Below are 56302 nucleotides of genomic sequence, written 5' to 3' on the forward strand. Positions count from 1 at the left end.
CAGGACACCGTCCGCGTGACGCATGCGCAATCGCCCGAGGACTACGTCTCGCTGGGCCGCGACGTCGAAGCGCAGGTCCTGGCCCGTGCCATCCACGCGCATATCCACCGGCGGGTGTTCCTCAACGGGAACAAAACGGTGGTCTTCCCGGCATCGCCCGGCAGCTATGCGAGCGAGCGGATGGGGTGAGGGACGTCCCCTCTGGAATTGCTCCGGCATGGCCGTCAGCCCTGAAGGCGCCACAAGGAGCAGCGCCCCGTATAAGGCAAGCGGCATGCGCCACTTGCTCGACAAATGAGTCGCCGGCACAAACTCAGTCCTGGCGATCCAACTCCGCTGCGCGCTCTTTGGCAGTCCGGAGAAGACGGCCAACCAGTTGGTCATCCGGCGAGACATGCAATCTCCGGTGACAGTTGGGACAGACACCCACGACGTTTTCACGGGTGTCCGGCCCGCTGTCGCGCAGGAATATGATGTGGTGGCAATCGAGAAACTGCATGGGGTCCAGATCCTGCGGCACCGGCTCGTCACAGACCACGCATTTGCCTTCTGCCGCGGCTTTCGCGTAAGACGCAACCTCTTCGCTTCTCTGATATGTGCGCCTGCGTTCCTCGATCACATCGGGGCACTCGCGACCAGCTATCTTGGCTTTCATTGATAGATCAAAAAGCAAAGATCTGGGTCTTGGGCCAGTGACTTCAGCCAAGACCGCTGAATCAAGGAACATCATCGGATCAAAGAATCGCTTGCAGCAGTTCCGTTGCACAGGTTCGTCATTGAAGCCATGCGCCCTCGCGAAGTCCAGCAAGTCGCCAATTTCCTCCGAACATATCTTGATGAACCCTTCTGCGGTGAAGGGAGAAGGTTTGTTTGATCTCGTCGGCGGACGAATGCTTTTGCATCGCGCCGAGTGGAAGATCATGTAACCGGGATCGGGCTTCTTCCTTGTCTGCAACACGAAGCCCTCGGGATGCTCTGCCATCCAAGCGAGGTAAGGCGCGTCTCCTTCACCGTTCTCGTTCCTGAATTCGCGGTAAATGTTGTCTCGTCCCGTCAAGTCAAACGCTCCCAGCAACACCCCTTCCGGGACAAGCTTCTATCAGGTCGGCTTTCCGTTCAAGCTTGCGCAAGGGACGCGCGCTCCTCAGCGAGGCGAGACCACACACTCACCCCTCGCCGAACAACCGCTCCGCCTCCTCCGCCGTGTAGCGGCCGAGCCGAACGTCCTCGGCCACCAGCGCCGGGTCGCGGTTTGCCGGGTTGCCGTAGCCGCCGCCGCCGGGTGTGCGGACGCGCACGCGATCTCCGGCGGTAAGGCTGATGTCCTGAGCCTTGGAGAGGTGCTCGGGGACGAAGGTCTCGCCGTTCCGCTTGACCTCGACCCGGTTCACGCCGCCGTCGCCGCCTCCGAGCGCGCCCTGCGGGCCGAAGCGGCCGTGATCCATGACGAAGCTCGCGCGCGCCGTGCCCTTGCGGATCTCGACCTCGTAGTCGAGCCCGAAGCCGCCGCGGTGTTCGCCCGCCCCACCCGAGCCCTCGTGCAGGGCGTAGCGGTGGTAGAGCACCGGGAACTGCTGCTCCATGATCTCGACCGGCGGCGCCTTGGAGATTCCGATGGTCGAGCAGCCGTTGGAGATGCCGTCGCCCCCCGCGTAGCCGCCGTAGCCGCCGCCCGAGATCTGGTACATGACGTAGGAGCGCCCCTCGTCCGGCACCTCGCCGCCCAAAGCAAAGTTGCCCGACGATCCGGCGGGCGCGGCGGTGACGCGGTCGGGCAGAGCCTCGACCAGCGCGGCAAAGACCGCCTCCGCGATGCGCTGGGAGACCTCGGCCGCGCAGCCCGACACCGGGCGCGGGTACTGCGCATCGAGGAAGGTCCCGGTCGGGCGCAGGATGGTCAGCGGCTCGAAGGCGCCGGCGCTGATCGGCACGTCGGGAAAGATGTGCCGCATGGCGAGGTAGACCGAGCTGTGCGTCGTCGCGAGGACCGAGTTCATCGGCCCGGCGCAGGGCGCCGAGGAGCCGGAGAAGTCGAAGGTCAGACCCGCGCCGTCGGCGGTGATCTTCAGCGCGATCTCGAGCGGTTCGTTCACCACCCCGTCGCTGTCGATGAAGGCCGAGGCGCGGTATTCCCCCGGCGGGATCAGCGCGACGTTGGCGCGCATCTGGGTGGCGGCGCGGTGACGCAGTTCGGCGATGGCCGCCTGCACGACGTCGTCTCCGTAGCGGTCCAGCAGGCGGAACAGGCGGCTCTGCCCGACATAGAGCGCGGCGGCCTGGGCCTTGACGTCGCCGATGCGCTGGTCGGCGACGCGGATGTTGGAGCAGATGATGGCGTAGATCTCGGGGTCCATCGCGCCCTTCTTGAAGAGCTTGACGGGCGGCAGGCGCAGCCCCTCCTGTTCGACCGCCGTGGCCGAGGCCGAGAAGCCGCCGGGCACCGCGCCCCCGGTATCGGGCCAATGGCCGGTGTTGCTGAGCCAGCAGAAGATTTCGCCATTGCGATACACCGGCATGGCAAAGCGCACGTCCATCAGGTGCGTGCCGCCGAGGTAGGGATCGTTGACGATGTAGATGTCGCCCTCTTCCGGGGGCAGGATGCGGCCCTGCCCGATCATCTCGATGATCTTGGCGGTGGAATACTGCATCACGCCGACGAAGACCGGCAGCCCCTGCGAGCCCTGCGCGATCAGCGCGCCGTCGGTGGCCGAATAGATGCCGTCGGAGCGGTCGTTGGCCTCGGCAATCACCGGGGAAAAGGCGGCGCGGGAAAAGGAGAGGTCCATCTCGTCGCAGACCTGCTGCAGGCCGGACTGGATGACGGTGAGGGTGATCGGGTCTATGGTCATCGCGATGCTCCGGCGGTGACGCGGGACGGCAGGCGGCGGGACCGCCTCCGGCGGGCGTATTTGCAACAAGAAGAAGGCGGGAGGGTCATGCCGGCCCCCCCACGGTCACGATGATGTTGCCGTCGGCGTCCTGGGTGGCGGTGTCGCCGGGGTCCAGCACCAGCGTGCAGTCCATCTGTTCGACGATGGCGGGACCGGAAATGGCGGCCGGGAGCGGCAGGTGATCGCGCCAGTAGACCGGCACGTCGGACCAGCCGTCGAACCAGACGCGGCGGGTGCCGGTCTGCGCCTCGGCCAGGGTGGCCTTGCGCCCGGCGGCGTCGATCAGGGCCGAGAGGTCGACCTCCGGGCGGCGGCCGATCACCGAGGTGTTGACGTTGACGAGGGCGGGCCGGATTTCGGGCAGGCTGACCTGGAAGCGGCGGAAATAGGCCTCTTCGAAGCGCTGGCGCAGGTCGTCGCGGGTGGGCGCCGGCCCCGGCAGCGGCACGCGCAGCAGGTGGGTCTGGCCGATGAACTGCATGTCCACCGAATGCAGCACCCGGGTCTCGGCGATGTCGACGCGCTCGCGGCCGATGGCGGCCTTGCCGTCGGCGATCTGGGTGGCGAAGGCGGCGTGCACCTCGTCCATGTCGCAGGCGTCGAGCGGGCGGTTCACCGTCTGCACGTAGTCGTGGCGCAGATCCGCGACGATGCAGCCGAGCGCGTTGGTGATGCCGGGGCGCGCGGGCACCAGCACGCGGGGCACGCCGAGTTCGCGGGCGATGGCGCAGGCGTGCAGCGGCCCGGCCCCGCCGAAGGCGAAGAGCGCGAAATCGCGCGGGTCCTCGCCCAGCGAGATCGACACCATGCGCACCGCGTCGGCCATCCTGGCATTGGCGATGCGCAGCACGGCCGAGGCCGCCTCTTCGGCGGAAAGGCCGAGCCGGTCCCCGAGCGTGTCGCGGAACGCGGCCTCGATCGTGGCGAGCGAGACGCCCCCCGCCCCGGTGTTGAGCCGATCGGGGTTCATCCGCCCCAACAGCATGTTGGCATCCGAGATCGTCGGCCGGGTGCCGCCCTTGCCGTAGCAGATCGGCCCCGGCGTGGCGCCCGCGCTGTCCGGTCCGACCTGGAGCAGCCCGGCCACGTCGACCCGCGCGATGGAGCCGCCGCCCGCCCCCACGGTGCGCACGTCGACCATGGGGACGTGGATCGGCATGGCATATTCGATCTCGATCTCGTGGGAGACGGCCGGATCGGCGCCGCGGATCATCGCCACGTCGGTCGAGGTGCCGCCCATGTCGTAGGTCAGCAGGTCCGGGATGCCCGCGCGCCGCCCCGTGTAGGCGGCGGCCATGACCCCGGAGGCCGGGCCGGACATCACGGTCTTGGCGGCCTCCTCGGCGACGATGCGGGCCGAGACCATGCCGCCGTTGCCGTTCATCACCAGCAGGTCGCGGGTGTAGCCGCGTTCGGCAAGCTTGTCGGCAAGCCGCTCGACGTAGCGGCGCAGAAGCGGCTGCACGCTGGCATTGACCGCCGCCGTCACGCCGCGTTCGAATTCGCGGCTTTCGGAGAGCAGCGCGTGGCCGAGGGTGATGTTGCCGTTGGGCCAGACCTCGCGCGCGATCTCTCCGGCGCGCAGTTCGTGGGCGGGGTTGGCATAGGCGTGCAGGAAATGGATCACCAGCGCCTCGCAACCCGCCTCGGCAAGCTGCGCCAGCGCCGCGCGCAGGGCGTCTTCGTCGAGCGGCAGGTGCTCGGACCCGTCGGCCAGCATCCGCTCGGGCACTTCGAGCCGCAGGTCGCGGGGGATCAGCGGGCGGAACTGCCCCTTCATGCCGTAGGCGCGGGGTCGGGTGCGGCGGCCGAGCTCGAGCACGTCGCGGAAGCCCGAGGTGGTGACGAGGCCGGTCTTGCAGAGCCTGCGTTCCAGCACCGCGTTGGTGGTGGTCGTGGTGCCGTGCACGATGAGGTCGAGCGCGGCGGCATCCACCCCGGCCGCGTCCAGCGCCGCCAGCACCCCGTGCGCCTGGTTGTCGAGCGTCGTCGGCACCTTGGCGAGTTTCACCGCGCCGGCGCGGCTGTCGTAGAAGACGAGGTCGGTAAAGGTGCCGCCCACGTCGATGCCGGCGAAACGGCCGGTGAGCTCCTGGGTCATTCGGTCCTCGACAGGATCGCGGCCCGCACCCGGTCGGGGGTGGCGGGCAGATGGTGGATGCGCACGCCCGAGGCATGGGCGATGGCGTTCAGGATCGCGGGCGCGGTGGGGATCAGGCAGTGTTCCCCCAGCCCCTTGGCGCCGTAGGGCCCGTGGGGATCGCCGCTTTCGATGATGAGGCTTTCGATCGGGGGCACGTCGCCGATGGTGGGGATCAGGTAGTCGTGCAGGTTCTCGGTGCGGCCGGGAAGGAATTCCTCCATCAGCGCCAGGCCGATGCCCTGCGCGATGCCGCCTTCGATCTGGCCTTCGACCAGCAGCGGGTTGATCGCCTTGCCGACGTCGTGGGCGGCGACGAAGCGCAGCAGCTTCACGGTGCCGAGATCCATGTCCACCTCGACCTCGCACATCTGCGCGGCGGTGCCGAAGATGGCATAGGGGCTGCCCTGCCCGTTCTCGTCGAGCGGCTTCGTCGGCGGGTCGTAGCTTTCGACGGCCTCGATGGCATAGCCTTCGCCGGACAGCGGGATGCGCCGTTCGATGCCCTTGTCGGTCAGAACGATCTCGCCCGCGCCGAGGGTGAGGGTCGCGCCGTCGCCGACATTGGCAAGGCGCAGGATCTTCGCGCGCAGCGCCTGGCCGCAGAGCCGCGCGGCATTGCCGGAGATGAAGGTCTGGCGGCTGGCCGAGGTCTTGCCCGCGTCGGGGGTCACGTCGGTGTCCGCGCCGACCAGCTCCACGGCGGAAACCGGCACCCCGAGGGCCTGCGCGAAGATCTGTGCGATCACGGTGTTGGACCCCTGCCCGATGTCCACCGCGCCCTGGTGCAGCTTCAGCACGCCGCCGGGCGTGATCCCGGCGCGGATGGTCGAGGGATTGGCCATGGCGGTGTTGCCGCAGCCGTACCAGCCCCCGGCCACGCCGACCCCGCGCTTGCGGGTGGTGGAGCGGGCGTTGAACGCGGCAGCCCCGGCCAGCGCCGCATCCCAATGCGGCGTCAGCGCGTCGAAACAGGCGTCGATGCCCATGCCGCTGTCGAACACCTGCCCGCAGACCGTGGCATCGCCGTTCCTCAGCACGTTGCGCCGGCGGAAGTCCAGCCGGTCCATCCCCAGCTTTTCGGCCAGCATGTCGAAGAGCTGCTCCTGCGCCACGGCGGATTGCGGCACGCCGAAGCCCCGGAAGGCCCCGGAGGGAGCGGTGTTGGTGTGGATGCCGGCGCTCTTCGCCTCGTAATCGGGCACCACGTAGGGGCCGGAGGCGTGGATCGGCACGCGCGTCGCCACGGTCGGGCCCCAGCTCGCATAGGCGCCGGTGTTGAACACGCCGTCAAAACGCATCGCGGTCAGCTTGCCGTCCGCATCCGCGCCGATCTCCATGCGGATCTGCGAGGGGTGGCGCTTGGTCGACGAGGCGATGCTCTCGGTGCGGCTGTAGGCGATGCGCACCGGCTGCCCCAGCAGCCAGGCCGCCAGCGCCACGTGCGGCTGGGCGTTGAGGTCGAGCTTGGAGCCGAAGCCCCCGCCCGTGGCCGTCGGCAGGATGCGCACCCGGTCGGGCGCGAGGCCGAGCAGCCCGGCAAGGCCGTCGCGGTTCATGTAGGGTGCCTGCGTGCAGCACTGCACCTCGATCCGGTCGCCGACGCGGCGGGCGCTGGCGGCTTCGGGCTCGATATAGGCGTGTTCGATGAACCCGGTGGAAAACGCGCCAGACACCACATGCGCCGCGCGGGCCAGTCCCGCCCCGGCATCGCCGCGCGCCACGCGGCCGCGGCTCATGACATTCCCGGCGCGGGTGTCGTGCAGCAGCGCGGCGCTGTCCGCCCCTTCGGGGGTGAGGACCGAGGGCATCTCGACCCAGTCGACCGGGAAGGCCGGCATGGCGTCCAACGCCTCGGCCGTGCCGATCACCGCCGCGACGGGTTCGCCGCGAAAGCGGGTTTCGGCCTCGGCATAGAGCGGCTGATCCTCGAACCCCGGAATGACGCCGTAACAGTTGCGGCCGGGCACGTCCGCCGCCGTGAGGATCAACGCAAGCCCGTTATCCGCGCGGAAGGCTTCGAGATCCCCGAACAGGAAGGTGGCGCGGTGATGCGGCGAGCGGATCACCCGGCACAGAAGCGCCTCGGACGGCGCGACATCATCGCCGAACCGCTCGGTGCCGCTGACCTTGGCCCAGCCGTCGAGGCGCGGGATCGGCGCCCCGACTCCGTCGCCCGTCCCCGCATCTTCGCCCGCCGCATCTTTGCCCGCCACGTCGAGCACGGCGGCGATGATCTTGCGATAGCCGGTGCAGCGGCAGAGCACGCCGCCCAGCGCGTCCGCGACCGAATCCTCGGTCAGCGCCGCGCCCGAGCGCAGCAGCGCCACGGCCGAGACCATCATCCCCGGCGTGCAGATCCCGCATTGCGCGGCCTGGTGGCGCTGAAAGGCATGCGCCAGCCTCTCCGCCGTGGCGTCGCGCGCCACCAGCCCGGCCTGGGTTTCCACCTCGCGGCCCTGCGCCTGTCCCGCCGCCGTCAGGCAGGCGCAGACCGGCGCGCCGTCGATCAGCACGGTGCAGGCGCCGCAATCTCCGGCGTTGCAGCCGACCTTCACGTCGCGCGCCCCCGCCGCCTCGCGCAGCACGTCGGAAAGGCGCGCGGTCGGAGAGGCAGGCACGGTCAGCGCGTCTCCGTTCAGGACAAAGCCGATGTCGCCGGCGGGCGCATCAAGCGACATGGGGCACCTCCATCGCGGTGAGAATGGCGCGGCTCAGCAGCGTCCGCGCGGCGTCGAGCCGGTAGCCGGCCGAGGCGCGCACGTCGTCGATCGGCGCAAGCTCGGGCAGGTCGGTCGCGGCGACGATGGCAGCCACCTCGGCGGCCGCGGCGCCCGTCAGCGCGGCTTCGAGGCCGGGCAGACGGCGCGCGACCGCAGAGCAGGCCCCGACCGCCAGCGCCGCGCGGCGGATGCGGCCCGCCTCGGCCTCGACCACCACGGCGACCATGGCGATGGAAATGACGAGGTAGCGCCGCGCCCCGAGCTTCAGGAACACGCCGCGCCCCGGCCCGTCCGGCACATGCAGCGCGACCACGATTTCGGCCGGTTCCAGCGCGGTACGCCGCACGCCGGTGACGAACTCGGCCAGCGGCAGCACCCGCCGCCCCACCGGCCCGTGGAGCACCACCTCGGCACCCAGCGCCAGGAGAGGCGGCAGCCCGTCCGCCGCCGGAGAGGCGTTGCAGAGGTTCCCCGCCACGGTCCCGGCATTCTGGATCTGCACCGATCCGACCTCGCGCGCGGCGGCCTTGAGACCGTCGAACAACGGCGGCAGTTCCGCCCGCACGATGTCGGTCCAGGTCGTCGCCGCGCCGATCTGCCAGCCGTCGCCGATCCGGGCGATGCCGCGCAGGCCGGGAATGGCGGTCACATCCACCATGTCGCCCCGCGCCGGTGCGTCGCGCAGGGCCGGAAACACGTCCGTCCCCCCTGCGAGCACCGTCGCACCTCGTTCCAGAAGCGCCAGGGCGTCTTCCAGCGATTCGGGGCGATGCAGCGACATGGCGATCTCCGGCTTGTGTCTTTTCATTCGTATGCAAACGAAGTTGCGTCAAGCCTAGGAGCGGGAAAAGACCTCTGTCAATGCGCTTGATAGCACGGTTCGGGCGGAATCGCGGAAATGATGAAAAACGCGGCCCCCGACGGCCCCCGACCGCTCCGACACACGTGAATCCTTGACAGGAACGCGACTCACATGCGTTCGTATACAAACGAATTGTCCCAACAAGCGGGAGCCAGCGGCGTGACGGCGAGCGAAACCACCACGAGGCGAGATCCGGCAGAGCGGCCGGAAAAGATCCGCTGCGATGCCTGCCCCGTGATGTGCTACATCGCCGAGGGCCGTGCCGGGGCCTGCGACCGCTACGCCAACGAGGGCGGAGAGCTGGTCCGCCTCGATCCGCTCACCATTCTGGAAAACCGCGAGGATGTGCCGGTCGTGCCCTTCCTCGACCGCGAATGGGACGGCGACCTGGTTTCGGGGGAAGAGACCTTCATCACCGCGGTCGGATCGGGCACCACCTATCCCGATTACAAGCCCGCCCCCTTCATCGTCGCCAGCAAGGCGCGCGATGCCGACATGATCACCGTGGTGACCGAGGGGATCTTTTCCTACTGCGGCGCCAAGGTGAAGATCGACACCGACCGCCATCTCGGCACCGAACGCGCCGAAATCCGCGCCGAGGGCGAAGTGGTCGGCCATGTCACCACATCGGAATACGGCTCGCAGATGCTGTCGCTGGGCGGGGTCCACCACCTCACCGGCGGCTCCAAGAAGGAGGGCCGCGTCACCTGCGCCACCCTGCTGGCGCTCTGCAACGGCGAACGGGTCGCGCTGACCATCGACGGCGGCGCGGACCTCGAGATCGCCGCCGGTCAGGCGCCCGTGGTGAACGGGCAGCGCGAGGAGCGGATGCGCGTCGGCTGCGGATCGGCCACCGTGGGCATGTTCGCGGCCCAGTGGCAGGGGCTGGTCGACGAGGTGGTGGTGGTCGACGACCACATCACCGGCGTCATGTCAGAACACCAGGCGGGCAAGGTCATCGGCTGGCCGCAGACCGGCATCCGCATCAAGGGCCGCCGCTCGACCCCCGGGCGCTACTTCCAGGTCGCCGAGCCGGGCACCGGCTGGGGCGGCACGAACCTGTCGGACCCGCTGACGATCCTCGACACGTGGAAGCCCGGCCAGGCCCGCCCCGGCCTGTCGCTGCTGATGGTGTCGACCACCGGCGAACACGCCGCCTACTACGAGCTGTCCGAGGATCTGGTCCCCGTGCGGCAGGAGATGCCCGAGCGTCTTCTTCCCTCCGTCCGCCGCATCGAAGAGAACTGCGAACCCTCCCTCGCATCGGTCCTCTTCATGGCGGGTGCGGGGGGCTCCCTGCGCTCGGGCGTCACCGAAAACCCGGTGTCGCTGACCCGCTCGGTGCAATCCCGCCTGACCCGCGTCACCTGCGGCGGCGCGCCGGTGATGATGTGGCCCGGCGGCGGTATCACCTTCATGGCGGACGTGACGCAGATGCCCCGGAACGCCTTCGGCTACGTGCCCACCCCCGCCCTCGTCGCGCCGATCGAATTCACCATGGCGGCGGCGGATTACGCGGCGCTCGGCGGTCACATGGACTATGTCATGCCTCTCGAGGACGCGCTGAAGGGCCTCACCGGGCGGCAGAGCGATCACCGCCTGTCCGGCCGCCGCTCCGAGAACCGCAAGAAGGGTGCGCCCTGGCCGGTGAACCGGGAGCGCCCGGAATGAGCTTTCGCGAAGGCCCCGTCGTACAGGAAGACCGCGACGGCCGGTTGCGGATGCTGCACGGCCCCATCGACCTGATCGTGACCGCCGAGGGCGAGGCGCAGGCGGTCCGCCGCGCCCTGCGCCGCGCGCACGAGGCCTTCGAGCCGGTCCTGCACGATCTCTGCGCCGAGCTTGCCCGCCTGCGCCGCGCCACCGGCCCTGCGCCGGACGGGGCTGTGGCCCGGCGGATGCACGGCGCCACCGCCCCCTTTGCCCCGCTCTTCGTGACGCCGATGGCCTCCGTCGCGGGCTCCGTCGCCGATCACGTTCTGGCGGCAATGCTGACGCCGGGCCACGATCTTGCGCGGGCCCATGTCAACAACGGCGGGGATATCGCGCTCTGGACCCGCGGCACGCCGCTGAAACTGGCGATCTGCGAAGACCCGGTGACCCGCGCGCCCGGCGCCCGCGTGGCCATCGGGCCCGACGACGGCATCGGCGGGGTCGCGACCTCGGGCTGGCGCGGGCGCTCGCACTCGCTGGGCATCGCGGATGCGGTCACGGTCCTGGCCGGGAACGCGGCGCAGGCGGATGCGGCGGCGACGCTCATCGCCAATGCGGTCGACCTGCCCGGTCATCCGGCGATCCGGCGCGCCCCCGCCCGCGACCTGGCCCCCGACAGCGACCTCGGCGACCGGCCGGTGACCACCGGCGTCGGACCGCTTTCCGCGGCAGAGGTTGCCGAGGCGCTCGACCGCGGCCTGACGGCAGCGCGGGAGTTCGCGGACCGCGGGCTGATCCGCGCCGCCTGCCTTGCACTTGCGGGCCAGCGGCGCATGATCGGAGAGACCGTCACGAGGGAGGAGTTGACCCATGCCTGAGATCAGGATCCGCAAGACCGCCGTTCTGGTGGAAACCATCTACCACGAGGGCGGCCCCGTCCCGGACGAGCCGCAACGCCGCGCGGCGGCGATGGTGGTGATCGAGAATCCCTTTGCCGGCCGCTATGTCGAGGACATCCAGGGCTTCATGAAGGATCTCGAACCGCTCGGCATCGAGATGGCCCAGCAGGCGATCGACGCGCTCGGCGGCGATCCCGCCATCGTCCAGGGCTACGGCAAGGGCGCCATCGTCGGCGTCAACGGAGAGCTGGAGCACGGCGCGCTCTGGCATGTGCCCGGCGGCTACGCCATGCGCAACAAGATCGCCGAAAGCATGGCCATCGTGCCCTCGACCAAGAAGGTCGGCGCGGTCGGCGCGCGGCTCGACGTGCCCGTGACCCACACCAACGCCTGCTACGTGCGGTCGCATTTCGACGCGATGGAGGTGGGGATTTCCGACGCGCCGAAGCCGGACGAACTGCTTCTGGTGCTGGTCATGACCACCGGCCCGCGCATCCATGCCCGCGTCGGCGGCCTCAGGGCCGAGGACGTCAAGGGCGAGGACGGCTTGCGGTGAAGCTGCGCAAGATCATCACGCTGGTCGAAGAGACCCGCCGCGAGATGGGCCGCGACGTGGCGCCCGCCTCGCGCCGGGCTCTCGCCGCGGCGGTGATCGTCAATCCCCACGCGGGGCACTATGCCGACGACCTGTCGGACCTGATCACCACCGGCGCGACCCTCGGCGATCTGTTGGGCCGCGAGGCGCTGGCCGCGCTGGGTGGCAACCCCGCCGCGGTCGAGGGCTACGGCAAGGCCGCGCTTGTCGGCGATGCCGGGGAACTCGAACACGGTGCCGCCCTGCTCCACCCCGGGCTCGGGGCGCCGCTGCGCGCGGTGCTGGGGGGCGGGGCCGCGCTGGTGCCCTCGTCCAAGGCGATGGGCGGCCCCGGCACGGTGATCGACGTGCCGCTCGGCCACAAGGACGCGGCCTATGTGCGCTCGCATTTCGACGGCATGCGGGTGCAGATTCCCGATGCCCCCCGCGCGGGCGAGATCGTGGTGGCGGTCGCGCTGCAATGCACCGGGCGCCCCCTGCCCCGCGTCGGCGGTCTGCGGCACGAAGATGTCGTCGGAGAGGACGGTCTGCGATGATGGCGCCCCGTCCCCGCAGGCCCGTCGCGCCGGTCCCGATCCTTTCGGCAACCTTGCAAGGAGTTGAATCATGACGACGTTCGTAAGAAACGCCTGGTATGTCGCCGGCTGGTCGACGGAAATCGACGACGCGCTGCGCCGGTTCACCATCCTCGGCGACAATGTCGTGATGTTCCGGAAATCCGACGGCACGGTCGCCGCGCTGGAAGACCGCTGCCCGCACCGGCTGCTGCCCCTCTCCAAGGGCAAGCGCATCGGGGATACCGTGCAATGCGGCTACCACGGGCTGACCTTCGACTGCTCGGGCAAATGCGTGCGGGTGCCGGGCCAGACCAACCTGCCCGCCTCGGCCTATGTCGAGGCCTACCCCATCGTCGAACGGCACGGCATCGTGTGGATCTGGATGGGCGACGCTTCCAGGGCCGACCCGGCAACGGTCTTCGACATGCCGGAATTCGGCGACCCGAACTGGGCCATGCATCACGGCGACGCGCTGCACCTCAAGTCGAACTACCTCAACGTGGCGGAAAACCTCGTCGATCCGGCGCATGTGAGCTTTGTCCACCCGACCACGCTCGGCAATGCGGCGTCGGAAAACGTGCCGGTCCACGTGAAGACCGAAGGCGATTGCATCGTCGCCTGGCGCTGGATCCGCGACGGCGAGCCCATCGGCTTCTTCAAGGCCTTCGGCGGCTTCACCGGCAACGTGGACCGCTGGCATTACTACTACCTCTACACCCCCTGCACCGCGGTGATCGACTTCGGCTCCATCGAGACCGAGAAGCAGTGCCGCGAGGAGGATCGCAACGACGGCGTGCGCATCTTTGCCCTGCATTTCATGACGCCGGTCACCGAAACCCACACCATCGACCGCTGGATGCACATCCGCAACACCGCGCAGGATGACCCGGAGGCCGCCGAGCGCATGGATGCGATGTTCCGCAAGGCCTTTGCCGAGGACAAGGAGATCCTCGAAGCGGTGCAGGAAGAAGAGCTGCGCCCCGCCAAGCGCCGCCCGATCCGCATCGCCATCGACAAGGGACCGCTTGTCTATCGCAAGCGGATCAACGACCTTCTGGAACTGGAGAGGACCGAAGACCTCGCGGCCGACCCGTCGCCCGCGTTCGTGTATCACGACTAACCGGCACAAGACCGGACCATCCCTGCCCCCCATGCGGCGGGCAGATCCAACAGGAGAGTGAGACGACATGAATCTGCTGAGACGCACCCTGCTTGCCACCGCCGCGGCGCTGGCCCTGGCGCCCGCCGCCGCCCTCGCACAGGACACGATCAAGGTCGGCGAGATCAACCATTACAAGCGCATGGCCGCCTTTGCCGAGCCCTACAAGAAGGGCATCGACCTGGCGCTGAGCCAGATCAACGACGCGGGCGGCGTGCTCGGCAAGCCGCTGGAATTCGTCTATCGCGACGATCAGGGCGACCCCGCCGAGGCGGTGAAGATCGCCGAGGAACTGATGACCCGCGACGGCACCGTGATGCTGACCGGCACCATCCTGAGCCACGTCGGCCTTGCGCTGTCCTCCTTCGCGGCCGAGAAGAAATACCTCTACCTCGCCTCCGAACCGCTGGCCGACAGCCTGGTCTGGGGCTCGGGCAACCCCTACACCTTCCGCCTGCGCGCCTCGACCTGGGTTCAGGCGGCGATGCTGGCCGAGGAGGCCGCCAAGTCCGACGCGGTGAAATACGCCACCATCGCGCCGAACTATGCCTACGGGCAGGATGCCGTCGCGGCCTTCAAGGAAAACCTCAAGCGCCTGAAGCCCGAGGTGGAATTCGTCGCCGAACAGTGGCCCGCCCTGTTCAACATCGACGCCGGCGCCGAGGTGCAGGCGCTGGAACGCTCCAAGCCCGACGCGATCTACAACGTGACCTTCGGAACCGACCTTGCCAAGTTCGTGCGCGAAGGCGGCGACCGCGGCCTGTTCGACGGCCGCCCGGTCTACGGCCTGCTGACCGGCGAACCGGAATACCTCGATCCGCTGGGCGACGAGGCCCCCGAGGGCTGGTTCGTCACCGGCTTCCCCTGGTACGGGTTCGAGGACGGCACCCCCGGCAAGACCTTTGTCGATGCCTACATGGACGCCACCGGGGAGACGCCCAAGATCGGCTCGCTCGTCGGCTACATGACCGCGCAGAGCATCGCCGCCGCGATCAACAAGGCCGGTGCCACCGACACCGAATCGCTGCGCGCCGCCTTCGAGGATCTGAAGGTCGAGGGCACGCCGATCGGCGAACTGACCTACCGCGCCATCGACAACCAGTCGACACTCGGCGCCTGGGTCGGCACCACGGCGCTCGACGACGGTAAGGGCGTCATGGTCGACTGGGAGTACAAGGACCCGGCACCCTACATGCCCACCGACGAGGAAATCAAGGCGATGCGCCCGGCCGAATGAGGCCCGCAGGGCGCGGCGGCACCGGTCGCCGCGCCCCCGTCTTCCCTTGTTCCGCACGCAACTCACGGGGCGACCCGCGTGACCGCCGGGAGGGCCCTGCCCGTCCGACGCGCCGCACGCGCACCCCGCACCACGCCACCAAGGATCCCTGACCGACATGGCCTTTTTCTTCGCCCAGTTCCTCACGGGACTTGCCAATGCCGCTGCCCTGTTCCTCGTGGCGTCCGGCCTGTCGCTGATCTTCGGCGTCACCCGGATCGTGAATTTCGCCCACGGCTCGTTCTACATGCTCGGCGCCTTCATCGGCATCACGCTGATGCAGGTGCTGCCCGGGGCCGTCGGCTTCTGGGGCGCCATCGTGCTGACCGGCCTTGCGGTCGGGCTGATCGGCGCCATCGTGGAAATCGTCGTGCTGCGCCCGATCTACCGCGCACCCGAACTGTTCCAGCTGGTCGCCACCTTCGGCGTGATCCTGGTCATCCAGGATCTCGCGCTTATGATCTGGGGGGCCGAGGATCAGCTCGGACCGCGCGCGCCCGGCCTGCGCGGCGTCTGGCGCATCTTCGGCGAACCCGTGCCCAAGTACGACATCGTGCTCATCGCCATCACGCCCTTCATCCTGTTCGCGCTGTGGTATCTCATCACCCGCACCCGGCTCGGAATCCTCGTGCGCGCCGCGACGCAGGACCGCGAGATGGTCGGCGCGCTCGGCGTCAATCAGGCCTGGCTGTTCACCGGGGTCTTCGCGCTCGGCTCGGCGCTGGCGGGCTGGGGCGGCGCGCTGCAACTGCCCAAGGGCGGGGCGGATCTGCTGATGGATTTCAACATCATCGGCGCCGTGTTCGTCGTCGTGGTGATCGGCGGCATGGGATCGCTGCCCGGCGCCTTCATCGCGGCGGTGCTGATCTCGGTGCTGAACGTCTTCGGCGTCACCTACCTGCCGCAGTCCACGCTGGTGCTGATGTTCGTCGTCATGGCCATCGTGCTGATCGTGCGCCCCTACGGCCTGCTGGGCCGCGAGGAGGTGGCGGGCGAACACGGTCAGGTCGGCGCACCGGAAACGCCGATCCGGCCCTATCCGCCGATCGGTCAGGCGCTGGTCGCGGCGCTGCTGGTCCTGCTGGTGCTGCTGCCGTTCCTTGCCGACCGCTTCGTGCTGATCCTGCTGATCGACATGATCGTCTTTGCCCTCTTCGCCGCCTCGCTGCACTTCATCCTCGGGACCGGCGGCCTCGTCAGCTTCGGACATGCCGCGTTCTTCGGCGGCGGGGCCTATGCCGCCGCGCTGCTGGTCTATCACACCGGCACCCCGATGGAGCTGGCGTTCCTCTTTGCCCCCCTCGCCGCCGGGCTGCTGGCGCTGGGGATCGGCTGGTTCTGCATCCGCCTCACCGGAGTCTATTTCGCCATGCTGACGCTGGCCTTTTCCCAGCTTGTCTGGTCGCTGGCCTTTCAGTGGCGGGCGGTCACGCGGGGCGATGACGGGCTGGTCAACATCTGGCCCGCCGACTGGCTGAACGGCACGACGCCCTATTACTACTTCACCCTCGCGCTCGGGGTCGGCGGCATCCTGTTCCTGCGCCACGTCATCCATTCGCCCTTCGGCTACGCCCTGCGCGCGGGCCGCGACAGCCCGCGCCAGGCCGAGGCCACCGGCATCGACGTCAAGCGCGTGCAATATGTCGCCTTCGCCCTCGCCGGCGTCATGGCGGGTCTCGCGGGCGGAATCTTCGTCTTCTCCAAGGGCTCGGTCTTTCCCACAGTGCTCGAAATCGGGGAAAGCTTCGACGCGCTGATCGTGGTCTTCCTCGGCGGGGTGAAAACCCTCGCGGGCGGGGTCGTCGGCGCTGGCTTCATGACCGTGGTCGAAGACTGGCTGACCCGGCTCGAATACTGGCGCCTGCTGCTCGGCCTCGTCATCATCGCGGTGGTCATCATCGCGCCCGAAGGCATCGTCGGCTCGCTCCGCAGCTTCTGGAACCGCATCCGCCAAAAGGAGGAAGAGGCATGACCGAGATCCTCCGCGTCGAGAACCTCCGGAAAAGCTACGACGGTTTCCTTGCCGTCAACGGCGTGTCGTTCAGCGTCCGTCAGGGCGAACTCAAGGCGCTGATCGGGCCCAACGGGGCGGGCAAGTCCACCTGTTTCAACATGCTCATGGGGCAGTTGAAGCCGACCGCCGGGGAGGTGTTTCTCGACGGCAAGCGCATCACCGGCCTGAAACCGCGCGAGAGCTGGCGGCGCGGCGTCGGGCGGACCTTCCAGATCACCGGGACCTATCAGTCCATGACGGTGATCGAGAACGTCCAGATGGCGCTGATGAGCCACCATCGCCGGACCTTCTCCATGCTGCCCCGCGCCTGGAAGCTCTACCGCGAGGAGGCGTTCGAATTCCTCGACACCGTGTCGATGAAGGATCAGGCCGACCGGCCCTGCTCGATCCTGGCCTACGGCGACCTCAAGCGGCTGGAACTGGCCATCGCGCTCTGCCACCGGCCGCGCCTGCTGCTGATGGACGAACCCACGGCGGGCATGGCCCCCACCGCGCGGGTCGAACTGATGCAGCTCGTCGCCGACATCGTGCGCGATCAGGGGGTGTCCGTGCTGTTCACCGAGCACGACATGGACGTGGTCTTTGCCCATTCGCATCACATCATGGTGCTGAACCGGGGAGAGCTGATCGCGGACGGCAACGCCGAGCAGGTGCGCAACAACCCGCAGGTGCAGGAAGTCTACCTGGGCGGCGGCACGCTCTTCAAGGAGGCCAGCCATGCTTGAGGTCGCCAACGTCCATTCCTACTACGGCAAGGCGCATATCCTGTCGGACCTGTCCTTCGGCGTCGCGCGGGGCGAGGTCGTCGCGCTGCTCGGGCGCAACGGCGCGGGCAAATCCACCACGATGAAGACGGTGATGCAGCTTGTCCGCCCGCGCAGCGGTTCGGTGGTCTTCGAAGGCAGCGACCTCGTCGGCCAGCCGGCCTTTCGGGTCGCCAAATCCGGAATCGGCTACGTGCCCGAAGACAGGCGCATCTTTACCGATCTCACGGTGCTCGAGAACCTCGAGGTCGGCCGCCAGCCCCGGCGCGAGGGCGCGCCGCACTGGACGCAGGAACAGCTGTTCGAGATCTTCCCCAACCTGTCCGAGCGGCGCGCGAACCGGGGCAAGCACATGTCGGGCGGCGAACAGCAGATGCTGACCATCGCGCGGACCCTGATGGGCAACCCCACCCTGCTGTTGCTGGACGAGCCCTCCGAAGGCATCGCCCCGGTGATCGTCGAGCAGATGGCGCAGACCATCCTCACCCTGAAGGCCGAGGGGCTGACGGTGATGATCTCGGAACAGAACCTGCATTTCGCCCGCGCCGTGGCGGACCGGGCGATCATCATCGAGGGCGGCGAGAAGAAGTTCGACGGCACCTTCGCGGAGCTGGAGGCGCATCCCGAAATCCGCGATGCCTATCTCTCGGTCTGAGCGCGGTTGAATCGGGGGGGCGGCGCACCGAAATGGTGGCGCGGGGGATTGTGCCGCGCCGCCGGAGCGCCTAATCAACCAAGGATTGTTTGAAGGAGAGTTTGATTTGAGCCGCGACAGAAAGGCCAAGACCAGCGCCGAGCATGGCTACCTGCTGGACGACCAGATCGGATTTCTCCTGCGCAAGGCGTACCAGCGCAATTCCACCATCTTCATGGACCTGGTGCCGGGCAAGCTCACAAGCACGCAGTTCTCGGTGATGCACCGTCTGGCCGAAGACGGCCCGATGTCGCAGAACCAGCTCGGGCGGACCGTGGCGATGGACGGCGCGACCACCAAGGGCGTGGTCGACCGGCTGATCGGTCGCGGACTGCTGCGCACCACCCCCGACCCGGACGACCGCCGCCGCCATCAGGTGTCGCTCACCGTGGACGGCGTGGCGCTGATCGACGAGGCGGTCGGGGCCGCCGCCCGCGTCACCGCCGAAACCCTCGCCCCGCTGCGCGATCGCGAACGGGAAACCCTGCTGCGGCTGCTGAAAAAGATCGTCTGACGGCGGGCGGGGCGCCGCGGCGCCCTACCCCTTCTCGACCGAATGCCGGATGCGCCGGATCATCATCCAGACCAGCAGGATCACCGGCAGCGTCACCAGCGCCGTGAGCATCCCCTTGGACAGCCCCGCCGCCCCGGCCACCGGGTAAAGCAGGTAGGAGGCGAGCGAGACGGCGTAATAGCTGATCGCGACCACCGAAAGGCCCTCGACCGTCTCCTGCAGCTGCAGTTGCGTGCGGGCGCGACGGTCCATGCTTTCAAGCAGTTGCTGGTTCTGTTCCGAGCGTTTCACCTCGACCCGGGTGCGCAGCAGGTCGCCCGCCCGCATCGCCCGCGCCGACATCGCCTCGAGACGCTTCTCGGCGCTCTTGACGGTGCGCATGGCCGGGTCGAAGCGCCGCGCCATGAACTCGCGGAAGGTCTGGCGGCCCTCGAACCGCTCCTCGCGCAGCACCGCGATGCGCTGCGTCACCAGCGCCTCGTAGGCGGCCGTGGCCGACAGCCGGAACGAGGTCTGGGCCGACAGGCTTTCAAGCTCGGACGAGGCGCGCAGCAACGCCTGGAGGGTCTGCTCCTCCGGAGCGTCGACATGGGTCATCAGCGTCATCAGCCGGGTCAGTTCCTCGTCGATCTCGGTCATCCGGGGCGCGACCGCGCCGATCCGGGTGAAGCCCAGCATCGACATGGTCTTGTAGGTCTCGATCTCGCAGATCCGCTGCACCACCCGCCCGACCCGACGCGACCCGACGCCCTGGCTCGCGAAGAGGGCAAAGCGCTGGTGCCCCGCCGGGTCGATGCGGAAATCGCCCGCCGCGATCAGCGCATCGTCCAGCATCCGGCTGACGGCAACGCTTTCGGGCACCATCCATTCGTTGACCAGCGCGTTCGCCTCGCCGTCCGACGCCGGGCGCGGACAGACCCGGATCATTGCCGAGGTCACGCGGGCCCCGGGGGCGGAAACCAGCCAGTCCTCTGGGAAGATCTCGAAATCCGCCGGATCGAAGGGCCGCGCCCCGAGGCCGGGCAAGAAGGCGGTGTAGGTCACGAACTCGGTGTGCTGTTCCCATTTCAGCACCGCCTGCCCGATCTGGCCGGAATAATGCGTCGCCCCCGGCTGCGGATGCGGTGCGCCGTGGCGGTCGAGCAGCGCGACGAGATGCGCAAGATCCCGCGCCCGGTCGCGCGATGCCGCATCCTGCACCTTCTTCACGGCCAGGAACACCGCCCGGCAGGGCACCGTGAGCGACGGAAAGGGCCGCGCATGCAGTTCGTTGGCAAGCTGGTAGCGCAGCGGGTGGTCGTCGATCGGCATCCGTCATGTCCTCGTTTCAAGCCCGCGCGACCCTAGCCGGACCGCGCCCGAAGTAAAGAAGTTTTACCAATATCTTTCAATGCGTTACAGGGATACAAACGTATACAGTGCCGCGCCCTGCGCAAGTCCTGCAATATCAGCGGCTTGCCGCGCCGCGCCGCGCAACGACCGGGCCCGCGACACTTGGTCCGCCCCGGCGCGCCCGGGGGCGGATGGCTTTAGCGCCCCGGCACGCCGCGCCCCTGCCGCCCGCGCGCCCCCGCAGGCCGGGCGCGACCCTTGCCGCGCTGGCCCGCGCGGCTTATGACGCGCGCGACACCCGAGCCATTCCACCGAAGGACGCTGCCGATGATCCCCCGTTACGCCCGCCCCGAGATGACCGCGATCTGGGACCCCGCCACCAAGTTCCGCATCTGGTACGAGATCGAAGCCCATGCCTGCGACGCGCAGGCCGACCTGGGCGTGATCCCGCGCGAAAGCGCCGAGGCCGTATGGAAGGCGAAGGACGTGGAATTCGATGTTGCGCGCATCGACGAGATCGAGGCCGTCACCAAGCATGACGTCATCGCCTTCCTGACCCACCTCGCCGAGCACATCGGCTCGACCGAGGCGCGTTTCGTGCACCAGGGCATGACCAGCTCGGACGTGCTCGACACCACGCTCAACATCCAGCTCGTGCGCGCCACCGACCTGCTGCTGGCGGATATGGACAAGCTGCTCGCCGCGCTGAAGAAGCGGGCCTACGAACACAAGGACACCGTCCGCATCGGGCGCAGCCACGGCATCCACGCCGAGCCGACCACCATGGGCCTGACCTTCGCGCGCTTCTACGCCGAGATGGACCGCAACAAGAACCGCCTCGAAAAGGCCCGCTGGGAAGTGGCGACGGGCGCGATCTCGGGTGCGGTCGGCACCTTTGCCAACATCGATCCGGCGGTCGAGGAACACGTCTGCGAAAAGCTCGGTCTGCGGCCCGAGCCGATCTCGACGCAGGTCATCCCGCGCGACCGCCACGCGATGTATTTCGCAACGCTCGGCGTGATCGCCTCGTCGATCGAGAACGTCGCCACCGAAATCCGCCACATGCAGCGCACCGAGGTGCTGGAGGCGGAGGAGTTCTTCTCGGCCGGCCAGAAGGGCTCGTCCGCGATGCCGCACAAGCGCAACCCCGTGCTGACCGAAAACCTGACCGGCCTCGCCCGGCTGGTGCGCTCGGCGGTGGTGCCGGCGCTCGAGAACGTGGCGCTCTGGCACGAACGCGACATCTCGCATTCCTCGGTGGAGCGCGGGATCGGGCCGGATGCGACGATCCACCTCGACTTCGCCCTGAACCGGCTGGCCGGGGTCATCGAGAAGATGGTCGTCTATCCGGAGAACATGCTGGCGAACATGAACAAGTTCAAAGGCCTGGTGATGTCGCAGCGGGTGCTTCTGGCCCTGACGCAGGCCGGGGTGAGCCGCGAGGACGCCTATCGCCTGGTGCAGCGCAACGCCATGAAGGTCTGGGAAGAGGGTGCGGATTTCCGGACCGAGCTTCTGGCCGATGCCGAGGTGACCGCGGCGCTGTCGCCGGCGGAAATCGAGGAGAAGTTCGACCTCGGCTACCACACCAAGCACGTGGACACGATCTTTGCCCGGGTGTTCGGCGCGGATTGAGCCGTCGCGGGGGCGCTGCCCCCGTCCGCCTTGCGGACTCCCCCGGGATATTTCCGGCCAGAAGATGCCGGGGTTTGCGGCGGCCTGCCCGCTCTCGGTTTCGTGAGGGGGCGCGGGCGCGGGATTCTTTTTGCCGTAGCGTCAAGCCGTGCTACCTTTGCGGCATTCCACATGGAGGACGCAAGATGACGATCAAGATGCTTCTGACCGCCGCCGCCCTCGTGGCGGCGCCGATCGCTGCCGGTGCGGCCTGCCTCGGTCACAGCGAGGCCGGCATGACCTGTGCCGCCGGAACCGTGTTCGATGCCGAAAGCGGAACCTGCAAGGTGGTCTCGGGCTGAGCGCCCGAAATCTGCCGGAAACGGGGGGCGGCCTTGCGGGCCGCCCTTGTTATTTCGGGGGAATGATCAGGCTTCGTTAACCTCGTCGCGCTAGCTCTGTCGGAGGACGATCCACGGAGCCTGAAGATGTCGAATCTCACACCGATTGCCGCCCTGCCAGGTCCGGTGCGGGTCGGGCGCCCGCCGCTGACGCGCCGCGCGAAGGCGGCGATCGTCGTGCAGTTCCTGCTGAACGAGGGGGCGGATGTGCCCCTGTCCTCGCTGCCGGAGGATCTGCAATCGGAGCTGACGATGCAGCTCGGCCGGATGCGCTACATCGACCGCGAAACGCTGAACGCGGTGATCGAGGAATTCTCGAACGAGCTGGAATCGGTCGGCATGGCCTTTCCCGGCGACATGGCCGGGGCGCTGAACGCGCTCGACGGCAAGATCAGCCACCGCACCGCGCTGCGCCTGCGCAAGGAGGCGGGGGTGCGCCAGACCGGCGATCCCTGGGAGCGGATCAACAAGCTGTCGGAGGATCGCCTGCAGCAGCTCGTGCTGGGCGAGGCGACGGAGGTCGCGGCGGTGATGATGTCGAAGATCGAAACGGCGAAGGCGGCAAAGGTGCTGGCCCGCCTGCCCGGCGACAAGGCGCGGCGGATCAGCTACGCGATTTCGATGACGTCGGGCGTGAGCCCGGAAGCGGTCGACCGCATCGGGCTGTCGCTGGCGGCGCAACTGGATGCCGAACCGCCCAGGGCCTTCGAAAAGCGCCCGGACGAGCGGGTCGGCGCGATCCTCAACTACGCCGCCTCCGCCAAGCGCGACGAGGTTCTGGAGGGGCTGGAGGAGACGGACAAGGATTTCGCCGAGGCGGTGCGCCGGGCGATCTTCACCTTTGCCAACATCCCCGACCGGCTGAAGAAGATCGACATTCCCAAGATCACCCGCGACGTGCCTGCCGATGTCCTGACCCAGGCCATTGCCGCCGCCACCGGGGAGGCGGATCTGCGGGCGGCGGAGTTCCTGCTGGAGAACATGTCGAAGCGGATGGCCGGCTCCATCCGCGAGGAGGCGGCGGGCATGAGCGTCAAGGGCAAGAAGGGCGAGGCGGCGATGGGGGCCGTGGTCTCGGCCATTCGCGACCTGGTCAATTCCGGGGAAATCGACCTGCGGAGCGACGACGACGACGAGGAATGATCGGGCCCGGCCGCCTCTGCGACGCCCGAGGGTTGTGCCGCGGCGGGGGCGGTCCTATTTCTGGCTCCGGACGATACGGAGACCGGGGTGAGCGACACCAGGGACAGGGAGCGCGGCGGCCGCAGGGACTGGCTGTCGGACAGGGTGTTGCGCGGCTTCATCGCGGCGGCGCTGGCGCTTCCGGCCGGGTTGCGCGGCCGGCTCATGGGCGGGCTGGTGTCGCGGGTGATCGCGCCGCTGGCCGGGTATCGCGCGCGGGCGCTGGAGAATCTCGGCCACGTCTGGCCGGAGATGCCGGAGACGGAGCGGCGCGCGATCGCACGGCAGGTCGCCGACAACGCCGGTCGCACGATGATCGAGAATTACGACATTCCGGGTCTGCTGGCGCGGATGAAGGACACGCCGATCCGGGGCGAGGGCCTTGCCGCGATGGACCGGGCCCGCGCCGAGGGGCGCCCGATCCTCTTCGTCACGGGGCATTTCGGCAATTTCGAAGCGCCCCGCGCGGCGCTTGTGGCGCGCGGCTGGCGGATCGGCGGCCTCTACCGGCCGATGGCGAACCCCTATTTCAACGCCCACTACGCCGCCAACATGCATGCTCTGTCCGACCCGGTCTTCGAACAGGGACGGCGCGGCACGATGGGTTTGCTGAAGCATATCCGCGACGGCGGCATGGGGGTGCTGCTGTTCGATGTCTACGACAGTGCCGGCGTCCCCATCGACTTTCTCGGCCAGCCCGCGCCGACGCTGACCTCTGCCGCCGAGATCGCGGTGAGGACCGGCGCCCTGTTCGTGCCCTTCTTCGGGATACGGAAGGCGGATGGGGTCAGCTTCGACGCCGTGTTCGAGGCGCCCATCCCGCACGGCGATCCCGCCGAGATGATGACCGAGGCGACGCGCCGGCTCGAGGCGCGGATCCGGGAGCATCCCGGCCAGTGGTTCTGGATTCACCGTCGCTGGAAATGGCGGCGGCAGGCGCGTCAGCGGGCGCGCGCCGCGGCGACGACCGGGCCGTAGCCCGCTTCCTGGATCATCACGACGACCGGGTCGTCCCCGGCGATGGAGACCCGCATGTCGAGGGTCGAGCGGCCGTCCCATTCGCCCAGCACCTGCCAGCCGTGGGCGATGTTGGTGTAGGTGATGCTGCGCCCGGCGTTTTCGCCGTCCAGGATGTCGACCTTCTTTTCCGGGGCGTAGCGCACCAGTTGCACCAGCGTTTCGGGCAGACGTTCGAGGGGCACGGCGTGGATCACCAGATCGCCGCCCTCGCGCTTCAGGGTCAGCTTCACGCGGTCCGGCGCCTCGGAGGCGATGCGAATCGCGTCGACCACCTTCATCGGGCGCGAGCCGACCACGTCGAACCGGCCGTCGATCATCATCTGAGGCGTGTAGACCGAGCGGCGCTTGGCGGCGCGCGCGTACCCCTTCTGCCGCTTGGTGAAGGCCGGATCGGCAAAGCCGTCCTTCCAGCCGATGTAATCCCAGTAATCCACGTGCAGCGCCAGCGGGATGACATCCTCGCGTCCGCGCAGTTCGGCCAGCACCTGATCCGCCGCCGGACAGGAGGAACAGCCCTGCGAGGTGAACAGCTCCACGATGACCGGGTTTTCGTCGGACTGTGCCTGAACGGCGCCGGCCATGGCCATCAGGAACGGTGCAATGGCCCGGGTGAGTCGCGTCATGTGATCGGAAATCCCTGTCTTCGTCCCCATCCGGGGTAGCGAAGCGCGAATGAAATGACCAATCAAGGTTTTGCGAGAGGCGGTGATGCCGTGCGATGAGGCATGTGCCCCATCGGCACCGCGTTTTGTATTCAACGGTATACAAAAAACCGCTCACCCCTCTTGAATGGCGGTGCAGCATCGGGCAGATAGCAGGGGTGCAATCCCCTTTTCTCCAGCTATTGCAAGGGAGCCAGACATGCCCATCGTCGTCGGCCAGGACACCTCCAGCACACGCAAGACTCTTGAGGTGAACGGCAAAACCTACGCTTACTATTCCATCCCTGCCGCCGAGGCCGCGGGTCTGGGCGAGTTTTCGAACCTCCCCGCCGCCCTCAAGGTGGTGCTGGAGAACATGTTGCGGTTCGAGGACGGCAAGACCGTCTCGGTGGACGACATCAAGGCATTCTCCGACTGGGGCAAGAACGGCGGCAAGGGCGATCGCGAACTCGCCTATCGTCCCGCCCGCGTGCTGATGCAGGACTTCACCGGCGTTCCCGCCGTGGTCGACCTTGCCGCGATGCGCGACGGCATCAAGGCGCTGGGGGGCGATCCGCAGAAGATCAACCCGCTTAACCCGGTCGACCTGGTCATCGACCACTCGGTGATGATCGACGAATTCGGCAACCCGCGCGCCTTCCAGATGAACGTGGACCGCGAATACGAGCGCAACATCGAGCGTTACCAGTTCCTGAAGTGGGGCCAGTCGGCGTTCAACAACTTCCGCGTCGTGCCCCCCGGCACCGGCATCTGCCACCAGGTGAACCTCGAGTATCTGGCCCAGACCGTCTGGACCGACACCGATCAGGACGGCGCCGAAGTCGCCTATCCCGACACGCTGGTCGGCACCGACAGCCACACCACCATGGTCAACGGCGCCGCCGTTCTGGGCTGGGGTGTCGGCGGGATCGAGGCCGAAGCCGCGATGCTGGGTCAGCCGATCTCCATGCTCATCCCCGAGGTCGTCGGCTTCGAGCTGACCGGCGCGATGATGGAAGGCACCACCGGCACCGACCTCGTGCTCAAGGTGGTCGAGATGCTGCGCGCCAAGGGCGTGGTCGGCAAGTTCGTCGAATTCTTCGGCGCGGGCCTCGACAACCTGCCGCTGGCGGATCGTGCGACCATCGCCAACATGGCACCGGAATACGGCGCGACCTGCGGCTTCTTCCCGATCGACGCGGAAACCCTGCGCTACATGGAAATGTCCGGCCGCGACACCGACCGCATCGCGCTGGTCGAAGCCTATGCCAAGGCCAACGGCTTCTGGCGCGGCGCCGATTACGCGCCGGTCTACACCGACACGCTCACGCTCGACATGGGCACCATCGTGCCCGCGATCTCGGGCCCCAAACGCCCGCAGGATTACATCGCGCTGGACAAGGCCGCATCGGCATTCTCCAAGTACATCAGCGGCTTGCGCAGCGCGGCAGAACCGTCGGCCAAGTCCGAGGTGCGTTGGGAAGGTGAAGGCGGCGCGCCCGAGCCCCGCGACATCCCCGGCAACGAAGGCCACCACAAGTCGGGCTACTACACGACCGACGACGGCGCCTATCAGTTGCACGACGGCTCCATCGTGATCGCCTCGATCACCTCCTGCACCAACACCTCGAACCCCTACGTGATGATCGGCGCCGGCCTCGTGGCCCGCAAGGCGCGCGCGCTCGGCCTGACCCGCAAGCCCTGGGTCAAGACCTCGCTCGCCCCCGGTTCGCAGGTCGTGTCTGCCTATCTGGAGGCGGCAAACCTCCAGGAGGATCTCGACGCCATCGGCTTCAACCTCGTGGGTTACGGCTGCACCACCTGCATCGGCAACTCCGGCCCGCTGGATGCCCCGATCTCCAAGGCGATCAACGATTACGACCTCGTGGCGACCTCGATCCTGTCGGGCAACCGCAACTTCGAAGGCCGGATCAGCCCCGACGTGCGCGCCAACTACCTCGCCTCCCCGCCCCTCGTGGTGGCCTACTCGCTGGTCGGTGACATGAACGTGGACATCACCACGGAGCCGCTCGGCCAGGACAAGGACGGCAACGACGTCTACCTCAAGGACATCTGGCCGACCTCCAAGGAAGTCGCGGACCTGGTCGAACGGACCGTGACCCGCAAGTCCTTCCAGGAGAAATACGCCGACGTCTTCAAGGGCGACGAAAAGTGGCAGGGCGTCGAAGTCAACGGCGGCGAAACCTACGACTGGCCGGCGACCTCGACCTACGTGCAGAACCCGCCCTATTTCCAGGGCATGGGCAAGGAGCCGGGCGTGATCTCCAACATCACCGGCGCGCGCGTGCTGGCGGTGCTGGGCGACATGATCACCACCGACCACATCTCGCCCGCGGGCTCGTTCAAGGACACCACCCCCGCCGGCAAGTACCTTGTCGAGCGTCAGGTGCCCGTGCGGGAGTTCAACTCCTACGGCTCGCGCCGCGGCAACCACGAAGTGATGATGCGCGGCACCTTCGCCAACATCCGCATCAAGAACGAGATGCTGGACGGCGTCGAGGGCGGCTACACCAAGGGCCCGGACGGCGCGCAGACCTCGATCTACGAGGCCGCCATGGCCTACCAGGACGCCGGCACCCCGCTGGTGATCTTCGGTGGCGAGCTCTACGGCGCGGGTTCGTCCCGCGACTGGGCGGCCAAGGGCACGGCGCTGCTGGGCGTGAAGGCGGTCGTCGCGGAAAGCTTCGAGCGCATCCACCGCTCGAACCTCGTCGGCATGGGCGTCATCCCGTTCGAGTTCACCGGCGACGACACCCGCGAGACGCTGGGCCTGACCGGCATGGAAACGGTCGACATCACCGGCCTCGACGACGTGAAGCCCGGTCAGATGACCCCCTGCACCATCACCTTCGAGGACGGCTCCACCAAGGAGATCACCCTCAAGTGCCGGATCGACACCGCGATCGAGCGTGAATACGTGGAGCATGGCGGCGTCCTGCACTACGTGCTGCGCAACCTCGCCGCCGCCTGACCGCGGCACGGCGCGCCCGTCGGCGCGCCGGTCCTGACAAGAGACCGTCGCCGGGGGCCCGAGGCTCCCGGCGATTGCCGTTCCGCCCGCCCCGCGCGCCGCCCGCATGGGCAAGAAGGCGCGCATCGGCGCAGGCCCCGCAGGCGCGCCCTTCAAATCCGGCGGCGCCTGCCCCATCTCGACCCTTCACGCTGCCAACAGCCCGAGGCGAAGATGAAGATACTGACATTGATCCAGGCGGCCACGCTGGTGGTCCTCGCCGTGATCGGCGCCTATGCCGGGCAGGACGAGGCCGCGCTCGACTGCACCTCGACCCTGCTGTCCGAAAGCTGCAACCGCTGAGCGGCGCCGCCGGCCACGGTCGCCGCGCCCGCCCTCCGCGTCAGCTCTCCACACGCGCCGAGCCGGCTGCCAAAGGCGGCCGGAGAGACAGGCTGCGCGCGTCAGCGCCCTTTCGGATCAGCGCCCCAGCGCCTCGTGCAGCGCGGGCAGGAAGCGTTTCTCGTAGACCGTGCCCACCATCGGGCCGACCAGCTTGAACACCACCGTGCCCTCTCCGTCGACGATGAAGGTCTCGGGCGGGCCGGTCACGCCCCAGTCGATGCCCGCGCGGCCCTGCGGATCGTAGGCCACGCCGACAAAGGGCGAGCCGTCCTCGGTCAGGTATCCCGCCGCGTCGTCCTGGCGGTCCTTGTAGTTCACCCCGACGATCCGCACCCCTTCGGCCTGCAGTTCCAGCAGCTTCGGATGCTCGGCCCGGCAGGGCGGGCACCAGCTTGCCCAGAAGTTCACCACCGTCACCTCGCCGCTCCGCAGATCGGCATCGCTCACCGGAGGAAATCCGGCCAGCGTCTCGGCGGGCAGCGCCGGGGCCTGCTTGCCGAGGAAGGTCGAGGGCAGATCTTCCGGGTTCTCGCGCTGCATCCCGAAATAGGCCATCACCGCGAAGGCGGCAAAGATCACCGGGGGCAGGATCATCAGCGGTGACAGGCGTCTAGCCATCGGTCGTTCTCCGTCCTTCGATGCGGTCGAGCTGGGCGCGCACGCGCCGCGCACGTGCCACGCTGACCACCACCAGCGCCACGATCAGCCCCAAGCTCACCCCGTAGGAGGCGAGCACCGCAAAGGCATATTTTCCGAGGTCCGGCATCATGCCCGTCTCTCCCGTGCCAGCAGCGCCCGGCCCCGCCGCGCGCGAATTTCGGTCTGTGTGCGCAGGAAGACCAGCGCCACGAACAAAAGAACGAAGCCCGCGATGCAGACCAGCAGCGGCAGCCAGAACACGTCGGCCACGTTCTCTTCCTTGTCCATCGACAGCGAGGCGCCCTGGTGCAGGCCCTGGTTCCAGAACAGCACCGCATAGCGCGACAGCAGCGCAAAGACCGACCCCACGAGGCAGAGGATCGAGGTCAGGTCGGCCGCGGTGTCGTCATTCTCGATCGCCGACCACAGCGCCATGTAGCCGAGGTAGAACAGGAACAGGATGAGGAAGGAGGTCAGGCGCGGGTCCCACGCCCACCAGGTGCCCCACATCGGCTGTCCCCAGAGCGCGCCGGTCGCCAGCGCGATGACCGTCATCACCGCTCCCACCGGCGCCGCCGCCCGCGCCGCCAGCGCCGAGACATGGTGGCGCCGCACGATCCAGATCAGCGAGGCGACCAGCATCATGATCCAGGCATTGATCGCCATCAGCGCGGCGGGCACGTGCAGGTAGATGATCTTGACCGTCGATCCCTGCCGGTAGTCGTCGGGGGTGAAGAAGAACCCCCAGACCAACCCGGCAACGAGGCACAGCACCGCCAGCACCGACACCCAGGGCAGGACGATGTCCGTGGTGCGGATGAACTTGACAGGGTTGGCGTATTCCCAGATCGACATGGCTTTCCCCTAGCCCAGAAGCCCCACCGTTACACTTCAAATCCTCGACAGGTGCAATGCGCGCGGGCGTCGCAAGGGCGTGCCCGTCCGCAGACCATGGTCGGATGGACAGGGCGGCGCTCAGCCCTGCTGCAACGGGGCGATGATCTCGTGCAGGCGCAGCTCGATCCGCCGGAACCGCTGGAGGGGGCCGAGGTCGGGGCGCATGCGCGAGCGCAGCGCGCTGCCCTGCACCGCGACCGAATGCCGGCACCCCGGAAGCTCCAGCACGAGGTGGCTCGTGCTCGCATCCGCCACCGCGCCGACGACCACGCCGCCGCGCGCATCGGGCAGCGGCGTCGACAGCGCGGTGTCGAGCGCCGCCGTGTCGATCTCCGGCAGCGCCTCGTCCCGCACCATGGTGTCGAGCAGTTCCGCCAGCGCCGCGCGCGTCATCGCGCCCCGGCGGACCTCTTCGCCGAGCCGCACTGCGACCGCACCGTCGGAATCGATTTCGAGCAGGGGCGGTGTCCTCGGACCGTCGCCCCGGGTGACATCATAGCGCAGCACGCTCAGCCCCTGCCCCGGCGGCGGCAGGTCCGGACAACCGGCACCCGCCCCCGTGGCACAAAGCAGGGCCGCGAGGCTCAACCCGGCGGCAAGGGCCGGCAGCCTCACGCTGCCGCGCGCCGACGCCGTGCGGACACCGCGCCGAGCCCCGCCAGGCCGATCAGGCTGAACACCATCGCCGCGGGCAGCGGCACGGTCGAGACGGGATCGGTCACGACCGTCGTGTAGCCGATGTCGGCAAACGAGGCGATCGTGGTCGCCGACACCGTCGTCGCGGCAAAGGGCGCATCCGCGGCCGCGGTCGGATTGCCGATCAGCCCCGTCATGATGTCGAGAGAGCCGCCCGCGAATGTCGCTTCGTCCCAGTGCCCGTTCGCCGTGCCCGGGCCGAAATCCAGTTCAACCGGCACGTAGCTGGTCGACAGCCCGAATTCGAGATTGTAGGCCAGCAGCGCGTAACTGCCGGTATATTGCCCGGTGCCGTCGGTGTAGACGCTCTGCGTTCCCGCGAAGCTGCTGCTGTAGACGATCGGGTTCCACAGCGTGCCGAAGCCGATCACATGCGCCATCTCGTGCACGATCACGTCGAAGAGGATCCCCGAACTTTCCATGTTCGCGATATCGGCGGAATCGAAATTCATGTTGCCGCTCAGCGCATAGGTGTAATCCTGCGGCGCGCCGTTGGTCCGGGCGATGGTCGACGGCCCCGCGCTGCCCAGCACGCCGCCGACCCCGTCATCGGGCGCGGAATCCGCCGAGATCTGCAGCGCCGGAAGCGCGAGATCGTAGCGGTTGCCGGTGATCATCGTCTCCCAGAAGAGTTCGGCGTCGGTAAAGACCGATTGCTGCGACACGGACAGCCCGCTGCCGAAGCTCACCTGGATGTCGAAGGGATTGTTGATCGTCGCCGCGAGGGCCGCCCCGCCAGACAGGAACGCGCCTGTCATCGCGGCAAGGGCCATGAGCCGGGAACCGGAGTGCATTTCCGTGTGATCCTCCTGCAAGGCGGGCACGGACTGTCCCCGACACCTTCCGCCGAAGGCTAGCCTCCGCCGCGCGCGGCGACAACAGGTCTTTGCATCTGCAGGCATTTTCCGGTCCCGACCATGTCCGCGCCGGGTCTGCGGGCGGTCTCAGCGCAGGTTGATCCGCAGCACGGCGGCACTGGCGAAGGGCAGCAGGGCGACGGCGCCGCAGCTGATCCCGGCCAGCATCAGCAGCGGCGTCTGGACGGCCAGCCCCTCGGCACCGCGCCGCGCGACCTCGGCCCCGAAGATCAGCGTCGGCACGTAAAGCGGCAGCACCAGCAGCGACAACAGCAGCCCGCCGCGCTTCAGCCCGACGGTCAGCGCCGCGCCGAAGGTGCCGATGACCGACAGCGCCGGGGTCCCGAGCGCGAGCGACACCAGCAGCCAGAGGTAGCCCCCGGGGGCGAGGGTCAGCAGCACCCCGAGAACCGGCGCGGCCAGCACCAGCGGCAGGCCGGTGGTGATCCAGTGCGCCAGCGCCTTGACCGTGACGATGCCCTCCATCGGCAGCGGTGCGGTGGCCAGCAGGTCCAGCGATCCGTCCTCGCGGTCGAGCGCGAATATCCGGTCGAGCGACAGCAGGCAGGCCAGCAGCGCCCCGATCCACAGGATGCCCGGCGCGATCCGCGACAACAGCGCCGTTTCGGGGCCGACCCCGAGCGGCACGAGAACCACCACGATCAGAAAGAAGGCCAGCCCGAGGCCGAAGCCGCCCCCGGCCCGCACCGCAAGCCGCAGATCCCGGACCAGCAGCGCGATCACAGGAAGGCCTCGTCCTGCACGGCGACCCTCGGCGCGGCGCGGTAGGGGGTGACGTCCAGCACCTCGGCTTCGGCAAGGCCGAGGTCGATATGGGTGGCCAGCAGGGCCGATCCGCCCTGCCCCAGGTGACGCCGCACCGCCGCCGCGAACAGCGCGACCGACCCGGCATCGAGCGACACCGTGGGTTCGTCCAGCACCCAGACCGGGCGCCCCGTCACCATCAGCCGGGCCAGCCCCAGCCGGCGCTTCTGACCGGCGGAGAGCGTGCCCGCCGCCCGGTCCTCGAGCCCGGCCAGATCGAAGCTTTCCAGCGCTCCGGCAATGTCCGAGGTGCCGAAGACCTGCGCCCAGAACCGCAGGTTCTCGGTCACGCTCAGCATGGTCTTCAAACCGTCGGAATGCGCGGCATAGGCGATGCGCTCGCCCGCGCCCACGATGCTGCCCGACAGCGCCGGTTGCAGCCCGGCGACGGTGCGCAGCAGGGTCGTCTTGCCCGATCCGTTCGCGCCGCGCAGCACCAGCGCGCGCTCCGGCCCGAGATCGAAACCGATCCCCTCCAACACCGGCACACCCCCACGGGCCACCGCCAGATCGCGCACTTTCAGATCCATGCCCCCGCTTACCGCAGCACCGCAGGCCGCGGAAGCGCCAAAAGCGCACAGCCCGGCCGCCCGCACCCGGCAAGCGGCTTCTTCTTGTCGAAAATACGCAAACCCGACCGCGCCGTCCGGGCCAAGGTCAGACCGGAAGCACCGCCAGCGCCACGCGGCGGCCCTCGGCGAGCAGCACGTTGTAGGTCCGGCAGGCGGAGGGAGAGTTCATCACCTCGACCCCGACCCCGGCCTCTTCGAGGCGGCTGACCAGGCTGCGCGGCAGATGCGCGATCTCGCCCCCGGTGCCGACGAAGAGCACGTCGATCTGACCGGCGAGCGCGACGAGCGTGTCCTCGTCCGCAAGCCCGCCCCAGGGCTTCGCGCCCTCCCAGGACAGGCACAGCGGCCCGTCCATCGGCTTGCCGCCGATGCGGAAGAACCCCGGTCCGTACCCTTCGACCGGCAAGGCATCACTGTAGTTTATTTCGTTCATCCGCATGGTCATCCCCTGATCCCATACAGGCGGTCCCGGAAGGAGCCGCGATTTGACCTCGACCTGTTCCGCAGCGCGGCATTCCCCTGGCGCGCGCGACGGCGTCCGCCGTTCCCATCTCACGGTTACCGACAATATGGCAAAAACTGTTGGAATCCAAGGATAATAGGAGCCGAGGTTAACGCCTGCCATACATCCATTGGTCGGAACCGGCCCCGCGCGGGGCCGTCCTTTGCCGTAACATTCGGATCGCATTCACCTTTTTTCGCCGCACTGCGGCAAAAAGGTATACCATGAACCCGTTGCCGGGCGGCGCGGCCGGATCAGACCTTGGCGCCGCCGGGCGCGGCTTCGGTCTCCGCCTCGGGCTTGGTCCAGTCACGCTTGACGCCGAGCCAGAGCAGGATGGCCGAGGCCACGAAGATCGACGAATAGGTGCCGACGAAGACGCCCCAGATCATCGCGAAGACGAAGCCCCGGATCACGTCGCCGCCCAGCACGTAGAGCGCCACCAGCGCCAGCATCGTGGTGAGAGAGGTCATGATGGTCCGGCTCAGCGTCTCGTTGATCGAGAGGTTCAGCACCTCCTTCAGCGGGCGCTTCTTGTATTTGACGAGGTTCTCGCGGACCCGGTCGAAGACCACCACCGTATCGTTCAGCGAATAGCCGACGATGGTCAGCAGCGCCGCGATGATGGCGAGGTCGAAGCGGATCTGCACCTCGGAGAACACCCCGATGGTCAGCACCACGTCATGCACCAGCGCCAGCACGGCGCCCAGCGCGAACTGCCATTCGAAGCGCAGCCAGATGTAGACCAGCACGGCGAGGATCGACAGGCCGACGGCGAGGAAGGCGGTCCAGATCAGCTCTCCCGAGACCTTGGGCCCGACGCTCTCGACCGAGATGAAGCGGATGTCGGGCGACACGCCCTGCAGCGCGGCCTCGACCGCGGCGATGGTCTCGGGCGTCACCGCTTCCTGATCGTCCTGCGCCTGGATGCGCACCATTGCGACGTTCTTGTCCGGACCGAAGGAGGGGTCGAAGACCTCGGAGATCACCGTGTCCCCCAGCCCCAGCGCCGACATCGCGTCGCGATAGGCGCCGACGTCGACCGTCTGCGCGCTCTCGGTGCGGATCGTCGTGCCGCCGCGGAAGTCGATGCCGTAGTTCAGCCCGCGCAGGCCGAAGCTTGCCAGCGCCAGCAGGATCATGACCCCCGAAATGCCGAGCCACATCTTCCAGTGCTTGAAGAAGTCGAAGCTCGTATCGTCCTTGACCAGTCTCAGGCGGCGCATGTTAGACCTCGATCGTTCTGGGGCGGCGGCGTTCGAACCAGATCACGATCATCAGCCGCGTCACCCAGATCGCGGTGAAGACCGATGTCACGATGCCGAGGCCGAGCGTGATGGCGAATCCGCGCACGGGACCGGAGCCCATGACATAGAGGATGACCGCCGTGATGATGGTGGTGAGGTTGGCGTCCACGATGGCCGAAAGCGCCTTTTCGTAGCCGAGCTCGATGGCTCGGGCCGGGCCGCGCGCCGTCTTCAGTTCCTCGCGGATGCGTTCGAAGATCAGCACGTTGGCGTCGACCGCCATGCCGACCGTCAGCACGATGCCCGCGATCCCCGGCAGGGTCAGCGTCGCGCCGATGAGCGACAGCATTCCGAACATCAGCCCGATGTTGAGGATCAGCGCCACGTTGGCAAAGACCCCGAACAGCCCGTAGGTGAAGAACATGAAGGCCAGCACCAGCGCGAAGGCGACGCCGGTCGCCAGCTTGCCGGCCTCGATGCTGTCCTGCCCCAGTTCCGGACCGATGGTCCGCTCTTCGAGGAAATCCATCCCCGCGGGCAGGGCCCCGGCGCGCAGCAGCACGGCGAGGTTCGTCGCCTCCTCCACGGTGAAGTTGCCGGTGATGATGCCCGATCCGCCGGCGATGTGCGACTGGATCACCGGGGCCGAAATGACCTCCTCGTCCAGCACGATGGCGAAGGGGTTGCCGATGTTGGCGGCGGTGTAGTCGCCGAACTTGCGCGCACCCGACGGGTTGAACCGGAAGCTGACCGCCGGGCGGCCGTTCTGGTCGAACGACGGCTGGGCGTCCACCAGTTCCTCGCCGGTCACGACGGGGGCGGTTTCCAGCACGTAGTAGGTCCCCTGCTCGTCGAGCGAGGGCAGGACCTCGTTGCCGACCCCGGCCGAGGTTTCGGCGTCCGAGGTCCGGCTCACCACCGGCTGGAAGGTCAGTTGCGCCGTGGTGCCGATGATGTCCTTGAGTTCGGCGGCCGAGCCGACGCCCGGCACCTGGATCAGGATGCGGTCGGTGCCCTGGCGCTGGATCGTCGGTTCGCGGGTGCCGACCTCGTCGATGCGGCGGCGGATGATCTCCAGCGACTGCTGCATCGTGCGTTCGTCGGTGGCGCGCTGTTCGGCCTCCGACAGGGTCACGACGATATCGCTGCCCTGCCCCGCGACCTCGATGTCGGAGGTTCCGGCCCCGGTGAGCGACACCACCGGCTGCGCCAGCCCCCGCACCAGTTCCAGCGCGCGGGTCATGCCCTCGGGGTTGGAGATCCGCACCCGAAGCTCGCCCGGCTGCGAGGGTTGCAGGCGCACGGTGCCCACGGTCTCGCGTTCGGGGCGCAGCACGTCGCGCAGGTCGGGCCAGAGCGCATCCATCCGCGCCTTGTAGACATCGGCGACCTTGACCTCGGCCAGCAGATGCGCCCCGCCCCGCAGGTCGAGCCCGAGGTTCACCAGGTTCGACGGCATCCAGGACGGCCAGGCCGCGGCCTGCGCCTCGCGCTCGGGCGTCGCGCCCGATGCCTCGATCGCCTTCACGGCGTCGTTATGCTGTTCGACCCGCGAGTAGAACAGGTTCGGAGACGCCAGCACGAGGCCCGCGACAACCAGCGCCCAGATGAGGACGCGTTTCCAGAGGTCGATCTGAAGCATGAACGGAGCGCCCTTGCGGCTGCTTGGTCTGGGTCGGTCGGGAGTGGATCAGCTCTCGGCGGCGGGTTCGGTCTTGGAGATCACCTGCGCGATGGTGTTCTGCACCACGCGAACCTTGACGCCCTCGGCCAGCTCGACCTCGACCTCGTTGTTCTCCTTGACCTTGGAGACCTTGCCGATCAGGCCGCCCTGCGTGACCACCTGGTCGCCCCGACGCAGCGCGCTCACCATCTTCTGGTGCTCCTTGACCTTCTTCTGCTGCGGACGGATCAGCAGGAAATACATGATCGCGAAGATCAGGATCAGGGGGACGAACTGTGCGATTGCGCTGCCTTCCATGGGCGGGCTCCTTGTCAGATGGCGGGACACCCCCGCAAAATTTGGGCGATACCTATGTGGGAACGTCCCGCGATGCAAGGCGCGCGGAGCCCCTGATGCGAGCGTTCACGCCAGATTGCCGTCCCGTCACGCCCCGCCTAAGCTGTCCACCGGGTAACGAGGGGCCGGGGTCATGGAAACGATCGTCACACTGCCGTTTCCGCCGCGGATGGTCGGCGGGGTCGTCACCCTTGTCGGGCTGGCGCTGGCGACCCTCCTTGTCTACGCCCTGCTGTCGGGCGGCCCGCACCCGCGCGGCAAGGGCCGGGTGCAGCGGCAACTGGGGCTCGACGACGTTTCTCCTGGCGTGTTCCTCATCGCCGCGATTGCCTGGGGGGTGTTGGCCGCGGTGTTGTTCTACGGGCTGCTGGCCCTCGTCCTCGACGTGCTCTGGCACCCCATGGCCGAACACGCGCCCTCTCCCGTCAGCCGCTTCCTGAGCGGGCTGTCCGGTGAGGCCGCCAGCGAAAAATGGGATTTCCGCTTCCGGCTGGCCCAGATGGCCGCGCTCGCCGGTGTTCTGGGCGCGGTCGTCGCGCTGCCGTTGACGCTGAACCGCCTGCGCCTCACCCGTGAAAGCAACGAGACCGCGAGGGAGGCGCTGTTCAACCAGAAGATCACCGAGGCGGCGGCGGACCTACACGCCCAGCGGCAGGTTACGAAATATGTCCTGGACGACAAGGCCCCGTTCAACGGATGGGAAGATGACGTGGCCCGCCGCAATGCCGCCATCGACCGGCTCGAAGGTCTGGTGCGAGAACGCAGCGAAACCGCGCCGGACAAGGCCACGGCTGAACGGGTCGCCCGGCTTCTGAGCGTCTATCTGCGCGAATTGTCGCGGGAGCATCCGGCGAAACGGTATGTCCGGATTGATGTGCTGGATCTGATGCACCCCTCCGACGACTCGGCCCCTATGACGGAAGAAGAGGCGCTGCAGACGCTGGGCGTGTCGCCGGACGAAGCCTATACCGAGGCCCTGAGAGATTGGGCGCAGACATTGGAGCCTGCCCGATCCGACATGCAGAACGCCGCGCAAACACTCGGGCGCCTGACAAAAACCTGCGGACTTGCGGAAAATACCCTCCCCATCGACCTGCGGAAGACAAACCTTCAGGGGTTCGATCTGTCCGGACTGGATTTTCGCAAAGCGCACCTCGCCGAGGCGCAGTTGCAGGGGGCGTACCTCGGTGGGGCGCGGTTGGACGGGGCAGATTTCGGATCGGCGCAGTTGCAGGGGGCGTACCTCGGTGGGGCGCGGTTGGACGGGGCAAATTTCGGATCGGCGCAGTTGCAGGGGGCACACCTCGGGGGCGCGCAGTTGCAGGGGGCACACCTCGGGCAGGCGCGGTTGGAGGGGGCGTACCTCGGGTGGGCGCAGTTGCAGGGGGCGGACCTTTGGTGCGTGCGATTGCAGGGAGCGGACCTCCGGGGGGCGCGGTTGGACGAATTGACAGACCTCAGCGACGCGACGCTTCGAGGTGCCTCGCTGCGATACGTGGATGATCTCACGGCAAAACAATTGAGGCCGTTCTGGCCGGACATCTTCGCCGATGGATCGGTCCCGGTTCCCGAACTGGATCGCCCGGCCCATTGGGCACATGAAAAACGGACAGCAAAGGAATTCAAGGAGGCATGGCGCGCCTGGCAGCGCTCCATCGGCATGGACCCGGACGACCCGCAATGATCCTGCGTGCGCTCGCCCTCCTACTCTCTACCTTCCCCGCCGCCGCGCAGGACATGCCCGCGATGCCGCTCGGGGAGCACGCCGACTGGCAGGCAGTGGGGCGGGTGAATACCGGGGGCTACAGCAGCCGGGCCACCTGCACCGGCACGCTGATCGCACCCGCGCTGGTGCTGACCGCCGCCCATTGCGTTGCAGGCAAGGACGGTCTGCCGGTCAATGCCGCGCGGCTGCATTTCGTCGCGGGCTGGCTCGGGGGGGAGTACGCCGGGGAGGCCGGGGTCGAGGCGTTCGAGGTCCACCCCGCCGCCTACACCACCCTCAGCCTCGATTTCACCCATGACATGGCGCTTCTCACCCTCGACCGCCCGCTGAGCGTTCCGCCGCTGCCGCTGGTCACGCCGGGCGAAACCTCCGGCGGTCCGTTCGGCATCGTCGGCTATCAGAACACCCACCCCAACCGGCTGCGCGCGCGGTTCGACTGCACGGGCGGGCCGGTGCAGGGCATGGTGCGGGTGAACTGCCCGGTGCGGAACGGGAATTCCGGCTCTCCGCTGCTGGTCGGGACGTCCGGGGGCTGGGCCGTGGCGGGGGTCGTCAGTGCCAGCATCGCGGGCGGCGCCCTTGCCGTGCCGGTGGACGAATGGCTCCGCGGCCACCTCGACTGAGGCCTGCCCCTACACACGCGGCGCGAAACCGGGCATAACGCGCTCGAATCGTACCAAAAGCAAGGATCAGGACGATGCACGATATCCGCGCCATCCGCGACAACCCCGCCGCCTTCGATGCGGCGCTGTCTCGCCGCGGTGCGGAGGCGCTGTCGTCGTCCGTTCTCGAACTCGACGAGGCGCGGCGGGGCGCCATCCACGCCGCCGAGACCGCGCAGGCCGAACAGAACAAGGCCTCCAAGGAGGTCGGCCGCGCCAAGGCCTCCGGCGACGAGGCGGAGTTCGAACGCCTGCGCGCGCTGGTCGCCGAGAAGAAGGCCGAGGTCGCCGAGATGCAGGGCAGGGCCAAGGAACTGGACGCCCGGCTGACCGAGCTTCTGATGGGTGTGCCGAACCTGCCCTACGACGACACGCCCGAGGGCGCGGACGAGGCCGACAATGTCGAGATCCACCGCTGGGGCACGCCCGCCAGCTTCGATTTCGCGCCGAAGGAGCACTACCAGCTCGACGGCGTGCGCCGGGGCATGGACTTCGAAACCGCCGCCAAGCTCTCCGGCGCGCGCTTCGTCGTGCTGCAGGGCGCGGTCGCGCGCATCCACCGGGCGCTGGCGCAGTTCATGCTGGACACCCACGTCACCGACAACGGCCTGACCGAGACCTGGACCCCGGTTCTCGTGCGCGAGGAGATGATGCTCGGCACCGGGCAGCTTCCGAAGTTCGGCGAGGACAGCTACCAGACCACCAACGGTTGGTGGCTGGTGCCCACCGCAGAGGTGACGCTGACCAACATCGTGAACGGGCTGACCGTCGAGCAGGATAGCCTGCCCCGCCGCTACGTGGCGCATACGCAATGTTTCCGCTCCGAGGCGGGCAGCGCCGGGCGCGACACGGCGGGGATGCTGCGCCAGCACCAGTTCGAAAAGGTCGAGATGGTCTCGATCACCCACCCCGACAGCTCCCGCGAGGAGCTCGACCGGATGACCGGCTGCGCGCAGGGCATCCTGGAACGGCTCGGGCTGGCCTACCGGACCGTCGTGCTCTGCACCGGCGACATGGGTTTCGGCGCGCGCCGGACCCACGACATCGAGGTCTGGCTGCCCGGTCAGAACGCCTACCGCGAGATCAGCTCGGTATCGGTCTGCGGCGATTTCCAGGCCCGCCGGATGAACGCGCGGTTCAAGCCCTCCGAGGGCGGAAAGCCGGAATACGTGCACACGCTCAACGGCTCGGGCCTTGCGGTCGGGCGCTGCCTGATCGCGGTGCTTGAAAATGGCCAGCAGGCGGATGGATCCGTCGTGCTGCCCGATGCGTTGCACCCCTGGATGGGGGGCAGGACCACGCTCACCGCGGATGGGGAACTGATCTGACATGAAGGCGCTCTGGGCGATAGCGGTGCTTCTCGCGGCGACGGCCTTTGCCGCCTCTCCCCTCCTGGTGCCCGGGTTCGGCGGGTTCGACCCGCAGGCCTTTCCGGTGCCGCAGGTCGAACCGGCGGTGCAGCCCGCGGGCTATGCCTTTTCGATCTGGGGGCTGATCTACCTGTGGCTGATCGTCGGCGCGATCTTCGGCCTGCTGAAGCGCAGCGACGACGGCGACTGGCAGGCCCATCGCCCGCCCTTGCTGCTGTCGCTGGTGGTGGGGGCCTCCTGGCTGCCGGTGGCGCAGATTTCGCCCGTCGCCGCCACGGTCCTCATCTGGCTGATGTTGGGCGCCGCGCTGCTGGCGCTGTTCCGGGTCGGCGACATGGACCGCTGGTTCCAGCAGGCCCCCGTCGCGGTCTATGCGGGCTGGCTGACGGCGGCCTCCTGCGTTTCGGTCGGCCTGATGCTGGGCGGCTACGGCTGGCTGCCGGAAACACCCGCCGCGCTGGTGGCGCTGGTCCTGGCGCTGGCGATCTCGCTGGTGGTGCAATACCGCCTGCACCGCGCGCCGCTTTACGGGATCACGGTGATCTGGGCGCTGATCGCGATCATCGTGGCCAATTCCAGCCCGCTCAACATCGCGGTGTCTGGCCTGGCACTGATCGGCATCCTCGCGATCCTCGCGCTGCGCGGGACCGACACCGAATAGCTTTCGACCATCGCCGACCCGGCGGACGGGCCAGCGCGGCCCTGACGGGCTGTGCCCGCGCGTCGCTACCGCTTGGCGCAGGGGAATGGCCCGCGCCCAGCCCTGTGTCCTGCCCTGTCCTGTCCGGCCCTGCCCTGCGGGCGATGATCGGCCACGCCGGCGGGCTTGCCACTCCCCTGCCCGCGCACCAGCCCCCGGAAACGAAAAAGGAGCGGACCCGGCGGGCCCGCTCCTTTCATTTCCGTCGATCCGCGATCAGTTCGGGATCAGGTCCGGGACGATGGTAACGATACCAGGCAGGAACCACAGGATCCCCAGACCGAAGATCTGGATCAGCACGAAGGGGATCACGCCGCGGTAGATATGGCCTGTCGTGACGCTCGCCGGGGCGACACCGCGCAGGTAGAACAGCGCGAAGCCGAAGGGCGGGGTCAGGAACGAGGTCTGCAGGTTCACCGCGATCATGATGGTCACCCACTTGGGATCGAAGGAACCGCCGTAGATCACCGGGCCGACGATGGGCACCACGATGTAGATGATCTCGAGGAAGTCCAGAACGAAGCCCAGCACGAAGAGCACCAGCATCACGATCAGGAAGACCTTGTGCTCGTCATCGAAGCTTTTCAGGAAATCCTGGATGTAGTGTTCCCCGCCGAAGGAGATCACCACGAGGTTCAGAAGCTGCGAGGCGATGAGAATGGTGAACACCATGCTCGTCACCTTGGCCGTCTCCCGCACGGCGGGCGACAGCACCCCGGCCTTCAGCAGCACCCAGCAGGCATAGAGCAGCCCGAACAGCGCGAAGAGATAGGCGGCATGGGCCAGCATGAAGGCGATCCAGGTCTCGGCGCTGACACGCTCCGAGGTGATGCGCAGGTCGAAGTTGATCCCCATGAGAATCATGATGACCGTCGCGAAGGTCGCCCAGAGGATGATCCGCGGGGACCGTCCGTCTTCGCCGAGCTTGCGGAACGCGGCGAGCATGATCGCCCCTGCCGCACCCAGCGCCGCCGCCGGGGTCGGGTTGGTGATCCCGCCGAGGATCGAGCCCAGGACCGCGACGATCAGCACCAGCGGCGGAAAGACCACGCGGATGAGATCGTTGGCCGAGAGCCGTTTCGCCGCGATGCCCGCACCCCAGAGCGCGATGCCCCAGGGGATCAGCATCAGGATCACGGTCACCAGCGGCGAGGTCGAGGGCGCGATCAGGAACGCGTCGACCAGCAGCCCGAGCACCAGCCCGCCCGCACCGATCAGCAGCGGTCGCGGGTCGGACGAGGGCGACACGCCCCGCGCCGCGGCCAGCACGATGCCGAGGATCACCGCGATCACCGCGATGCCGATGCCGATGGGGGCGGCGTTGGCCTCCTTGAGGGCGCGGGCCTCGACCAGTTCCTCGTCGTTGAGCTGGTGGCTCTGGACCACGCCGCCGGCCTCGTCGATGGCCTTCTGCTCGGCCACCGCACGGTCCCAGGCCCGTTGGCCGTGGAGGTCGATCATCGAGGCCTGGCATTCGGCCGAGACGTTGGTGCGCAGGCTGGCCGACTGACCGGCATCGGTGAAGCGGTCGACCCGGATCGACTGCGAGCCGACGACGCCGACTTCCGCCGCGCCGATGGTGGCGACGATCAGCAGGATCGGCACGAAGAGATACCAGGTTAGCGCCTCGCCGCGGGTCACGGGTTCGCCCGTGGTTTCCCCGAGCTGCACCGGCGGCGCCTTGCTCGGGTTGAACATCGCGAAGCCGAAGGCATAGGCGGCATAGAGCACCGCCAGCAGGATGCCCGGCAGCATCGCCGCCTGGAACAGCGTGCCGACCGACACCACCGCCGGTTCGCCCAGCAGGGTCAGCGCGTCGGTACAACCGGCAAGCTGGGCGCGATCCTCCTGCGCGGCGGCGTAGAGGTCGCCCGCAAGCGTGCCGAGGAGCACGATCACGATGGACGGCGGGATGATCTGCCCCAGCGTCCCCGAGGCCGCGATGACCCCGGTCGCCAGTTCCGGCGAATAGTTGTTGCGCAGCATGGTCGGCAGCGCCAGCAGACCCATCGTCACCACCGTCGCGCCGACGATCCCTGTCGAGGCGGCAAGGAAGGCCCCCACCACCACGATCGACACGGCAAGGCCGCCCGGCAGCGGGCCGAAGACCCGCGCCATGGTGGTCAGCAGGTCGTTGGCGATCTTGGACCGCTCCAGCACGATGCCCATCATCACGAACATCAGCACGGCGAGCAGCGTCTCGATGCTCTGCCCAGCGATCACCCGCTCGTTGATGCGGTTGACGATGAACGACACGTTCCGGTCGAGGGCGGTTTCCCAGCCCTGGGCGAACACCGGCTGGGCCAGCCGCGGCAGGTCCGGGTATCGGAAGATCGAGATCGCATCCTCGCGGATGCCGCTCGCCTTCAGGGCGTTGTAGGCCTCGGAGCCGGTGTCGATCGCCTGATGGACCAGCAGCCCGGCGGAATCGAGCGCCGCGATGATCCCGAAGGAGATGACCCCGGCGCCGCCGATGGCAAAGGCCACCGGAAAGCCCGACAGGATCGCGGAAAAGAGCGCGAGAAAGACGATGACCAGTCCGATCTCGACGCCATCAAGTCCGAATAGCATGGCTTGGTGTTCCTTCAGAATTCTGCGTGGTCGTAGGCTTCTTCGCCCGTCTCGACCACGTCGCGATCATGATACTTGCCTTCGCTCTCCGGCCCTTCCTTCCATTCCAGGTAGGAGCGCCAGAAGAAGCTGACGCCTTGGAGGAAGATCATGCCGCAGACGATGACGATCAGGATCTTGAAGAGGAAATAGGCGGTGAAGCCGTTCGGGCTGAAGCCGATGGTCTCGACGTTCCAGCGCAGCGCACGGGACTTGTTCAGCAGACGGTCGAGCGATTCCGAGGCCGAGGGGTTCGGCACGATCAGGTGGCGCCACAGGAAGAACCAGGCATAGAGCCAGATCAGCGTCGCCATCGGCAGCATGAAGATCAGCGAACCGACCATGTCGATGACCTTCTTGGTGTGGTATCTGGCCGGGGAATACAGCAGGTCGACCCGCACGTGGCCGCCCTGCACGAAGGTCCAGGCCAGGCAGAAGACCACGACGATGGCGTTGTAGAGCTTCAGTTCCTCGGACCACCAGGACATGTCGAAGGTCAGCGGGACGCCGAAGCCGAAGCTCATGTCGGGCCGGGCAAAGACCCGCTGGATGAAGATGATGACGACCTGCTGCAACACCATGAGCAGGCCCGCCCAGGCGGCGATGCGCCCGGCGGTGTTGGCAAAGCCTTCGAGCCCGCGCACCATCGCCCACATCACGTTGTTCTTCCACAGGCCGATGGCGGTCAGCACGAGGAAGGTGGTGAAGACGACGAAGAACAGCTCGCGCGAGCCGCCGTAGTAGACGAAGCGCATGATCGCTTCCTTGTCGCTCCAGTCGAGCCAGAGCGCGGGATGCGTCACCGCGTAAACGAGATTGTAGAACGAGAGGCCGATGTTCTGGATCAGCCACCAGATACCGCTGCCGATCGCCTCCAGGGCGCCCATGCCGCCGGACGTGTTCTCTTCCATGGCCCCCGCCGCTTTCCTGTTGTCTGGTCCGGTCCCCGGCCCGGCGTCAGGCGCCGGGCCGGAAAACCGTGGAAGGCCCCGCGCGCATCGCGGGGGCCTTCGGGTGTCGTGCGTGCCGGATCAGAGACCCATCACGCGGTTGCGCTGTGCGGTGAAGGTGCCTTCGGACCGGGCGATCCAGGTTGCCGAGGATTCCATCGAGGCCATGTAGCTGTCGTAGCACTTCTTGTAGAGCTCGTCGCCCATCGGCTCTTCGATGACTTCCTTGGCGGCGGCGCCGAAGGCATCCCAGACCGCGTCGGGGAATTCCATCAGCTTGACGCCCGAGGACTGCAGACGCTGCAGCGCGGCCGAGTTGTTGGCCATGAACAGCGACATGGTCCAGAGGTTGGACGCGCGGGTCACCTGCTCGACGATCTTCTGCTGCACCGGGTCCAGGCTCTCGAACACTTCGAGGTTCATGGTCAGGTTCAGGTTCGGCCCCGGCTCGTGGAAACCGCCGGTGTAGTAGGTCTTGGTGATTTCCTGGAAACCGGCCTTCTCGTCCGCCCAGGGACCGATCCACTCGGTGCCGTCGATCGCGCCGGAGGACAGCGCCTGGTACACTTCGCCGCCCGGAAGGTTCTGGACCGATGCGCCGAGCTTGCCGAGCACCTGGCCACCCTGCCCCGGCATCCGGAACTTGAGGCCCTGGAAGTCCTCGGGGCTGTTGATCTCCTTCGAGAACCAGCCGCCGGACTGCGGGCCGGTGTTGCCGGCCGGGAAGGCCTTGAGGCCGAAGATCGAGTAGAGCTCGTCGGACAGGTCCTGGCCGCCCTCGTGGTAGATCCAGTTGGCATATTCCATGAAGGTCATGCCGAAGGGCACCTGGCTGAAGAACGACAGCGCCGGGTGCTGGCCGAGGAAGTAGTAATCCACGCCGTGATACATGTCGGCCTGACCGGCGGACACGGCGTCGAACACCTCGAAGGCCCCGACGAGTTCGCCGGCTGCCTTCAGCTCGACGGTCAGCGCGCCATCGGTGGCCGCGGTGATCTGGTCGGCACAGTACTGCGCGCTGTCATGCACCCCGGCGAGGCCGCGGCCCCAGGTGGTGACCAGCGTCAGGGTGCGCTTGCCCTGCGCATAGGCCGGTGCTGCCAAGGCAGACGCGGCAGCAGTGGCCCCACCGACGGTGGTGGCCCTCAGAAAGGAACGACGATCCATGTAATCCTCCCATGGTATTGTTGCGCCGACCGCTCCCACAGCCGTCGCGGATCGTGAAGTGGGGCCACCCTATTCCCGGATCCTGCGCAATAAAATACCCAATGCCCCTGATAAACGCACGAAAATGACCCCCTCGCGGGCGATTTCCGCAGCGGCAGTCCGGCCATTGGCTTTGGCCGGGGGGATGGGACATGCTTCAATGCCGCCGAATCGCCGCCGGAGCTTCATGACCCGACATTTCGCCAGATTGCGCCTCAGCTACGGACAGAAACTCTTTGTTCTGGCCTCGGTCCCGCTGATCGTGGCCACGGCGGCCATCGCCTTTCTGGTGGCCTACCAGTCCCGCGCCATGGCCGAACGCGAGATCCGCGATCTCGAAACCCGGCTGATCGAGACCAAGAAGGACGAATTGCGCAATTACGTCACCCAGGCGCGCAACGGCTTCTATTTCATATACGGGGTTGCCGCGCCCGACGACGAGGCCGCCAAGACCGTGGTGGCGCAGATCCTCGCGGCGATGATCTACGGCGAGGACGGCTCCTTCTTCGTCTACGATTACGACGGCAACAACCTCGTCTCGCCCCGCCGGACCGAGCTGATCGGCCGCAACTGGGCCGGGATGACCGACAGCGAGGGCACGCCGGTCACCGACCGCCTGATCGAGATCGCGCGCCAGGGGTCGGGCTATCACAGCTATCTCTGGCCCAAGCCCTCGACCGGCGAGGAGGCCGAGATGATCACCTTCGTGATGGGCTTCCAGGACTGGCAATGGGCGGTGGGCACCGGCGTCTGGATCGACGACATCCTCGCCACCGTCGCCGCCTCGCGGGCCGAGGTGCAGGTGCGGGTGCGGCGGACCTTCTTCTATATCGGCGCCATCGCCCTGACCGCGCTGCTGGTGGTCTTCCTGTCGGGACTGATGATGAACCTGCGCGAACGCAGGCTGGCGGATGCCAAGCTCAAGGAGCTCACCCAGCGGGTGTTCGACGCCCAGGAGGAGGAACGCGGCCGCGTCGCGCGCGAATTGCACGACGGCATCAGCCAGATCCTCGTGGGGGTGAAATACGCGCTCGACGTGGCGCGGCGGCGGGTGTCGCAGGGCGATGCACGCGCGGCCGAAACCCTCGACCGCGGACTCGAGAACCTGTCCGGCGCGATCCAGGAGGTGCGGCGCATCAGCCGCGATCTGCGCCCCGGCGTGCTGGACGACCTCGGCCTCGGCCCGGCGCTGAAGGCGCTGACCGACGATTTCCGCCAGCGGACCGGCATCGAGACCCAGTTCGACACCGTGGTGTTCCGCAACCGCATCGACCAGGAGGGGCGGATCGCGCTCTACCGCATCGCGCAAGAGGCGCTGACCAATGTCGAACGCCACGCCGGCGCGACCGAGGTCGCCATGGACCTGCGCGGACACCGCCGCGGCGCGACGCTGCGCATCAGCGACAACGGCCGGGGGCTGGACGAGAGCCGCCGCACCGCCCACCCCGGCATCGGCCTGCGCAACATGCAGGAGCGCATGGACCAGCTCGGCGGGGCGCTGCGCATCTTGTCGTCGCGCTCCGGCACCGTTATCGAAGCCCAGATCCCCCTGACCCACCTCCTGCCGCCCGAACCGGGGGGCGACCAGACCCCGAAAGTCCGCGCATGACAGACAGCCCCACCCGAGTCGTCGTGGTCGACGACCACCCGCTGGTCGCCGAGGGCATCGAGGCCATACTCGAGGGATATGACGACATCGACGTGCTGGCGACCCTGTCGGACGGACAGGAGATGATCGACCAGCTCGACACCCTGTCGCCCGACGTCATCATGATGGATCTCAACATGCCGGGGATCGGCGGGCTGTCGGCGACCGAAATGATCCTGGAAAGACGCCCCGCGACGCGGATCATCATGCTGTCGATGCACGATTCCCCGGAATACATCTCCTCCGCGCTGAGCCACGGCGCGCGGGGCTATGTCCTCAAGGACGTGCCGACCGACGAGATCAAGCGCGCCATCGACACGGTGATGCGCGGCGAGCGCTACCTCTGCAACGGTGCCGAGGGCGCGCTGCGGCCGATCCTGTCGGGCGGGCGCGAACAGCTCACCAACCGCGAGCAGACCATCCTGCTGCAACTCGCGCAGGGCAGGTCGAACAAGGAAGTGGCGCAGATCCTGGATATCTCCGTCCGCACGGTCGAAACCCACCGCAAGAACATCAAGCGCAAGCTCGGCATCAGCTCGACCGCGGGTCTGACCCGCTACGCGCTGGAGCACGGGGTGTTGCAGGGCAGCGGCCTGTCCTGAGACGCGGGTTCAGACCAGCGGACCGGGGGCGGCGACGCCCTCGTGCGCGCCGGTGAAGAAGGCCGGGAGCACGCGCGGCACCGTCACAGCTCCCGAAGCCTCGTCGCCCCTTGCCGCCTGCCACGATCCCAGAAGCTGCGTCAGCGCGATCAGCCCGACCAGCGCAACGGCCTTCGTCATGGTGAAATCGCGGGGCGGACGGCTGAGGGACATCGGAACTCTCCGGCGGTGAAAATGAACCTTCCGGTTCAGAATGCGCCCGGACCATGTTTCACGCAAGTCACGTTGCCGCGCGCACCGGCGTGAGCGCCCGGCGCCGCGACCGCGCGTGCAGGGCCACCCGCCCCCTTTTCCGCGACAGAATCGCGCGCCAGACGCGCCGTCGCGCCGCGCCCTCCCCGAAAACACCGGCTTTTCCGCAGCATAGCGGTCCGCACCCCGCCCCGTCGGCGGGAACGTGCGCAGGGGATCGTGCGCGGTAGGGCGCCCGGAAAGCGCCCCGGATTTCAGAAAATGTCCTCAGAACCCACCCCGAAGCAATAAACGGCAATTTTTTTACCCCCGCCGGACAACTTTTTTCGACGCTCGGAGGTTGACGCCCCGTTCCCCAGCCCATAATGTCCGCCGGGCACGCAAACGGAGTCCCCCACGGTGGCACGACTGGTAATTATCGTAGGAAAATGGCGCATGGGCCGGTAACCGGAACCATATTGGTCCCCCATGCGCCCCCGACATCCTCGGGGGCTTTTTTGTGCGCGAAAACAAAATGAACGACGGCGTAAACGGAGACACGCGATGACACGTCAGATGACAGGCGCGAAGATGGTGGTTCAGGCCTTGATAGATCAGGGTGTGGACACGGTATTCGGCTATCCCGGCGGTGCGGTTCTACCGATTTACGACGAGATCTTTCAGCAGAACGAGATCCGCCACATCCTCGTGAGGCATGAACAGGCCGCGCTTCATGCCGCCGAAGGCTATGCCCGCTCGACCGGCAAGCCCGGTGTCGCGCTCGTCACCTCGGGACCCGGCGCGACCAACGCGGTCACCGGTCTCACCGATGCGCTGATGGATTCGATCCCGGTCGTCGTGCTCTCGGGGCAGGTTCCGACCTTCATGATCGGCTCCGACGCCTTCCAGGAGGCCGATACCGTCGGCATCACCCGGCCCTGCACCAAGCACAACTGGCTGGTCAAGGACACCGACAAGCTGAGTTCGGTCATCCATCAGGCGTTCCACGTCGCGACGGCGGGCCGGCCCGGTCCGGTGCTGGTCGACATCCCCAAGGACGTGCAGTTCGCCAGCGGCGACTACACGCCCCGCCCCAAGGCGCCGGTCGGCCACTACCAGCCGCAGGTCAAGGGCGACATGGAGACGATCACCCAGCTCGTCGAGGCGATCGAAACCGCCGAGAAGCCGGTGTTCTACACCGGCGGCGGGGTCATCAACTCCGGTCCGGCGGCAAGCCAGCTTCTGCGCGAACTGGTCGAGGCCACGGGCTTTCCCATCACCTCGACGCTGATGGGACTCGGGGCCTATCCGGCCTCGGGCAAGGCCTGGCTGGGCATGCTGGGGATGCACGGGCTCTACGAGGCCAACCTCGCCATGCACGGCTGCGACCTGATGATCAACATCGGGGCACGCTTCGACGACCGGATCACCGGGCGGCTCGATGCCTTTTCGCCGCGCTCGCGCAAGGCGCATATCGACATCGACCCCTCGTCGATCAACAAGGTCATCAAGGCGGATCTGCCCATCGTCGGCGACGTCGGCCATGTTCTCGAGGACGTGCTGAAGGTCTGGAAGGCGCGCGGCCGAAAGGTCAACCGCGAGGCGCTGGCCAAGTGGTGGCGCCAGATCGACGAATGGCGCGCGGTCAAGTGCCTGACCTACAAGACCTCGGAAACCGTCATCAAGCCGCAATACGCGCTCGAACGGCTCGAGGCGCTGACCAAGGGCATGGACCGCTACATCACCACCGAGGTCGGCCAGCACCAGATGTGGGCGGCGCAGTTCCTCGGCTTCGAGGACCCGAACCGCTGGATGACCTCCGGCGGGCTCGGCACCATGGGCTACGGCTTCCCGGCCTCCATAGGGGTGCAGGTCGCCCATCCCGAGGCGCTGGTCATCAACGTCGCGGGCGAAGCCTCCTGGCTGATGAACATGCAGGAGATGGGCACCGCGGTGCAGTACCGCACGCCGGTCAAGCAGTTCATCCTGAACAACGAACGGCTCGGGATGGTGCGCCAGTGGCAGCAGCTTCTGCACGGGGAGCGCTATTCGCAATCCTGGTCCGAGGCCCTGCCCGATTTCGTCAAGCTGGCCGAAGCCTTCGGTGCCAAGGGCCTGAAATGCAGCGACCCCGCCGATCTGGACGACGCGATCATGGAGATGATCAACTACGACGGCCCGGTGATCTTCGACTGCCTGGTGGAAAAGCACGAGAACTGCTTCCCGATGATCCCCTCGGGCGAGCCGCACAACAAGATGCTGCTGGGCGACTCCAAGGCGACGAATGCCATCGCCGGAAAGGGTGCGGTGCTTGTCTGACACGACGGCACGCTCGCGTGCGCCGAGCCCGGCGCAGGCCGTGTCCCGTGCCCGCGCGCTGCTCTCGGGCGGCAGGCGGGCCGAGGCCGGGGCCCTGCTCCGGCAGGTGCTCTACCGCGAAAGCGGCCACCGCGAGGCGCGGCGCCTGCTGGCGGGGCTCGGCCCCGACGCCCGGCCCCGGCCCCGTCTCGGCGCCGAGGACCGGGCGATCCGGCAGGCGGTGACCGAGGCCGTTCATGCCGGTCAGTGGCGGCGGGTGGCCGAACTTGCCGCCCCGCTGCTCGGCCGCCAGCCCTTGCTCGGCGACATGGCCAATGCCCTGGCCCTTGCGCTGCGCCACCAGTCCCGACCGAACGAGGCGCTGCGCGTCCTCGACCATGCCATCCGCTGCGACCCCGCCCTGCCCGACAGCTACGTGAACACCGCCATGATCCTGCGCCACACCCTTCAGTTCGATGCCGCCCTGCAAGCCGCGCTTGCCGGCTTCGACGTCGCGCCGGACCTGCCCGCGGTCCGCATGGCGCTGGGGCACGCGCATTTCGACCTCGAACAGGTGTCCGAGGCGGAAACCCACCTGCGCCGGGCCGCCGAACTCGATCCCGCCAACCCGCTGGCCCACGACGCGCTGTGCCGGGCGCTGGCGCTGCTGAACCGTCTCGACGATCTCGACACCGCGCTGGCGGAGGCAGAGACCCGCTGCCCCGGCGACCGGTTCCTGACCATCCACCGTGCGGGCCTGCTGGCGCGCCGGGGCGATCCCGAAGCGGCGCTGGCGCTGCTGGACGGCGTCGACCTCGACGGCCTCGCCCCCGAAACGCGGGCGACCGCCGCCGCGACCCGGGCCAGGGCGCTCGACGCGCTCGGCCGGTACGACGACGCCTTTGCCGCCTTTGCCGAGATGAACGCCCGCCAGGCGCGCGTCAGCCTCACCGCGGGCGGCGACAACCCCTTTCCCGCGCAGATCGAGGCCCGGCTGGCCGGGATCGGCGACCTGCCCCGGGGCGGCTGGGCACCGGAGCCGGACGACGGCTGGACGCCGGTGTTCCTGGTCGGGTTTCCCCGGTCCGGCACGACGCTGCTCGACACCCTGCTGCGCAGCCACGGCGCATGCGCCGTCACCGAGGAGCGCCCCTTCGTCGACCGCAGCCTCGGGCGCGGCATCCGACCGGGACAGGAGGCCGCCGACCTCGCCGCGCTTGCCCCCGAGGCGCGGGCCGCGCGCCGCGCCGCCTATCGCGCGCTATACGAGGCCGATCTCGACGCCCCGCTCGGCGGGCGCCGCGCCGTCGACCGCCTGCCGTTCAACATGCTGCAGGCCGCCGTCATCGCGCGGCACTTTCCCGGCGCGCGCTTCATCCTCGCGCTGCGCCATCCCTGCGACTGCGTGCTGAGCTGCTTCATGCAGTCCTTCGCGAGCAACCCCGCCAACGACACCTTTCTCGACCTCGCCACGGCCGCGCAGAGCTACGACCGCGCCTTCACGCTGTGGGAGGCGTGCCGCGAGCGGCTCGGCCTCGACGTGGTGGAGGTGCGCTACGAGAGCGTGATCGACGACGTGCAGGCGGCGCTCACCCCGGTGCTGGAACGGGTCGGGCTCGACTGGCACGAAGGGATGCGCGACCACCGCGCCACCGCGCGGAACCGCAAGGTGATCCGCACCGCCAGCCACGACCAGGTGACGCGCGCGCTATACCGTTCCGCCGAAAACCGCTGGCGGCACTACAGGAAACATATGGACCCGGTCCTGCCCGTTCTCGCCCCCTGGGCGGACCGCTACGGCTACGAGATCTAGCCCCGGAACAGCCGCCGGAGACCCTGCCCCTCGCTGCCGAGACGCCGCGATACGGGCCGAAAAGGAAGGAAGAAACGCCATGTCTGCGCTACAGATCAAGAAGGGCTCGAACAAGCATTCGGCCTACAACCTGCGCCCCACCTTCTCGGATGTGCAGGAAACCCATACCATCACGGTGCTGGTGGAAAACGAACCGGGCGTGCTGGCCCGCGTCATCGGCCTGTTCTCGGGCCGCGGCTACAACATCGACAGCCTCACCGTCGCCGAAGTGGATCGCGCCGGCCACCTGTCGCGCATCACCATCGTCACCACGGGCACGCCGCAGGTGATCGAGCAGATCAAGGCCCAGCTCGGCCGCATCGTCGTCGTGCACGACGTCCACGACCTGACCGCCGAGGGCAGCTCGGTCGAACGGGAACTGGCGCTGTTCAAGGTGGCGGGCTCCGGCGAGAAGCGGGTCGAGGCGCTGCGCCTCGCCGACATCTTCCGCGCCAATGTGGTGGACAGCACGCTGGACAGCTTCATCTTCCAGCTGACCGGAGCGCCCGAAAAGATCGACGCCTTCGCCGACCTGATGCGCCCCCTCGGCCTGAACCAGGTGGCGCGTACCGGCGTCGCCGCATTGTCGCGCGGCCACGCCTGACTTTCCTGAAACGAAGCGTTCCGCGTCAGGCGCGGAGCGCTTCCTTGGGATCATTGCCGTTGTCGACAAGACGGAACGGCACGACCTGACCCAATTTCTCGCGGACCGGCGTGATACGCGGCGGCACGCGGCACGCACTGCGCAGACGCTGCGCGATTCCCGCATATTGCTGACGCACGATCCTTTCGGGATTGCGCGCGTATCTCAGGTCCTTTTCCTGGGAAAGATCGAATTCCACCAGGTCACCCGCATCCAGCGCCACGCCGTCATGCGCGCTCGGCGTGGTGTCGTGATAATAGGCCAGATCCCCGTGGTCCTCGCACCAGATCACTGCCTTGTGATCACTGCAGTCGGCCCAAAGCACAACCCCATACATCCTTCGTGACATGGACACACCCTTCACGTTCCCTTCCCCACCAAATTGACGCATTTACGGGTCCACGCACATGCGAAGAAACGTGACTTTGTATTGCATTTTGTGGCTGTTGAAGTAAGAGTTGGTGCGTATACGCATCACATCTGCTGCCAATTAGCGTCAGTGTTTTCCAAGTGACAGGATCGCGGAGAAGTCCGAGGGGTTCTATGTCTGGACCAGCAGTGATTTCTGAAGGAAGATCATGGCCAGCGACACGCGCCACACCAACTCCAAACCCAATCCTGCGGAACTCCGCAGCGTATTCGGTGCGAATCTGCGTCGATTGGGACGCGATGCCGCCTCCGTATCGGCACTTTGTCGCGATCTCGGAATAAATCGGACACAGTTCAACCGATATCTGGCCGGCGAAAGCTTTCCCCGCCCGGACGTCCTGTACCGGATCTGTGCCTTCTTCAACGTGGATGCCCGCATCCTCCTGGAATCGGTGGACGATATCCAGCAATCGCCCCGCGATCTGCTGAGCCATCCGTTCATCGCGGATTTCGTCGGCGCCGGAATGACCGGCCTGCACGAAGAGGATTTCCCGACCGGGTTCTACCGCTTCTCGCGCATCGCCTTTTCCGACGACAGCCGCTTTGTCGTCGGGCTGGTGCAGATCACCCGCGACAACGGCTATACCTTCCTGCGCGGCTTCGAACCGAAAGAGGCGCTGGCGATCCTCGACATGCCGACCGACAAGCAGACGCGCGAATTCCGCGGCATCGTGATGCCCCAGGTCGAAGGCATCGCCGCCCTCGTCAGCCGCCGCGACGCGGTGACGACCTCGTTCAACTACCTGTCGCGCGTGCCCGCGCTCGCCAACAACTTCTGGGTCGGCTACACCGTGCGCACCATGCAGGAGAACCCCTCCGGCCGCCGCGCCGCGCGGCTGGTCTACGAATACCTCGGGCATGATACGCGCAAGATCCTCGCCGCGGCGCGCACCACCGGCTACCGCACCGCGGAACAGCTCGTGCCCTTCCACCGCCAGCAGCTCAGGGTCGGCCAGCCCTTCGTCTGAGCCTCAGGCCGGAACGGCGGACCCCCTCCGTTCCGGCGCCGCCGCATCCTCCGGGATCTTCAGAAGATCATAGAGATGCCAGGTGGCATGCCCGAGCAGCGGCAGGCTGACGAAGAGCCCGAGAAAGCCGGGGATCATCGACAGCAGCGTCACTGCGGCCATGAAGGCGCCCCAGCCGAACATCACCAGCGGATGGGCCGCGACATAGCCGAAGGAGGTGATCATCGCGGTCACGAAATCCACCTCGCGGTCCAGCAGCATCGGCAGCGCCAGCACGGTGATCATGTAGAGCAGTGCCGAGAACGCCGCGCCGACGAGCGTGCCGAACCCCAGCATCATGAGCCCGTTCGGCGTCAGGTAGACCGCCAGCGAGGACGAGATGTTGGTCATCGCGGACAGCCCGAGGAACAGGGCAAAGATCATGTGCCCGAGAAAGAACCAGAACAGGAAGACGATGACGATGACGGCGCAGATCGACGGCAACTGGCGCCGCGACTGGCCCAGGATGACTCCGAGGATGCGCCGCCGGTCCAACGGCAGCCCCGCCCCGATCCGGCGCGAGATCTCGTAGAAGCCGACCGCCGCGAAGGGCCCGAGCAGCGGAAAGCCGATCGCGGCCAGCACCAGCCAGTAGCTCTGCCCGGTCATCAGCGTGACAAGGGCCATCGCCAGCCCGCAGAGCACGTAGAACCCGGCAAGGACCAGCGCGAGGCCGGGGGCGCGGCGCAGGTCGAGAAAGCCGCGCCGCAGCGCCTCCCTCAGCGTGTCGACCCGGACCTCTCCGAAATCTGGCGCGCCATGCGCCGGAACCTGCTGCATCCGCCCCTCCCCCCGTGGCCTCTTCCCGGATCGTATCCTGTCCGGGCCCGGGGGCAAAGCGCAACGAAAACCTGCCGGTTCAGTCCGCCTGCGCGTCGGCGCGGGACTTGCCGGACACCTTGAGCGCCAGCGTCGCCGCCATGAACGGGTCGAGATCGCCGTCCAGCACGCCCTGGCTGTCGCTGGTCTCCACGCCGGTGCGCAGGTCCTTCACCATCTGGTAGGGCTGCAGCACGTAGGACCGGATCTGGTTGCCCCAGCCCGCGTCGCCCTTGGCTTCGTGCTGGGCGTTGATCTCGGCGTTGCGGCGGTCCAGTTCCATCTGGTAGAGCCGCGATTTCAGCGCCTTCATGGCGATGTCGCGGTTCTGGTGCTGGGATTTCTCGGACGAGGTGACCACGATGTTGGTCGGAATATGGGTGATCCGCACGGCGGAATCCGTGGTGTTCACGTGCTGCCCGCCGGCCCCCGACGACCGGTAGGTGTCGATGCGGATGTCGTTGGGCTTCACCTCGATCTCGATGTTGTCGTCGACCACCGGGTAGACCCAGACCGAACTGAAGGAGGTATGCCGCCGCGCCGCGCTGTCATAGGGCGAAATCCGCACCAGCCGGTGCACGCCGCTCTCGGACTTCAGCCAGCCATAGGCGTTGGGGCCGGAAATCTTGTAGGCGGCGGACTTGATGCCCGCCTCTTCGCCCGGGTTCTCGGACTGCAGCTCGACCTCGTAGCCGTGCTGCTCGGCCCAGCGGACATACATCCGCGCCAGCATGTTGGCCCAGTCGCAGCTCTCGGTGCCACCGGCCCCCGCGTTGATCTCCAGGAAGGTGTCGTTGCCATCCGCCTCGCCGTCCAGAAGCGCCTCGAGCTCCTTCTTGGCAGCCTTCTCGGACAGCACCTTCAGCGCCGCCTCGGCCTCGGCCACGACCTCGCCGTCTTCCTCCATCTCGCCAAGCTCGATCAGCTCGATGTTGTCCGACAGCTCCTGCCGGATCGAGGTGAAGGTCTCCATCGCGTCGACCAGCA

Annotated in this window: 51 protein-coding genes and 2 pseudogenes (1 of these 53 cut by a window edge); 28 read left to right on the forward strand and 25 right to left on the reverse strand. The window is 67.7% G+C overall.

The features are described 5' to 3' along the window. Positions 1 to 189, forward strand: a pseudogene (gene purU, locus ACN0RJ_RS17360) (formyltetrahydrofolate deformylase); the annotation flags it as partial. Between the two features lie 124 nt (positions 190 to 313). Here purU and ACN0RJ_RS17365 read toward each other — a convergent pair. From ACN0RJ_RS17365 to ACN0RJ_RS17385, 5 genes are all read right to left on the reverse strand, one after another. After that, positions 314 to 1057 (reverse strand): HNH endonuclease, encoded by a 744-nt coding sequence (locus tag ACN0RJ_RS17365; protein WP_417725040.1) that lies wholly within the window; start codon positions 1055 to 1057, stop codon positions 314 to 316. Positions 1058 to 1166: 109 nt separating this feature from the next. Beyond that, positions 1167 to 2849 carry a hydantoinase B/oxoprolinase family protein gene (locus ACN0RJ_RS17370; protein WP_417725041.1) on the reverse strand — a complete coding sequence of 561 codons (1683 nt, stop codon included), beginning with the start codon at positions 2847 to 2849 and terminating at the stop codon, positions 1167 to 1169. Positions 2850 to 2934: 85 nt separating this feature from the next. Then, positions 2935 to 4992, reverse strand: coding sequence for a hydantoinase/oxoprolinase family protein (locus ACN0RJ_RS17375; protein WP_417725042.1), 2058 nt, complete (start codon positions 4990 to 4992; stop codon positions 2935 to 2937). Then, positions 4989 to 7712 (reverse strand): molybdopterin-dependent oxidoreductase, encoded by a 2724-nt coding sequence (locus ACN0RJ_RS17380; RefSeq protein WP_417725043.1) that lies wholly within the window; start codon positions 7710 to 7712, stop codon positions 4989 to 4991. Before ACN0RJ_RS17380 ends, ACN0RJ_RS17375 begins: the two co-directional genes overlap by 4 nt. After that, positions 7702 to 8535, reverse strand: a complete 834-nt coding sequence (locus ACN0RJ_RS17385) for an FAD binding domain-containing protein (RefSeq protein ID WP_417725099.1) — start codon at positions 8533 to 8535, stop codon at positions 7702 to 7704. The genes ACN0RJ_RS17380 and ACN0RJ_RS17385 overlap by 11 nt, the downstream gene beginning before the upstream one ends. A gap of 318 nt (positions 8536 to 8853) precedes the next feature. On the opposite strand from ACN0RJ_RS17385, the gene ACN0RJ_RS17390 reads away from it, so the two are divergent. From ACN0RJ_RS17390 to ACN0RJ_RS17435, 10 genes are all read left to right on the forward strand, one after another. After that, a complete protein-coding gene (locus tag ACN0RJ_RS17390) occupies positions 8854 to 10287 on the forward strand; it encodes a 6-hydroxynicotinate reductase (protein ID WP_417725100.1) in 1434 nt (477 codons plus the stop codon). Continuing rightward, on the forward strand, positions 10284 to 11147 hold the full coding sequence (locus ACN0RJ_RS17395; protein ID WP_417725044.1) for a UPF0280 family protein: 864 nt from the start codon (positions 10284 to 10286) through the stop codon (positions 11145 to 11147). The genes ACN0RJ_RS17390 and ACN0RJ_RS17395 overlap by 4 nt, the downstream gene beginning before the upstream one ends. After that, positions 11140 to 11724: an amino acid synthesis family protein gene (locus ACN0RJ_RS17400; RefSeq protein ID WP_417721510.1), complete on the forward strand. Its 585-nt coding sequence runs from the start codon at positions 11140 to 11142 to the stop codon at positions 11722 to 11724. The genes ACN0RJ_RS17395 and ACN0RJ_RS17400 overlap by 8 nt, the downstream gene beginning before the upstream one ends. Then, positions 11721 to 12299, forward strand: coding sequence for an amino acid synthesis family protein (locus tag ACN0RJ_RS17405; RefSeq protein WP_417725045.1), 579 nt, complete (start codon positions 11721 to 11723; stop codon positions 12297 to 12299). Before ACN0RJ_RS17400 ends, ACN0RJ_RS17405 begins: the two co-directional genes overlap by 4 nt. Before the next feature lie 70 nt (positions 12300 to 12369). Continuing rightward, a complete protein-coding gene (locus ACN0RJ_RS17410; RefSeq protein WP_417725046.1) occupies positions 12370 to 13440 on the forward strand; it encodes a Rieske 2Fe-2S domain-containing protein in 1071 nt (356 codons plus the stop codon). 67 nt (positions 13441 to 13507) lie between these two features. After that, a complete protein-coding gene (locus ACN0RJ_RS17415; RefSeq protein ID WP_417721507.1) occupies positions 13508 to 14716 on the forward strand; it encodes an ABC transporter substrate-binding protein in 1209 nt (402 codons plus the stop codon). 157 nt (positions 14717 to 14873) lie between these two features. Then, positions 14874 to 16727 carry an ABC transporter permease gene (locus ACN0RJ_RS17420; protein WP_417725047.1) on the forward strand — a complete coding sequence of 618 codons (1854 nt, stop codon included), beginning with the start codon at positions 14874 to 14876 and terminating at the stop codon, positions 16725 to 16727. Next, on the forward strand, positions 16724 to 17494 hold the full coding sequence (locus ACN0RJ_RS17425; RefSeq protein ID WP_417725048.1) for an ABC transporter ATP-binding protein: 771 nt from the start codon (positions 16724 to 16726) through the stop codon (positions 17492 to 17494). The genes ACN0RJ_RS17420 and ACN0RJ_RS17425 overlap by 4 nt, the downstream gene beginning before the upstream one ends. After that, a complete protein-coding gene (locus ACN0RJ_RS17430) occupies positions 17487 to 18188 on the forward strand; it encodes an ABC transporter ATP-binding protein (RefSeq protein ID WP_417725049.1) in 702 nt (233 codons plus the stop codon). Before ACN0RJ_RS17425 ends, ACN0RJ_RS17430 begins: the two co-directional genes overlap by 8 nt. Before the next feature lie 106 nt (positions 18189 to 18294). Next, positions 18295 to 18741: a MarR family winged helix-turn-helix transcriptional regulator gene (locus ACN0RJ_RS17435; RefSeq protein ID WP_417725050.1), complete on the forward strand. Its 447-nt coding sequence runs from the start codon at positions 18295 to 18297 to the stop codon at positions 18739 to 18741. 24 nt (positions 18742 to 18765) lie between these two features. Here the strand turns inward: ACN0RJ_RS17435 and ACN0RJ_RS17440 are convergent, their stop codons facing one another. Then, positions 18766 to 20052 (reverse strand): DUF3422 family protein, encoded by a 1287-nt coding sequence (locus ACN0RJ_RS17440; protein ID WP_417721502.1) that lies wholly within the window; start codon positions 20050 to 20052, stop codon positions 18766 to 18768. Positions 20053 to 20400: 348 nt separating this feature from the next. Between ACN0RJ_RS17440 and purB the strand changes: the two genes are divergently transcribed. The 4 genes from purB to ACN0RJ_RS17460 all read left to right on the forward strand — a co-directional run bounded on the left by purB (position 20401) and on the right by ACN0RJ_RS17460 (position 24248). Then, positions 20401 to 21708: an adenylosuccinate lyase gene (gene purB / locus ACN0RJ_RS17445; RefSeq protein WP_417721501.1), complete on the forward strand. Its 1308-nt coding sequence runs from the start codon at positions 20401 to 20403 to the stop codon at positions 21706 to 21708. Positions 21709 to 21893: 185 nt separating this feature from the next. Beyond that, the gene (locus ACN0RJ_RS17450; RefSeq protein ID WP_417721500.1) at positions 21894 to 22049 is read left to right on the forward strand and encodes an adenylosuccinate lyase; all 156 of its coding nucleotides are present in this window, start codon (positions 21894 to 21896) and stop codon (positions 22047 to 22049) included. A gap of 126 nt (positions 22050 to 22175) precedes the next feature. Further along, on the forward strand, positions 22176 to 23231 hold the full coding sequence (locus ACN0RJ_RS17455) for a flagellar motor switch protein FliG (RefSeq protein WP_417725051.1): 1056 nt from the start codon (positions 22176 to 22178) through the stop codon (positions 23229 to 23231). Between the two features lie 87 nt (positions 23232 to 23318). Beyond that, entirely contained in the window at positions 23319 to 24248 is a 930-nt protein-coding gene (locus tag ACN0RJ_RS17460; protein WP_417725052.1) for a lysophospholipid acyltransferase family protein, read from the forward strand. Here ACN0RJ_RS17460 and ACN0RJ_RS17465 read toward each other — a convergent pair. After that, the gene (locus ACN0RJ_RS17465; RefSeq protein ID WP_417721497.1) at positions 24212 to 24913 is read right to left on the reverse strand and encodes a DUF1223 domain-containing protein; all 702 of its coding nucleotides are present in this window, start codon (positions 24911 to 24913) and stop codon (positions 24212 to 24214) included. The two genes, ACN0RJ_RS17460 and ACN0RJ_RS17465, sit on opposite strands and share 37 nt — an antisense overlap. A gap of 238 nt (positions 24914 to 25151) precedes the next feature. Here ACN0RJ_RS17465 and acnA point away from each other — a divergent pair, with 238 nt between their 5' ends. Beyond that, complete coding sequence (gene acnA, locus ACN0RJ_RS17470) at positions 25152 to 27923, forward strand: aconitate hydratase AcnA (protein ID WP_417721496.1); 2772 nt, start codon at positions 25152 to 25154, stop codon at positions 27921 to 27923. A gap of 213 nt (positions 27924 to 28136) precedes the next feature. Continuing rightward, entirely contained in the window at positions 28137 to 28265 is a 129-nt protein-coding gene (locus tag ACN0RJ_RS17475) for a hypothetical protein (RefSeq protein ID WP_417721495.1), read from the forward strand. 117 nt (positions 28266 to 28382) lie between these two features. Here ACN0RJ_RS17475 and ACN0RJ_RS17480 read toward each other — a convergent pair whose 3' ends face one another. From ACN0RJ_RS17480 to yajC, 11 genes are all read right to left on the reverse strand, one after another. After that, complete coding sequence (locus ACN0RJ_RS17480) at positions 28383 to 28925, reverse strand: DsbE family thiol:disulfide interchange protein (RefSeq protein ID WP_417721494.1); 543 nt, start codon at positions 28923 to 28925, stop codon at positions 28383 to 28385. Further along, positions 28918 to 29076, reverse strand: coding sequence for a heme exporter protein CcmD (ccmD, locus tag ACN0RJ_RS17485; protein ID WP_417721493.1), 159 nt, complete (start codon positions 29074 to 29076; stop codon positions 28918 to 28920). The genes ACN0RJ_RS17480 and ccmD overlap by 8 nt, the downstream gene beginning before the upstream one ends. Next, on the reverse strand, positions 29073 to 29801 hold the full coding sequence (locus ACN0RJ_RS17490) for a heme ABC transporter permease (RefSeq protein ID WP_417721492.1): 729 nt from the start codon (positions 29799 to 29801) through the stop codon (positions 29073 to 29075). The genes ccmD and ACN0RJ_RS17490 overlap by 4 nt, the downstream gene beginning before the upstream one ends. 120 nt (positions 29802 to 29921) lie before the next feature. Continuing rightward, positions 29922 to 30458, reverse strand: a complete 537-nt coding sequence (locus ACN0RJ_RS17495) for a hypothetical protein (protein ID WP_417725053.1) — start codon at positions 30456 to 30458, stop codon at positions 29922 to 29924. Continuing rightward, positions 30455 to 31333 carry a hypothetical protein gene (locus ACN0RJ_RS17500; RefSeq protein ID WP_417725054.1) on the reverse strand — a complete coding sequence of 293 codons (879 nt, stop codon included), beginning with the start codon at positions 31331 to 31333 and terminating at the stop codon, positions 30455 to 30457. The genes ACN0RJ_RS17495 and ACN0RJ_RS17500 overlap by 4 nt, the downstream gene beginning before the upstream one ends. A 150-nt stretch (positions 31334 to 31483) precedes the next feature. Beyond that, entirely contained in the window at positions 31484 to 32140 is a 657-nt protein-coding gene (gene ccmB, locus ACN0RJ_RS17505; RefSeq protein ID WP_417721489.1) for a heme exporter protein CcmB, read from the reverse strand. After that, positions 32137 to 32751 (reverse strand): heme ABC exporter ATP-binding protein CcmA, encoded by a 615-nt coding sequence (gene ccmA, locus ACN0RJ_RS17510; RefSeq protein WP_417725055.1) that lies wholly within the window; start codon positions 32749 to 32751, stop codon positions 32137 to 32139. Before ccmA ends, ccmB begins: the two co-directional genes overlap by 4 nt. Before the next feature lie 127 nt (positions 32752 to 32878). Further along, positions 32879 to 33232, reverse strand: coding sequence for an Mth938-like domain-containing protein (locus ACN0RJ_RS17515; RefSeq protein ID WP_417721487.1), 354 nt, complete (start codon positions 33230 to 33232; stop codon positions 32879 to 32881). Positions 33233 to 33549: 317 nt separating this feature from the next. Continuing rightward, positions 33550 to 34521, reverse strand: coding sequence for a protein translocase subunit SecF (gene secF / locus ACN0RJ_RS17520; protein WP_417725056.1), 972 nt, complete (start codon positions 34519 to 34521; stop codon positions 33550 to 33552). Position 34522: 1 nt separating this feature from the next. Beyond that, positions 34523 to 36184 carry a protein translocase subunit SecD gene (gene secD, locus ACN0RJ_RS17525; protein ID WP_417725057.1) on the reverse strand — a complete coding sequence of 554 codons (1662 nt, stop codon included), beginning with the start codon at positions 36182 to 36184 and terminating at the stop codon, positions 34523 to 34525. Positions 36185 to 36232: 48 nt separating this feature from the next. Beyond that, the gene (yajC, locus tag ACN0RJ_RS17530) at positions 36233 to 36523 is read right to left on the reverse strand and encodes a preprotein translocase subunit YajC (protein ID WP_417721484.1); all 291 of its coding nucleotides are present in this window, start codon (positions 36521 to 36523) and stop codon (positions 36233 to 36235) included. Positions 36524 to 36695: 172 nt separating this feature from the next. Between yajC and ACN0RJ_RS17535 the strand changes: the two genes are divergently transcribed. The 4 genes from ACN0RJ_RS17535 to ACN0RJ_RS17550 all read left to right on the forward strand — a co-directional run bounded on the left by ACN0RJ_RS17535 (position 36696) and on the right by ACN0RJ_RS17550 (position 40981). Then, on the forward strand, positions 36696 to 38246 hold the full coding sequence (locus ACN0RJ_RS17535) for a pentapeptide repeat-containing protein (protein ID WP_417725058.1): 1551 nt from the start codon (positions 36696 to 36698) through the stop codon (positions 38244 to 38246). Continuing rightward, positions 38243 to 38911, forward strand: coding sequence for a trypsin-like serine peptidase (locus tag ACN0RJ_RS17540; RefSeq protein WP_417725059.1), 669 nt, complete (start codon positions 38243 to 38245; stop codon positions 38909 to 38911). The genes ACN0RJ_RS17535 and ACN0RJ_RS17540 overlap by 4 nt, the downstream gene beginning before the upstream one ends. Positions 38912 to 38985: 74 nt before the next feature. Further along, the gene (gene serS, locus ACN0RJ_RS17545; RefSeq protein ID WP_417725060.1) at positions 38986 to 40278 is read left to right on the forward strand and encodes a serine--tRNA ligase; all 1293 of its coding nucleotides are present in this window, start codon (positions 38986 to 38988) and stop codon (positions 40276 to 40278) included. Between the two features lies 1 nt (position 40279). Next, on the forward strand, positions 40280 to 40981 hold the full coding sequence (locus ACN0RJ_RS17550; RefSeq protein ID WP_417721480.1) for a hypothetical protein: 702 nt from the start codon (positions 40280 to 40282) through the stop codon (positions 40979 to 40981). A gap of 255 nt (positions 40982 to 41236) precedes the next feature. Here ACN0RJ_RS17550 and ACN0RJ_RS17555 read toward each other — a convergent pair whose 3' ends face one another. From ACN0RJ_RS17555 to ACN0RJ_RS17565, 3 genes are all read right to left on the reverse strand, one after another. Then, positions 41237 to 43591, reverse strand: coding sequence for a TRAP transporter large permease (locus ACN0RJ_RS17555; RefSeq protein ID WP_417725061.1), 2355 nt, complete (start codon positions 43589 to 43591; stop codon positions 41237 to 41239). A gap of 14 nt (positions 43592 to 43605) precedes the next feature. Further along, positions 43606 to 44541, reverse strand: coding sequence for a TRAP transporter small permease subunit (locus ACN0RJ_RS17560; protein WP_417721478.1), 936 nt, complete (start codon positions 44539 to 44541; stop codon positions 43606 to 43608). Positions 44542 to 44661: 120 nt separating this feature from the next. Further along, positions 44662 to 45747, reverse strand: coding sequence for a TRAP transporter substrate-binding protein (locus tag ACN0RJ_RS17565; protein WP_417721477.1), 1086 nt, complete (start codon positions 45745 to 45747; stop codon positions 44662 to 44664). A 226-nt stretch (positions 45748 to 45973) separates the two neighbouring features. Between ACN0RJ_RS17565 and ACN0RJ_RS17570 the strand changes: the two genes are divergently transcribed. Both ACN0RJ_RS17570 and ACN0RJ_RS17575 read left to right on the forward strand, forming a co-directional pair. Then, positions 45974 to 47395: a cache domain-containing protein gene (locus ACN0RJ_RS17570; RefSeq protein ID WP_417725062.1), complete on the forward strand. Its 1422-nt coding sequence runs from the start codon at positions 45974 to 45976 to the stop codon at positions 47393 to 47395. Then, on the forward strand, positions 47392 to 48036 hold the full coding sequence (locus ACN0RJ_RS17575; protein WP_417721475.1) for a response regulator transcription factor: 645 nt from the start codon (positions 47392 to 47394) through the stop codon (positions 48034 to 48036). Before ACN0RJ_RS17570 ends, ACN0RJ_RS17575 begins: the two co-directional genes overlap by 4 nt. Positions 48037 to 48045: 9 nt before the next feature. Here ACN0RJ_RS17575 and ACN0RJ_RS17580 read toward each other — a convergent pair whose 3' ends face one another. Beyond that, positions 48046 to 48249: a hypothetical protein gene (locus tag ACN0RJ_RS17580; RefSeq protein ID WP_417721474.1), complete on the reverse strand. Its 204-nt coding sequence runs from the start codon at positions 48247 to 48249 to the stop codon at positions 48046 to 48048. 582 nt (positions 48250 to 48831) lie between these two features. Here ACN0RJ_RS17580 and ACN0RJ_RS17585 point away from each other — a divergent pair. From ACN0RJ_RS17585 to ilvN, 3 genes are all read left to right on the forward strand, one after another. After that, a complete protein-coding gene (locus tag ACN0RJ_RS17585) occupies positions 48832 to 50586 on the forward strand; it encodes an acetolactate synthase 3 large subunit (protein ID WP_417721473.1) in 1755 nt (584 codons plus the stop codon). Continuing rightward, positions 50579 to 52378, forward strand: a complete 1800-nt coding sequence (locus ACN0RJ_RS17590) for a sulfotransferase (protein WP_417725063.1) — start codon at positions 50579 to 50581, stop codon at positions 52376 to 52378. Before ACN0RJ_RS17585 ends, ACN0RJ_RS17590 begins: the two co-directional genes overlap by 8 nt. 79 nt (positions 52379 to 52457) lie before the next feature. Then, positions 52458 to 53021 carry an acetolactate synthase small subunit gene (gene ilvN / locus ACN0RJ_RS17595; protein WP_417721471.1) on the forward strand — a complete coding sequence of 188 codons (564 nt, stop codon included), beginning with the start codon at positions 52458 to 52460 and terminating at the stop codon, positions 53019 to 53021. A gap of 25 nt (positions 53022 to 53046) precedes the next feature. Here ilvN and ACN0RJ_RS17600 read toward each other — a convergent pair whose 3' ends face one another. Continuing rightward, positions 53047 to 53385, reverse strand: a complete 339-nt coding sequence (locus ACN0RJ_RS17600) for a hypothetical protein (RefSeq protein WP_417721470.1) — start codon at positions 53383 to 53385, stop codon at positions 53047 to 53049. Between the two features lie 253 nt (positions 53386 to 53638). Here ACN0RJ_RS17600 and ACN0RJ_RS17605 point away from each other — a divergent pair. Together ACN0RJ_RS17605 and ACN0RJ_RS17610 are read left to right on the forward strand one after the other, a co-directional pair. Further along, positions 53639 to 53848: pseudogene (locus ACN0RJ_RS17605) on the forward strand (helix-turn-helix domain-containing protein); the annotation flags it as partial. Positions 53849 to 53854: 6 nt separating this feature from the next. Next, positions 53855 to 54457, forward strand: a complete 603-nt coding sequence (locus ACN0RJ_RS17610) for an XRE family transcriptional regulator (protein WP_417721521.1) — start codon at positions 53855 to 53857, stop codon at positions 54455 to 54457. Positions 54458 to 54460: 3 nt separating this feature from the next. Here ACN0RJ_RS17610 and ACN0RJ_RS17615 read toward each other — a convergent pair whose 3' ends face one another. Together ACN0RJ_RS17615 and prfB are read right to left on the reverse strand one after the other, a co-directional pair. Beyond that, positions 54461 to 55276, reverse strand: a complete 816-nt coding sequence (locus tag ACN0RJ_RS17615) for a DUF2189 domain-containing protein (RefSeq protein ID WP_417725064.1) — start codon at positions 55274 to 55276, stop codon at positions 54461 to 54463. A 79-nt stretch (positions 55277 to 55355) separates the two neighbouring features. After that, positions 55356 to 56302, reverse strand: partial view of a peptide chain release factor 2 gene (gene prfB / locus ACN0RJ_RS17620; protein ID WP_417721468.1) — the 3' portion only. It continues 178 nt past the right edge of the window; only the last 947 of its 1125 coding nucleotides appear in the window; its start codon lies beyond the right edge, outside the window — the gene reads right to left on this strand; its stop codon occupies positions 55356 to 55358.

The organism is Salipiger sp. (assembly GCF_048261495.1).
In the GTDB taxonomy this organism is placed as follows: Bacteria; Pseudomonadota; Alphaproteobacteria; order Rhodobacterales; family Rhodobacteraceae; genus Salipiger.

What these genes read in the sequence shown, in the direction of transcription:
- purB (WP_417721501.1), top strand. Translation starts at nt 20,401, where the DNA reads ATGATCCCCCGTTACGCCCGCCCCGAGATGACCGCGATCTGGGACCCC.
- ACN0RJ_RS17490 (WP_417721492.1), bottom strand. Translation starts at nt 29,801, where the DNA reads ATGTCGATCTGGGAATACGCCAACCCTGTCAAGTTCATCCGCACCACG.
- ACN0RJ_RS17370 (WP_417725041.1), bottom strand. Translation starts at nt 2,849, where the DNA reads ATGACCATAGACCCGATCACCCTCACCGTCATCCAGTCCGGCCTGCAG.
- secD (WP_417725057.1), bottom strand. Translation starts at nt 36,184, where the DNA reads ATGCTTCAGATCGACCTCTGGAAACGCGTCCTCATCTGGGCGCTGGTT.
- ACN0RJ_RS17575 (WP_417721475.1), top strand. Translation starts at nt 47,392, where the DNA reads ATGACAGACAGCCCCACCCGAGTCGTCGTGGTCGACGACCACCCGCTG.
- ACN0RJ_RS17580 (WP_417721474.1), bottom strand. Translation starts at nt 48,249, where the DNA reads ATGTCCCTCAGCCGTCCGCCCCGCGATTTCACCATGACGAAGGCCGTT.
- serS (WP_417725060.1), top strand. Translation starts at nt 38,986, where the DNA reads ATGCACGATATCCGCGCCATCCGCGACAACCCCGCCGCCTTCGATGCG.
- ACN0RJ_RS17555 (WP_417725061.1), bottom strand. Translation starts at nt 43,591, where the DNA reads ATGCTATTCGGACTTGATGGCGTCGAGATCGGACTGGTCATCGTCTTT.
- ACN0RJ_RS17395 (WP_417725044.1), top strand. Translation starts at nt 10,284, where the DNA reads ATGAGCTTTCGCGAAGGCCCCGTCGTACAGGAAGACCGCGACGGCCGG.
- ACN0RJ_RS17380 (WP_417725043.1), bottom strand. Translation starts at nt 7,712, where the DNA reads ATGTCGCTTGATGCGCCCGCCGGCGACATCGGCTTTGTCCTGAACGGA.
- ACN0RJ_RS17415 (WP_417721507.1), top strand. Translation starts at nt 13,508, where the DNA reads ATGAATCTGCTGAGACGCACCCTGCTTGCCACCGCCGCGGCGCTGGCC.
- ccmA (WP_417725055.1), bottom strand. Translation starts at nt 32,751, where the DNA reads ATGGATCTGAAAGTGCGCGATCTGGCGGTGGCCCGTGGGGGTGTGCCG.
- ACN0RJ_RS17390 (WP_417725100.1), top strand. Translation starts at nt 8,854, where the DNA reads ATGTGCTACATCGCCGAGGGCCGTGCCGGGGCCTGCGACCGCTACGCC.
- acnA (WP_417721496.1), top strand. Translation starts at nt 25,152, where the DNA reads ATGCCCATCGTCGTCGGCCAGGACACCTCCAGCACACGCAAGACTCTT.
- ACN0RJ_RS17375 (WP_417725042.1), bottom strand. Translation starts at nt 4,992, where the DNA reads ATGACCCAGGAGCTCACCGGCCGTTTCGCCGGCATCGACGTGGGCGGC.
- ACN0RJ_RS17570 (WP_417725062.1), top strand. Translation starts at nt 45,974, where the DNA reads ATGACCCGACATTTCGCCAGATTGCGCCTCAGCTACGGACAGAAACTC.
- ACN0RJ_RS17585 (WP_417721473.1), top strand. Translation starts at nt 48,832, where the DNA reads ATGACACGTCAGATGACAGGCGCGAAGATGGTGGTTCAGGCCTTGATA.
- ACN0RJ_RS17535 (WP_417725058.1), top strand. Translation starts at nt 36,696, where the DNA reads ATGGAAACGATCGTCACACTGCCGTTTCCGCCGCGGATGGTCGGCGGG.
- ccmD (WP_417721493.1), bottom strand. Translation starts at nt 29,076, where the DNA reads ATGATGCCGGACCTCGGAAAATATGCCTTTGCGGTGCTCGCCTCCTAC.
- ACN0RJ_RS17450 (WP_417721500.1), top strand. Translation starts at nt 21,894, where the DNA reads ATGACGATCAAGATGCTTCTGACCGCCGCCGCCCTCGTGGCGGCGCCG.
- ACN0RJ_RS17480 (WP_417721494.1), bottom strand. Translation starts at nt 28,925, where the DNA reads ATGGCTAGACGCCTGTCACCGCTGATGATCCTGCCCCCGGTGATCTTT.
- ACN0RJ_RS17410 (WP_417725046.1), top strand. Translation starts at nt 12,370, where the DNA reads ATGACGACGTTCGTAAGAAACGCCTGGTATGTCGCCGGCTGGTCGACG.
- ACN0RJ_RS17540 (WP_417725059.1), top strand. Translation starts at nt 38,243, where the DNA reads ATGATCCTGCGTGCGCTCGCCCTCCTACTCTCTACCTTCCCCGCCGCC.
- ACN0RJ_RS17565 (WP_417721477.1), bottom strand. Translation starts at nt 45,747, where the DNA reads ATGGATCGTCGTTCCTTTCTGAGGGCCACCACCGTCGGTGGGGCCACT.
- ACN0RJ_RS17550 (WP_417721480.1), top strand. Translation starts at nt 40,280, where the DNA reads ATGAAGGCGCTCTGGGCGATAGCGGTGCTTCTCGCGGCGACGGCCTTT.
- ACN0RJ_RS17465 (WP_417721497.1), bottom strand. Translation starts at nt 24,913, where the DNA reads ATGACGCGACTCACCCGGGCCATTGCACCGTTCCTGATGGCCATGGCC.
- ACN0RJ_RS17515 (WP_417721487.1), bottom strand. Translation starts at nt 33,232, where the DNA reads ATGCGGATGAACGAAATAAACTACAGTGATGCCTTGCCGGTCGAAGGG.
- ACN0RJ_RS17430 (WP_417725049.1), top strand. Translation starts at nt 17,487, where the DNA reads ATGCTTGAGGTCGCCAACGTCCATTCCTACTACGGCAAGGCGCATATC.
- secF (WP_417725056.1), bottom strand. Translation starts at nt 34,521, where the DNA reads ATGCGCCGCCTGAGACTGGTCAAGGACGATACGAGCTTCGACTTCTTC.
- ACN0RJ_RS17425 (WP_417725048.1), top strand. Translation starts at nt 16,724, where the DNA reads ATGACCGAGATCCTCCGCGTCGAGAACCTCCGGAAAAGCTACGACGGT.
- ACN0RJ_RS17400 (WP_417721510.1), top strand. Translation starts at nt 11,140, where the DNA reads ATGCCTGAGATCAGGATCCGCAAGACCGCCGTTCTGGTGGAAACCATC.
- yajC (WP_417721484.1), bottom strand. Translation starts at nt 36,523, where the DNA reads ATGGAAGGCAGCGCAATCGCACAGTTCGTCCCCCTGATCCTGATCTTC.
- ACN0RJ_RS17475 (WP_417721495.1), top strand. Translation starts at nt 28,137, where the DNA reads ATGAAGATACTGACATTGATCCAGGCGGCCACGCTGGTGGTCCTCGCC.
- ACN0RJ_RS17615 (WP_417725064.1), bottom strand. Translation starts at nt 55,276, where the DNA reads ATGCAGCAGGTTCCGGCGCATGGCGCGCCAGATTTCGGAGAGGTCCGG.
- ACN0RJ_RS17500 (WP_417725054.1), bottom strand. Translation starts at nt 31,333, where the DNA reads ATGCACTCCGGTTCCCGGCTCATGGCCCTTGCCGCGATGACAGGCGCG.
- ACN0RJ_RS17385 (WP_417725099.1), bottom strand. Translation starts at nt 8,535, where the DNA reads ATGTCGCTGCATCGCCCCGAATCGCTGGAAGACGCCCTGGCGCTTCTG.
- ilvN (WP_417721471.1), top strand. Translation starts at nt 52,458, where the DNA reads ATGTCTGCGCTACAGATCAAGAAGGGCTCGAACAAGCATTCGGCCTAC.
- ACN0RJ_RS17455 (WP_417725051.1), top strand. Translation starts at nt 22,176, where the DNA reads ATGTCGAATCTCACACCGATTGCCGCCCTGCCAGGTCCGGTGCGGGTC.
- ACN0RJ_RS17560 (WP_417721478.1), bottom strand. Translation starts at nt 44,541, where the DNA reads ATGGAAGAGAACACGTCCGGCGGCATGGGCGCCCTGGAGGCGATCGGC.
- ACN0RJ_RS17420 (WP_417725047.1), top strand. Translation starts at nt 14,874, where the DNA reads ATGGCCTTTTTCTTCGCCCAGTTCCTCACGGGACTTGCCAATGCCGCT.
- ACN0RJ_RS17440 (WP_417721502.1), bottom strand. Translation starts at nt 20,052, where the DNA reads ATGCCGATCGACGACCACCCGCTGCGCTACCAGCTTGCCAACGAACTG.